51 protein-coding genes (1 of these 51 cut by a window edge) are annotated in these 48,198 nt (G+C 58.9%); 25 read left to right on the top strand and 26 right to left on the bottom strand.

Translation table 11 applies throughout. From position 1 onward, the window contains the following. Nucleotides 1-936: PTS sugar transporter subunit IIC (locus CW267_RS06800; protein WP_101148615.1), on the bottom strand; the 936-nt coding region annotated here is incomplete at its 3' end. Nucleotides 937-1,113: 177 nt separating this feature from the next. Here CW267_RS06800 and CW267_RS06795 point away from each other — a divergent pair. The 9 genes from CW267_RS06795 (at nt 1,114) to CW267_RS06755 (ending at nt 8,692) form a co-directional block, all read left to right on the top strand. Further along, entirely contained in the window at nt 1,114-1,428 is a 315-nt protein-coding gene (locus tag CW267_RS06795) for a PTS sugar transporter subunit IIB (protein WP_002914979.1), read from the top strand. 9 nt (nt 1,429-1,437) lie between these two features. Next, nucleotides 1,438-2,760, top strand: coding sequence for a PTS cellobiose transporter subunit IIC (locus tag CW267_RS06790; RefSeq protein ID WP_012967351.1), 1,323 nt, complete (start codon nt 1,438-1,440; stop codon nt 2,758-2,760). Nucleotides 2,761-2,783: 23 nt separating this feature from the next. Then, nucleotides 2,784-3,098, top strand: coding sequence for a PTS lactose/cellobiose transporter subunit IIA (locus CW267_RS06785; protein WP_002914983.1), 315 nt, complete (start codon nt 2,784-2,786; stop codon nt 3,096-3,098). A 50-nt stretch (nt 3,099-3,148) separates the two neighbouring features. Further along, the gene (locus CW267_RS06780; RefSeq protein ID WP_012540756.1) at nt 3,149-4,063 is read left to right on the top strand and encodes an ROK family protein; all 915 of its coding nucleotides are present in this window, start codon (nt 3,149-3,151) and stop codon (nt 4,061-4,063) included. Between the two features lie 56 nt (nt 4,064-4,119). Continuing rightward, the gene (locus CW267_RS06775; RefSeq protein WP_008806194.1) at nt 4,120-5,082 is read left to right on the top strand and encodes a LacI family DNA-binding transcriptional regulator; all 963 of its coding nucleotides are present in this window, start codon (nt 4,120-4,122) and stop codon (nt 5,080-5,082) included. A gap of 181 nt (nt 5,083-5,263) precedes the next feature. Then, nucleotides 5,264-6,181, top strand: coding sequence for a metal ABC transporter substrate-binding protein (locus CW267_RS06770; RefSeq protein ID WP_046622649.1), 918 nt, complete (start codon nt 5,264-5,266; stop codon nt 6,179-6,181). Continuing rightward, on the top strand, nt 6,178-6,999 hold the full coding sequence (locus tag CW267_RS06765; protein ID WP_004181057.1) for a manganese/iron ABC transporter ATP-binding protein: 822 nt from the start codon (nt 6,178-6,180) through the stop codon (nt 6,997-6,999). The genes CW267_RS06770 and CW267_RS06765 overlap by 4 nt, the downstream gene beginning before the upstream one ends. Then, entirely contained in the window at nt 6,996-7,844 is an 849-nt protein-coding gene (gene sitC / locus CW267_RS06760) for an iron/manganese ABC transporter permease subunit SitC (protein ID WP_008806197.1), read from the top strand. Before CW267_RS06765 ends, sitC begins: the two co-directional genes overlap by 4 nt. Continuing rightward, on the top strand, nt 7,838-8,692 hold the full coding sequence (locus tag CW267_RS06755; RefSeq protein ID WP_012540752.1) for a metal ABC transporter permease: 855 nt from the start codon (nt 7,838-7,840) through the stop codon (nt 8,690-8,692). The genes sitC and CW267_RS06755 overlap by 7 nt, the downstream gene beginning before the upstream one ends. Nucleotides 8,693-8,751: 59 nt before the next feature. Here CW267_RS06755 and CW267_RS06750 read toward each other — a convergent pair whose 3' ends face one another. Then, complete coding sequence (locus tag CW267_RS06750) at nt 8,752-9,093, bottom strand: nitrous oxide-stimulated promoter family protein (protein ID WP_008806199.1); 342 nt, start codon at nt 9,091-9,093, stop codon at nt 8,752-8,754. Nucleotides 9,094-9,160: 67 nt separating this feature from the next. After that, the gene (locus CW267_RS06745) at nt 9,161-10,048 is read right to left on the bottom strand and encodes a LysR family transcriptional regulator (RefSeq protein ID WP_022065494.1); all 888 of its coding nucleotides are present in this window, start codon (nt 10,046-10,048) and stop codon (nt 9,161-9,163) included. A gap of 186 nt (nt 10,049-10,234) precedes the next feature. Between CW267_RS06745 and CW267_RS06740 the strand changes: the two genes are divergently transcribed. Both CW267_RS06740 and CW267_RS06735 read left to right on the top strand, forming a co-directional pair. Beyond that, nucleotides 10,235-11,176, top strand: coding sequence for an AEC family transporter (locus CW267_RS06740; protein ID WP_044650049.1), 942 nt, complete (start codon nt 10,235-10,237; stop codon nt 11,174-11,176). A gap of 35 nt (nt 11,177-11,211) precedes the next feature. Beyond that, nucleotides 11,212-12,921 (top strand): thiamine pyrophosphate-requiring protein, encoded by a 1,710-nt coding sequence (locus tag CW267_RS06735; protein WP_100781394.1) that lies wholly within the window; start codon nt 11,212-11,214, stop codon nt 12,919-12,921. A gap of 39 nt (nt 12,922-12,960) precedes the next feature. Here the strand turns inward: CW267_RS06735 and CW267_RS06730 are convergent, their stop codons facing one another. Next, entirely contained in the window at nt 12,961-13,254 is a 294-nt protein-coding gene (locus tag CW267_RS06730) for a SelT/SelW/SelH family protein (RefSeq protein WP_012967347.1), read from the bottom strand. Between the two features lie 215 nt (nt 13,255-13,469). Here CW267_RS06730 and CW267_RS06725 point away from each other — a divergent pair, with 215 nt between their 5' ends. The 9 genes from CW267_RS06725 (at nt 13,470) to mutS (ending at nt 23,903) form a co-directional block, all read left to right on the top strand. Next, complete coding sequence (locus CW267_RS06725) at nt 13,470-15,833, top strand: TonB-dependent receptor domain-containing protein (protein ID WP_023340659.1); 2,364 nt, start codon at nt 13,470-13,472, stop codon at nt 15,831-15,833. A 71-nt stretch (nt 15,834-15,904) separates the two neighbouring features. After that, a complete protein-coding gene (locus CW267_RS06720) occupies nt 15,905-16,936 on the top strand; it encodes a hemin-degrading factor (RefSeq protein ID WP_100781395.1) in 1,032 nt (343 codons plus the stop codon). Next, the gene (locus tag CW267_RS06715; RefSeq protein ID WP_012540746.1) at nt 16,933-17,751 is read left to right on the top strand and encodes a heme/hemin ABC transporter substrate-binding protein; all 819 of its coding nucleotides are present in this window, start codon (nt 16,933-16,935) and stop codon (nt 17,749-17,751) included. The genes CW267_RS06720 and CW267_RS06715 overlap by 4 nt, the downstream gene beginning before the upstream one ends. Further along, nucleotides 17,751-18,746: a FecCD family ABC transporter permease gene (locus CW267_RS06710; RefSeq protein ID WP_032736337.1), complete on the top strand. Its 996-nt coding sequence runs from the start codon at nt 17,751-17,753 to the stop codon at nt 18,744-18,746. Before CW267_RS06715 ends, CW267_RS06710 begins: the two co-directional genes overlap by 1 nt. Continuing rightward, nucleotides 18,739-19,518 (top strand): heme ABC transporter ATP-binding protein, encoded by a 780-nt coding sequence (locus CW267_RS06705; protein WP_032736339.1) that lies wholly within the window; start codon nt 18,739-18,741, stop codon nt 19,516-19,518. Before CW267_RS06710 ends, CW267_RS06705 begins: the two co-directional genes overlap by 8 nt. A gap of 279 nt (nt 19,519-19,797) precedes the next feature. Next, nucleotides 19,798-20,280: an Hcp family type VI secretion system effector gene (locus CW267_RS06700; protein WP_002915094.1), complete on the top strand. Its 483-nt coding sequence runs from the start codon at nt 19,798-19,800 to the stop codon at nt 20,278-20,280. An 11-nt stretch (nt 20,281-20,291) separates the two neighbouring features. Continuing rightward, on the top strand, nt 20,292-20,741 hold the full coding sequence (locus CW267_RS06695) for an STM2901 family protein (protein WP_004188736.1): 450 nt from the start codon (nt 20,292-20,294) through the stop codon (nt 20,739-20,741). Then, complete coding sequence (locus CW267_RS06690; protein WP_008806210.1) at nt 20,726-21,073, top strand: DUF1493 family protein; 348 nt, start codon at nt 20,726-20,728, stop codon at nt 21,071-21,073. Before CW267_RS06695 ends, CW267_RS06690 begins: the two co-directional genes overlap by 16 nt. Before the next feature lie 268 nt (nt 21,074-21,341). Then, nucleotides 21,342-23,903: a DNA mismatch repair protein MutS gene (mutS, locus tag CW267_RS06685; protein WP_012967342.1), complete on the top strand. Its 2,562-nt coding sequence runs from the start codon at nt 21,342-21,344 to the stop codon at nt 23,901-23,903. Between the two features lie 118 nt (nt 23,904-24,021). On the opposite strand, the gene CW267_RS06680 is transcribed toward mutS, so the two are convergent. The 4 genes from CW267_RS06680 to CW267_RS06660 form a co-directional block, all read right to left on the bottom strand. Then, nucleotides 24,022-24,174, bottom strand: a complete 153-nt coding sequence (locus tag CW267_RS06680) for a Hok/Gef family protein (protein ID WP_002915097.1) — start codon at nt 24,172-24,174, stop codon at nt 24,022-24,024. A 338-nt stretch (nt 24,175-24,512) separates the two neighbouring features. After that, nucleotides 24,513-24,749, bottom strand: coding sequence for a non-oxidative hydroxyarylic acid decarboxylases subunit D (locus tag CW267_RS06670; protein ID WP_100781396.1), 237 nt, complete (start codon nt 24,747-24,749; stop codon nt 24,513-24,515). A gap of 10 nt (nt 24,750-24,759) precedes the next feature. Continuing rightward, nucleotides 24,760-26,187, bottom strand: a complete 1,428-nt coding sequence (locus CW267_RS06665; RefSeq protein WP_004205612.1) for a non-oxidative hydroxyarylic acid decarboxylases subunit C — start codon at nt 26,185-26,187, stop codon at nt 24,760-24,762. Next, a complete protein-coding gene (locus CW267_RS06660; protein ID WP_002915099.1) occupies nt 26,187-26,780 on the bottom strand; it encodes a non-oxidative hydroxyarylic acid decarboxylases subunit B in 594 nt (197 codons plus the stop codon). The genes CW267_RS06665 and CW267_RS06660 overlap by 1 nt, the downstream gene beginning before the upstream one ends. 174 nt (nt 26,781-26,954) lie before the next feature. Between CW267_RS06660 and CW267_RS06655 the strand changes: the two genes are divergently transcribed. Beyond that, nucleotides 26,955-27,362: a MarR family winged helix-turn-helix transcriptional regulator gene (locus tag CW267_RS06655; RefSeq protein WP_064166186.1), complete on the top strand. Its 408-nt coding sequence runs from the start codon at nt 26,955-26,957 to the stop codon at nt 27,360-27,362. A gap of 8 nt (nt 27,363-27,370) precedes the next feature. Here the strand turns inward: CW267_RS06655 and CW267_RS06650 are convergent, their stop codons facing one another. Next, nucleotides 27,371-28,258: a LysR family transcriptional regulator gene (locus CW267_RS06650; protein ID WP_012540741.1), complete on the bottom strand. Its 888-nt coding sequence runs from the start codon at nt 28,256-28,258 to the stop codon at nt 27,371-27,373. A 108-nt stretch (nt 28,259-28,366) separates the two neighbouring features. Between CW267_RS06650 and CW267_RS06645 the strand changes: the two genes are divergently transcribed. Together CW267_RS06645 and CW267_RS06640 are read left to right on the top strand one after the other, a co-directional pair. Then, nucleotides 28,367-29,569 carry an MFS transporter gene (locus CW267_RS06645; RefSeq protein ID WP_100781397.1) on the top strand — a complete coding sequence of 401 codons (1,203 nt, stop codon included), beginning with the start codon at nt 28,367-28,369 and terminating at the stop codon, nt 29,567-29,569. After that, nucleotides 29,566-29,943, top strand: coding sequence for a DUF4440 domain-containing protein (locus CW267_RS06640; protein ID WP_008806216.1), 378 nt, complete (start codon nt 29,566-29,568; stop codon nt 29,941-29,943). The genes CW267_RS06645 and CW267_RS06640 overlap by 4 nt, the downstream gene beginning before the upstream one ends. Before the next feature lie 52 nt (nt 29,944-29,995). On the opposite strand, the gene rpoS is transcribed toward CW267_RS06640, so the two are convergent. The 13 genes from rpoS to cysG all read right to left on the bottom strand — a co-directional run bounded on the left by rpoS (nt 29,996) and on the right by cysG (nt 41,226). Further along, a complete protein-coding gene (gene rpoS / locus CW267_RS06635) occupies nt 29,996-30,988 on the bottom strand; it encodes an RNA polymerase sigma factor RpoS (RefSeq protein WP_002915106.1) in 993 nt (330 codons plus the stop codon). 157 nt (nt 30,989-31,145) lie between these two features. Continuing rightward, complete coding sequence (gene nlpD / locus CW267_RS06630; protein WP_008806218.1) at nt 31,146-32,282, bottom strand: murein hydrolase activator NlpD; 1,137 nt, start codon at nt 32,280-32,282, stop codon at nt 31,146-31,148. Between the two features lie 125 nt (nt 32,283-32,407). Further along, entirely contained in the window at nt 32,408-33,034 is a 627-nt protein-coding gene (locus tag CW267_RS06625; protein WP_012540738.1) for a protein-L-isoaspartate(D-aspartate) O-methyltransferase, read from the bottom strand. Continuing rightward, on the bottom strand, nt 33,028-33,789 hold the full coding sequence (gene surE, locus CW267_RS06620) for a 5'/3'-nucleotidase SurE (RefSeq protein WP_012540737.1): 762 nt from the start codon (nt 33,787-33,789) through the stop codon (nt 33,028-33,030). The genes CW267_RS06625 and surE overlap by 7 nt, the downstream gene beginning before the upstream one ends. After that, a complete protein-coding gene (truD, locus tag CW267_RS06615; RefSeq protein ID WP_008806221.1) occupies nt 33,770-34,819 on the bottom strand; it encodes a tRNA pseudouridine(13) synthase TruD in 1,050 nt (349 codons plus the stop codon). The genes surE and truD overlap by 20 nt, the downstream gene beginning before the upstream one ends. Further along, nucleotides 34,816-35,295, bottom strand: a complete 480-nt coding sequence (gene ispF, locus CW267_RS06610) for a 2-C-methyl-D-erythritol 2,4-cyclodiphosphate synthase (protein ID WP_008806222.1) — start codon at nt 35,293-35,295, stop codon at nt 34,816-34,818. Before ispF ends, truD begins: the two co-directional genes overlap by 4 nt. Beyond that, complete coding sequence (gene ispD, locus CW267_RS06605; protein ID WP_022066411.1) at nt 35,295-36,005, bottom strand: 2-C-methyl-D-erythritol 4-phosphate cytidylyltransferase; 711 nt, start codon at nt 36,003-36,005, stop codon at nt 35,295-35,297. The genes ispF and ispD overlap by 1 nt, the downstream gene beginning before the upstream one ends. 19 nt (nt 36,006-36,024) lie before the next feature. Continuing rightward, the gene (gene ftsB / locus CW267_RS06600; RefSeq protein ID WP_002915156.1) at nt 36,025-36,342 is read right to left on the bottom strand and encodes a cell division protein FtsB; all 318 of its coding nucleotides are present in this window, start codon (nt 36,340-36,342) and stop codon (nt 36,025-36,027) included. Between the two features lie 140 nt (nt 36,343-36,482). Next, on the bottom strand, nt 36,483-36,809 hold the full coding sequence (locus tag CW267_RS06595; RefSeq protein WP_008806224.1) for a DUF3561 family protein: 327 nt from the start codon (nt 36,807-36,809) through the stop codon (nt 36,483-36,485). A 50-nt stretch (nt 36,810-36,859) separates the two neighbouring features. Continuing rightward, on the bottom strand, nt 36,860-37,465 hold the full coding sequence (gene cysC, locus CW267_RS06590) for an adenylyl-sulfate kinase (protein ID WP_002915158.1): 606 nt from the start codon (nt 37,463-37,465) through the stop codon (nt 36,860-36,862). Beyond that, the gene (gene cysN / locus CW267_RS06585) at nt 37,465-38,892 is read right to left on the bottom strand and encodes a sulfate adenylyltransferase subunit CysN (RefSeq protein ID WP_012967340.1); all 1,428 of its coding nucleotides are present in this window, start codon (nt 38,890-38,892) and stop codon (nt 37,465-37,467) included. The genes cysC and cysN overlap by 1 nt, the downstream gene beginning before the upstream one ends. A 9-nt stretch (nt 38,893-38,901) precedes the next feature. Then, on the bottom strand, nt 38,902-39,810 hold the full coding sequence (gene cysD / locus CW267_RS06580; protein ID WP_002915160.1) for a sulfate adenylyltransferase subunit CysD: 909 nt from the start codon (nt 39,808-39,810) through the stop codon (nt 38,902-38,904). Between the two features lie 9 nt (nt 39,811-39,819). Continuing rightward, entirely contained in the window at nt 39,820-41,226 is a 1,407-nt protein-coding gene (gene cysG / locus CW267_RS06575; protein ID WP_162494494.1) for a siroheme synthase CysG, read from the bottom strand. 246 nt (nt 41,227-41,472) lie between these two features. On the opposite strand from cysG, the gene CW267_RS06570 reads away from it, so the two are divergent. Next, entirely contained in the window at nt 41,473-42,519 is a 1,047-nt protein-coding gene (locus tag CW267_RS06570) for an aminopeptidase (RefSeq protein WP_100781398.1), read from the top strand. A 72-nt stretch (nt 42,520-42,591) separates the two neighbouring features. Here CW267_RS06570 and cysH read toward each other — a convergent pair whose 3' ends face one another. From cysH to cysJ, 3 genes are all read right to left on the bottom strand, one after another. Continuing rightward, nucleotides 42,592-43,326 carry a phosphoadenosine phosphosulfate reductase gene (gene cysH, locus CW267_RS06565; protein ID WP_008806238.1) on the bottom strand — a complete coding sequence of 245 codons (735 nt, stop codon included), beginning with the start codon at nt 43,324-43,326 and terminating at the stop codon, nt 42,592-42,594. 98 nt (nt 43,327-43,424) lie between these two features. Then, nucleotides 43,425-45,137, bottom strand: coding sequence for an assimilatory sulfite reductase (NADPH) hemoprotein subunit (gene cysI / locus CW267_RS06560; protein WP_100781399.1), 1,713 nt, complete (start codon nt 45,135-45,137; stop codon nt 43,425-43,427). Continuing rightward, complete coding sequence (gene cysJ / locus CW267_RS06555) at nt 45,137-46,936, bottom strand: NADPH-dependent assimilatory sulfite reductase flavoprotein subunit (RefSeq protein WP_016161724.1); 1,800 nt, start codon at nt 46,934-46,936, stop codon at nt 45,137-45,139. The genes cysI and cysJ overlap by 1 nt, the downstream gene beginning before the upstream one ends. A 316-nt stretch (nt 46,937-47,252) precedes the next feature. Here cysJ and queD point away from each other — a divergent pair, with 316 nt between their 5' ends. After that, complete coding sequence (gene queD / locus CW267_RS06550; protein WP_004174641.1) at nt 47,253-47,618, top strand: 6-carboxytetrahydropterin synthase QueD; 366 nt, start codon at nt 47,253-47,255, stop codon at nt 47,616-47,618. A 39-nt stretch (nt 47,619-47,657) separates the two neighbouring features. Here the strand turns inward: queD and queE are convergent, their stop codons facing one another. After that, nucleotides 47,658-48,198, bottom strand: partial view of a 7-carboxy-7-deazaguanine synthase QueE gene (gene queE, locus CW267_RS06545; RefSeq protein ID WP_008806241.1) — the 3' portion only. The gene runs 131 nt beyond the window's last position; the window shows 541 of its 672 coding nt (coding positions 132-672); its start codon lies beyond the right edge, outside the window; it ends in the stop codon at nt 47,658-47,660.

Here is a 48,198-nt window from a genome sequence, read left to right as displayed (position 1 = left end):
GCTTTTCAGCTGCCGCGAGCGGCTGCGCATCGCCATCAGCACCAGCGGCAAAGTGGAGCCAATACCGCCGATCAGCAGGTAAAAATCCCAGAACCCCTGCAGATAAATATGCGGCAGCGTTGGCGAACCCGCCGCCAGCGCCTGCTGATTTTCAAACAGATAGGTCATCCAGAAGGGGTTCATGATCCCGGTGATGATCAGCGCGCCGTGGATACCGATAAACCAGAGTAAGTTACAGATAAATAAAGAGATCAGTACCGCCATCAGCGTGTCGGACGCCAGCACCAGCGGCCGCACCGCTTCGCTGATCAACTCCGGTACGATGCGTCCGGTGGTCTGCAGCAGTATGGCATTCATCACGCTTATCGACAGCATCACCACCAGCAGCGGGATCAGCAGTTGAAAGCCATTGCGGGTCATCAGCGGCACTTCATCAGGCAAGCGAATACACCAGCCTTTTTTGTAGAAAAAGCGAATTATCTCAATGGAATAGGTGCTGGATATCAGAGCGGTAAATATCCCCATACCGCCGAGATAAACATTGCTCACCGCAGTCTCGCGAAAGCCGATAAACAGCAGAAAAGCCAGACACCCGGTTAAACCGCAGAGCCGTTCCGGCAGACGGTACTGCTTGGCGAGACTGGCGCTGGCGCCGAAGGCGACAATCAGCGCCACCAGGCCAATGGTTAGCTGAAAGGTCGGCAGCAGGATAGGCCGCAGTAGCAAATAGACCTGGCCGAAACGCGAGGCGCCGTCGATGGAAACGGGCGGAAACAAAATGGGCACCAACAGGCTGCCAACAATCACAAAGGGCATCGCCAGCGCAAAGCTATCGCGCATCGCCGTAATGTGGTTGTTGCGCGTCAGAACATTCGCCAGCGGCGCCAGCCGCTGCTCGATGATGTCCACGGCCACATTCATTAACTGAATGTTCATACTCCTACCTTTGCGAATGGTTGTCTCGCCGGGATGATCGCCCACAACACCGGAAAGTGAAAGCCTGCCATAGGTGATCATGGTCACAATTAATAAATCCACAAACGGAAAGCGCTTTCCGTAATGCATCCATTTTGACTATAGTCCGCTCATCCAACCTCATCAGGAGCGGTACTTATGAAAAAAATTATGTTGTGTTGTTCGGCAGGCATGTCCACCAGCCTGCTGATGAAAAAAATGATTGCCGAAGCCGAACAGCGGGGCCTGCCGGTAGAGATCAATGCCTATGGCGTAGCGGAGTTCGCCGAACAGGTTGGCCATTATCAGGTGGTGCTGCTGGGGCCGCAGGTGAAATACATGCAGCAGGATCTGCAAAAACAGGCGGATAAATACGGTATCCGCGTCGAACCCATCAATATGATGGACTACGGCATGCAAAAAGGCGCCGCGGTCCTTGATTTCGCCCTTTCCCTCATTGAAAACAAGAACTAAGGAAAGAACATGAGCTCTCTGTACGCTAAACTGATCGATGTGATCGAACGGCAGATCACGCCTATGGCGGGGGCGATCGGCCAGCAAAAATACGTCACCTCGATCCGCGACGGTTTTATTACCGCCCTGCCCTTTATGATCGTAGGCTCGTTTTTGCTGGTATTTATCTTTCCGCCGTTTTCTCCGGATACGACGTGGGGCTTTGCCCGCGCCTGGCTGCAATTTTCGCTCGATCATCGCGATGCGCTGATGCTGCCGTTCAACTTCAGCATGGGGGTGATGACCCTGTTCATTGCCGTCGGGATCGCCGCCAGCCTCGCCAAGCACCATCACCTGGACTCGCTGACCGCCGGGATGCTGTCGCTGATGTCGTTTCTGCTGGTGGCCGCGCCGCTGAAAGATGGCCAGATCTCTACGGCCTACTTCTCCGGCCAGGGGATCTTCACCGCCATTCTGGTGGCCATCTATTCCACCGAGCTGTACGCCTTCCTCAAGCGGCATAACATCACCATTCGCCTGCCGCCGGAAGTGCCTGCCGGGGTGGCGCGCTCGTTCGAGATCCTGATCCCGGTGCTGGCGATCATTCTGACGCTGCATCCGCTGAACCTGTTTATCGAGGCTCAGCTGGGGATGATCATTCCGGAAGCGATCATGTCGCTGGTCAAACCCCTGGTCGCGGCTTCCGATACGCTGCCGGCCATTCTGTTGTCAGTGCTGGTCTGTCAGGTACTGTGGTTCGCCGGGATCCACGGCGCGCTGATCGTCACCGGGATCATGAACCCGTTCTGGATGGCCAACCTGTCGGTCAATCAGGCGGCCATGGCGGCAGGTACCGCTATCCCGCACATCTATGTCCAGGGCTTCTGGGATCACTATCTGCTGATCGGCGGCGTCGGCTCCACCCTACCGCTGGCGCTGATGCTGCTGCGCAGCAAGGCCGTGCATCTGCGGACGATTGGCCGGATGGGGGTCGTGCCGGGGGTATTCAATATTAACGAACCGATCCTCTTCGGCGCGCCGATCATCATGAACCCACTGTTTTTCCTGCCGTTCGTGCTGGTGCCGATGGTCAACGCGACCCTGGCGTACTTTGCGCTGAAGCTGGATCTCGTCAGCCGCGTAGTATCGATGACGCCGTGGACAACGCCGGCGCCCATCGGCGCCTCGTGGGCGGCGAACTGGAGCTTTAGCCCGGTGATCCTGTGCCTCATTTGTATGGCCACCTCCATGGTGATGTACCTGCCATTTCTCAAAGCTTACGAAAAACAGCTGCTGGCCCAGGAGCGTGAAAACGCCGTCGGCCAGGCTGACAACGCGGCGCAAACCGCTTAACGCTAACGATTCAGAGGATAATCATGGAATTAGAAGAACAGGTGATGGGGATCATCATCAACGCCGGCCAGTCACGTAGTCTGTGCTACGAAGCGCTGCACGCCGCTAAAGCGGGTGATTTCGCCACCGCCGACGCCAAAATGCAGGAAGCGGCGCACTATTCCCGCGAAGCTCACCTTGTACAGACCCAGCTTATCGAAGCTGACGAAGGCGAGGGAAAAACCAAAATGACGCTGGTAATGGTCCATGCTCAGGATCACCTGATGACCTCCATTCTGGCGAAAGAGCTGATTGCCGAACTGATTGCGATTTACCGCGCGCAACCACTTCACGCCTAGCGCGTTCCCCGGCCAGGCGCGCTGGCCGGGTCTGATTCCCCGAGGTCACTATGTTACATCTTGGAATAGATATTGGCGGCACCAAAATGGAAGCCGTACTGCTGGACCCGGCGGGCGAATGCGTCCAGCGCCTGCGCCGGCCGACCCACAAAGAGAGCTATGACGCCTTTATGCGTCAGCTGCTGACCCTGATTGCCGATATTCGCGCGGTCAGCCCGCAGCCGTTCACCCTGGGGATCGGCCTGCCCGGGGCTATCGATCCGCAAAGCGGACGCATTAAAAACTGCAACTGCCTGGTGCTCAACGGTCACGATCTGCGCCGGGATATCATGCAGCAGCTTGGCCAGCCGGTGTGGATGGCAAACGATGCCGACTGCTTCACCCTTTCGGAGGCGGTAGATGGCGCCGGCGCCGGGGCCTCCACCGTCTTCGGGGTGATTATCGGTACCGGCTGCGGCGGGGGGATCGCCGTTCATCAACAACTGCTCAGCGGCCCCAACGCTATCGCCGGGGAGTGGGGGCATAATCCGCTGCCGGGCTATACTCCTGAGCGCGATGGTCCGCCGCAGCCCTGCTACTGCGGCAAAACGAACTGCATCGAAAGCTTTCTCTCCGGCACCGGCTTCGCCCGCCGCTATGGGGAACAAGCCCGTGCGGAAGCCATTGTCGCCGCGGCGCAAAACGGCGATCCGCGCGCGCTGGCCCACTGGCGACACTTTATCGATGCCTTTGCCCGTAGCCTGGCGTCGGTGATCAATATTCTCGACCCGCAGGTGATTGTGCTGGGCGGCGGTCTGTCCAACGTCAGCCAGATCTATCGCGATCTGCCTGCCGCCATCGTGCCGTGGATCTTCTCCGACACCTGCCGCACGCAGATCAAACCGGCCCGCTTCGGCGACGCCAGCGGCGTGCGCGGCGCGGCCTGGCTGCCCCGTCTGCCCGGCGCCGCGGACGGGCAGCGGTAGACACTTTTTTCAGCAGGTATGTTAAGCTAGGCGAAAATGTTCAGACAGAAAAAGCCATGCCAACGATTGATGATGTTTCAAGATTAGCGAATGTCTCAAGAGCGACGGTTTCCCGCGTGCTGACCGGCACCCGGGGCGTGCGCGAAGAGAGCCGGGAAGCTGTGCTGCGGGCCGTTGAAGAACTCAACTATCGCCCTAGCTTTGCCGCGCAAAACCTCGCCAGTCAGACATCCAGCCACGTTGGTCTGGTGATTTCCGCGCAGGACGAAAGCCACGGCGCGCGTCTGCTGCCGCTGCTCTCTCAGGCGCTGAAAGGGCTGAATAAAAGCCTGCTGGTCCAGTATGTCAGCGATCCGGTAGAGCAGGCGGCGGTGATCGACGATCTGCAGCGCCAGTGCGTGGCGGTGGTGGTGCTGGGCGCCGTTGCCGCCGACGCGCCGCGCAACGTTATCGCCTTTGACCGCTTCGGCGTCGCCGGGAGCAACAGCCAGGGCTACGACTTCGCCTTCGCCACCGAAAGCGCCTGCCGCTATGTGATTGGCAAGGGACACCGCAACATCGCCCTGCTGATGGACAGCGATAGCGACGATGCCAGCCGTCAGATGCTGGAAGGCTACCGCAACGTCCTGCAAAACTACTCCATTCCTTTTAACCGCCAGCTGGTGCTGACGGCCAACGATGATGTCGAGCAGGCGCTGCTGACCTTAATTAACAGCTTCAGTAAATACTCAGTCATTATCGTTAAACGCGACCGCTACGCGGCTGAGGCGATGCGTCTGTTACGCGAATTCACCATCGCCGTCCCGCAGGAGGTCTCCCTGTTGAGCCTTGAGGATTCCCCGCTCGCCTCGCTGCTCTACCCGCCGCTGACCTGCATCTCCTGGCCACTGGAGGCGCTGCTGGATAACTGTATTCAGCGTATTCGCAGCCTGATTGACGACCGGCCAACCTTCACCGCCGAGGGCCGCTCGCTGGCTGGCCGCCTGATCCCGCGCCAGTCGGTCGCCGATATCTCTTGATCTTCGCCCGGTTCGCGCCGGGCCAGCCTTATCTCCCCCTTTCTTGTCGCTTTCGTTTCCCGGCTCATTATTACCCACGCATGCAAATAAGAATTATTTTCATTTGTAAATAGCTTGTGCTATATAACATAGCAATGGCTATAAACGCTGGGAAATTAACCACACCATTGCGAGGGATCCTATGCTACACCTGACACCGCTGAAATCATTGCTGCTGGCCAGCGCGCTGGCTCTGCTGGCCGCGACGCCGGCCACCGCGCAGGAGAAATTCAGGGTTATCACTACCTTCACGGTTATCGCCGATATGGCGCAGAACGTGGCCGGCGACGCCGCCGTCGTCAGCTCCATCACTAAACCGGGCGCGGAGATCCATGATTACCAGCCCACGCCCGGCGATATCAAACGCGCGCAGGGGGCGCAGCTGATCCTCAGCAATGGGCTTAATCTCGAGCGGTGGTTTGCCCGTTTTTATCAGCACTTACAGGGCGTTCCGGAGGTGGTAGTCAGCGAGGGGATCCAGCCGATGGGCATCAGCGCGGGCCCCTATAGCGGGAAGCCCAATCCCCATGCCTGGATGTCGGCAGATAACGCCTTGATCTATGTCGATAACATTCGCGATGCGCTGGTGAAGTACGATCCGCCTCAGGCCGACACCTATCGCCGTAACGCCGAGGCCTATAAGGAGAAGATCCGCCAGACGATGGCGCCGCTGCAGGCCAGACTGGCGCAGCTGCCGGCGGATAAGCGCTGGCTGGTCACCAGCGAGGGGGCCTTCTCCTATCTGGCCCACGACTATGGTCTGCGCGAACTGTATCTGTGGCCGATCAATGCCGACCAGCAGGGCACCCCGCAACAGGTGCGCAAGGTTATCGACATCATGAAGAAAGAACGCATCCCGACCATCTTCAGCGAAAGCACCATCTCCGATAAACCGGCGCGTCAGGTGGCGCGCGAAGCCGGGGCCCACTACGGCGGCGTGCTGTATGTCGATTCGCTGAGCGCCGCCGACGGCCCGGTGCCGACCTGGCTCGACCTGCTGCGCGTCACCACCGAAACCATCGTCAACGGTATCCAGGACGGGATGAGGAAGCAGCCATGAATGCAGCGCAAGCGGGACTGTATGTCGACCAGCTCACCGTCACCTGGCGCAACGGCCACACTGCCCTGCGCGACGCCTCGTTCAGCGTACCGCGCGGCTCCATTGCCGCACTGGTGGGCGTTAACGGCTCGGGTAAATCCACACTGTTTAAAGCGCTGATGGGCTTTGTGCGCGTCGGCCACGGCGAGATCGCCATACTCGGCCAGCCGGTCAACCGCGCGCTGCGCCAGAACCTGGTCGCCTATGTCCCGCAGTCGGAAGAGGTGGACTGGTCCTTCCCGGTGCTGGTGGAGGATGTGGTGATGATGGGCCGCTACGGCCATATGGGCTGGCTGCGGCGGGCAAAGCCGCGCGATCGCGAGATTGTCGATGCCGCGCTGGCCCGCGTGGGCATGAGCGAGTTCCGCCATCGGCAGATTGGCGAGCTCTCCGGCGGGCAGAAAAAGCGCGTTTTCCTTGCCCGCGCTATCGCTCAGCAGGGTCAGGTGATCCTGCTGGATGAGCCTTTTACCGGCGTCGATGTGCAGACCGAAGCGCGGATCATCAGCCTGCTGCGCGAGCTCCGCGATGAGGGCTGTACCATGCTGGTCTCCACCCACAACCTCGGGTCAGTGAGCGAATTTTGTGATTACACGGTGATGGTGAAAGGCACCGTGCTGGCCAGCGGCCCGACAGAAACCACCTTCACCGCCGAGAATCTGGAGCGGGCTTTCAGCGGCGTGCTGCGCCACGTCGCGCTCACCGGCGGGGAAGCGCAGGTTATCACCGATGACGAGCGGCCGTTTATCAGCCGGCGCGCGGCAGGAGGCCCACGATGAGCTGGCTGCTGGAGCCGTTTGGCTATCACTATATGATCAATGCGATGTGGGTGTCGGCGCTGGTAGGCGGCGTCTGTGCGTTTCTCTCCTGCTACCTGATGCTGAAGGGCTGGTCGCTGATTGGCGACGCCCTCTCCCACTCGATTGTGCCCGGCGTCGCCGGGGCCTATATGCTCGGCCTGCCTTTCGCGCTCGGCGCGTTTCTCTCCGGCGGCCTGGCGGCGGGCAGCATGCTGTTTTTGCAGCAGCGCTCGCGGCTGAAAGAGGATGCCATTATTGGCCTGATCTTCTCCTCCTTCTTCGGGATCGGGCTGTTTATGGTGTCGCTGAATCCGACGTCGGTGAATATCCAGACCATTATCCTCGGCAATATTCTGGCCATCGCCCCGGAGGATATTATCCAGCTGGCGGCGATCGGCTTTATCTCGATGGCGATCCTGCTGCTGAAGTGGAAAGATCTGATGGTGACCTTCTTTGATGAAAACCATGCCCGCTCGATTGGCCTGAACACCCGCGGCCTGAAGCTGCTGTTCTTTACCCTGCTGGCCGCCTGCACCGTGGCGGCGCTGCAGACCGTCGGCGCCTTTCTGGTCATCTGCCTGGTGGTGACTCCCGGGGCCACCGCGTGGCTGTTAACCGACCGCTTTCCGCGCCTGCTGGCCATCGCCGTGGCTATCGGCAGTCTGACCAGTTTCTTCGGCGCCTGGCTCAGCTACTATCTCGACGGCGCCACCGGCGGCATTATCGTGGTCGCGCAAACGCTGTTGTTCCTCATCACCTTTATCTTCGCGCCGAAGCACGGCCTGCTGGCCAGCCGCCGCCGTGCCAGGGAGGCCGCATGCTGAACCTGTTCCTGGCCCCGTTCCAGTTTCCTTTTATGGTCAATGCGATAGCGGTATCGATCATCGTGGCCGTGCCCTGCGCGCTACTGTCGGTTTTTCTGGTGCTCAAAGGCTGGGCGCTGATGGGCGACGCCATGAGCCACGCGGTCTTTCCGGGCGTGGTGCTGGCCTACATTATCGGCATCCCCTTCGCCATCGGCGCGTTTATCGCCGGGCTGCTGTGCGCCGTGACGACCGGTTTTCTCGACGATAACAGCCGACTCAAGCGCGATACCATCATGGGGATTGTCTTCTCCGGCATGTTTGGCGCCGGGCTGGTGCTGTATGTAGCGATCCAGTCCGATGTTCATCTCGACCATATCCTGTTCGGCGACATGCTGGGGATATCCCTTCGCGATATTGGACAAACGGCGGCTATCGCGCTGGTGATTGCGCTGATTATCGGTCTCAAATGGCGGGATTTTTTGCTGCACGCCTTTGACCCGACGCAGGCCAAAGCCAGCGGCCTGCGCGGCGGGCTATTGCACTACGGCCTGCTGTGCATGATCGCCCTGACCATCGTCGCGACGCTGCAGTCGGTGGGGATTATTCTGTCGATTTCGCTGCTGATTGCTCCCGGGGCGATCGCGCTCCTGCTGGTGCGGCGCTTTATCCACGCCCTGCTGCTGGCGGTAGCGGTGGCCATCGGCTGCTCGGCGGGAGGGGTGTGGCTGGCGTTTTATCTCGACAGCGCGCCGGCGCCGACTATCGTGGTGCTGTTTTCCGCGCTGTTTGTGGTCGCCTTTGTGGCAAGCACGATCCGCGATAGTCAGAAACAGAGGGCTTCAGCAACCATCCCCGGTGGCGGCTAATGCCTTACCGGGGCCGACTTGTCGCCCGGCTACGCGCCGCGCTGACCAGGGAAAGGCCGCTATTTTTTCGGTCGGTATTTTTCCGGTAGCGCCGGCACCGGGCGCCTGTCGTCCAGCAGATGGCGAATAGTGAGGATCGGGTGGCGCCAGAGCATTCGCGGCCCGGCCCAGCGCATAATCTGCTTCATCTCTTCGCGCTTCGCCGGCTGGTAGCAATGCACCGGACACTGCTTGCAGGCTGGTTTATTCTCGCCAAACACGCACTTATCAAGGCGCTTGTCGGCGTAGGCGTTCAGCGCCTGATAGTGCGCATTATCGGCCAGCGCCCCGGGACAGCGCCGCTGGTAGAGGGCAATCATCCGCTGAATCGTCATCTTTTCCCGTTCGATACGCTTCCCCATCTCCCCGCCTTTCGCCTGTTATTAAGATGCATATATTATACACCTTAACGTTCGTGCCCGACCAGCCTCACTGCTTGAGATGCTGGATCAACTGCAGGGCTGCCCCGGACAGAACCCCGAAATGGCTATAGGCATAGAAATCGCGGATAAAAACGCTGCCCTCGAGTTCGAACGGACGCAGCAGGCCCAGCGCTTCCTCGTGCCGGTAAACCGGGGCCGGCATCGACGTTAACAGATCGCTCTCGCACAGAAAGGCCTTAATGGCCGAGGAGGACGCGCACTCAATCACCGGCTGCGGACAGGGTAGCTGATGGGCACGAAAGATATCCTCAAGGATGTTCATCGGGGTACTTAACGGCGGCGGCATGATCCACGGATAGTCCAGCATCTCCTCGAGGGATAAGTTCGCCGCCTGATGTAGCGGGTGGTACTGCCTGGCGACGATGCAGATCCGGTCCTGCCAGTTAATTTTACCGCGCACCACGATTTTCTCATCATGCGGTAAGGGGCCGCAGAGGGCGATATCGATGTCGTGCATCCGCAGGAGTTTAAAGAGCTCGGAGTCAATGCGGTCGACGATCCGCAGATGGATCCGGGGATGTCGCTGATGGAAAGCTGCCAGCTTATCGATGAAATGGCTGGTCAGCAGGCTGGAAACACAGCCAATCCGCAGGATACCTTTCCCGGCGCCGCGGATGAGCGCAATCTCCTCGCGGGCCTTTTGTTCGGTATTCAGCATCGTCAGCGCATAGGGTAAAAAGGCGCTGCCATATTCGCTCAACGCCATACCGTGTTTGTGTCTTTCGAATAAGGTCGCGCTCAGGTCCGCTTCCAGGCTCAATAACAGCCGGCTCAGTCCCGACTGAGTGATCCCCATCTTCTCCGCGGCCAGGGTCATATTGCCTTCGTGAGCGACAGTAATAAAAGCCTGAATCTGCTTAAATTTCATTGGCATGATATTTACTCATTGAACAAACGGTTTTTACATTTCCCTTGCGGCCTGTTTTAGCGAATAAATGTCGCTATCAATACGCTCAAAAATAGCTACCGCGCATCAGGAAAAACGGATTTATTAACCTCATCACGCACGGCAAAAACGAATTGCGGACCCGAAGATAATTTATAACGAGAATATATCACCATGACACAGAACAATATTCTATTAATTTCAGGCGCTATATTACCGGTCATCATTACCGTCATCATCGGCTATATTAGCGGTAAACGAAAAGACTTTAACTGGCAGCAGGCAGGAGACATCAATAAAATTGTGATGCTCTATGCATTACCGCTAAGTATTTTCAGCAATATGGTGATGACGCCGCGACACATCGTCATGACCATGGGCCCGGTTGCGGTGGCCATTATCCTCGCGCTGATTCTGAGCTTCGTCATTCCCTTACTGGTCGCCCGCTATCTGTTCCGACGCGACCTCGCCCTCAGTACGCTGCAGGCGCTGGCCATCGGCTCGCCGGCGGTTCCTTTCATCGGCACCTCGGTGCTGGCCTTTTTATTTGGCACCGTCAGCGCGTCGCTGATCACGGTGTCCAGCATCACGCAAAATGTCTTCCAGCTGCCGCTGGTGATGATTCTGATGTCGGTCGCCACTGGCGATAAAAACCAGCATATCTCCTTTGGCACACGGGTGATAAACGCCATTAAACAACCTGTGGTCTGGTCACCGGTGATCGCCCTGATCATCGTGCTGGCGGATATCCATATTCCGCAGACTATCTCGATGTCGCTGGGTCTGCTGGGTAAAGCCTCTGGCGGGCTGGCGCTGTTTGCCGCCGGGATCGTGCTCTATACACGCAGCATTGTTATCACCACCGCTACCATTATCACCGTTATCGCCCGCAATATTTTGGTGCCCGGCGCCTGCTATCTCCTATTATTAAAAATGGGCTTCAGCATGGAGCAAATAAAGGAAGTCGTATTGACGATGGCTATCCCGGTAGGCTCCATCGCGATAATTATTGCCATGCAGTATAAAACCGGCGAGCAGGAAATGGCCTCGACGATGGCGCTGAGTATTATTGCCTCCATCATTACGATGGGCGGATTTATTTTCTTAACCTTTTAATTACCGCGATTACACCGCGTGAATACGGAGAGAATATGGCATCTATCACATTATCGGCTGCTGAACTGTTACTGCATCGGCTACAGGCGCTGGACGTGGCATATATTTTTATTAACTCGGGCACCGATTATCCGCCGGTTGTTGAAGCCTGGGCAAAGGCCCGGGCGACCGGGCAAAAGGTACCCGAGCTGGTGATCTGCCCGCATGAAAACGCCGCCATCGGCATGGCGCACGGCTACTACCTCGGCACTGGCAAGGTGCAGGCGGTAATGGTTCATACCAACGTCGGGTTAGCCAACGCCGCCTGCGGTGTCATCAATCTGGCGAACAGCAATATCCCGGTGCTGATTTTTGGTGGTCGCACGCCGATTAGCGAACATTCCCACTTCGGCTGCCGCAATACGCCGATTGGCTACGGCCAGGAGATGCGCGACCAGGCGGCGCTGATCCGTGAATCCGTGAAGTGGGATTTTGAACTGCGGCTGGCCGATCAGATCGGCGAGCATGTTGACCGGGCCTGGGCGATTGCCAGCTCCCTGCCGAAAGGGCCGGTCTACCTGAGCTTACCGCGCGAGCCATTGTGCGAGACCTTTGCCATTGATGAGGCCGCGCTGCAGGCCGGTCCTTCGCAGCAGCCGGTCCGCTATGCGCCAGTCCGGGAAGATATCGCCCGGGCCGCCGAGGCAATCGCCTGCGCCAGGCATCCCGTCATCTTCGCCCAGCGCGGCGCCCGAACGGCGGGTGGCTTTGCGCGACTTAATAGCCTGGTGCGCGAATGGGCAATCCCATTGGTGGAATACTGGGGTACCGAGGTGACCCTGAGCGCCGATAACCCACTGCTCGCCGGGGCTGATCCCAGCGCCTGGCTCGCCGACGCCGATGTGATTCTGGTGGTCGACTCGCAGGCGCCATGGATGATCGCCGAGGGCGACTGTCGCCAGGACTGCACCGTGATCCAGATGGGCCCCGATCCGCTCTTCTCCCGCTACCCGGTACGTGGCTATCGCGCGGACATCAACCTGGCGGGCGAGACCGATGAAGTCTTCAGCCTGCTGGAAGAGGCGCTGCGCCCGCTGCAGGCCGCCCGCCAGCAACATGTGGCGGAGCGGGCGGCATATACGCAGAACCGCATCCAGCAACAGAAAAACCAGCGCGACGCGCTTCTCCATGCCAGCCAGACCGGGGCCATTACCAAACCCTGGCTCAGCTACTGCCTCGGTCATCTGGCGAATCAACACCGTGGCCGGATCGTTTCTGAACTGACCACGCTGCCGCAGTTTGCCGGACTGATCCATGCCGAGAGCTATTACCAGGAAGCGCTGGCCGGCGGCCTGGGCGAAGCCCTGCCTATCGCGCTGGGGCTGCAGCTTGCGCGCCGGGAAGAGCTGATTATTGCCGCCGTCGGCGACGGGTCGTACCTGTTCGCCAACCCTGCGGTCTGCCACCATATTGCGGAGGTAATGAAGCTCCCTGTCCTCGTCGTGGTCGGAAATAACGGCGGATGGGGCGCCGTCGCGGGCGGCACCAAAGCGCTCTACCCGGACGGCTACGCAGCCCGCGCGGAGACCATTCCGGCCACCGCCTTTACCACCTCGCCGGATTTCGCCGCGATCGCCGCCTCCAGCCGCGCGGCGGCCCTGTCGGTTTCCCGGGCCGAGGATCTCCCCGGCGTGCTGGAAGAAGCGGTCACCCTCATACGCCCCCGCCGACAAAGCGTGCTGGTTGACGTGCAGTTAGCCCGCTAACGGCTTCTCCTCCGGGCGCTTGTCGCCCGGAGGGGGTTGTCACCCTTTCTGCTCATCTTTATCCACATGGCCCAGCGGCTTCTCCGGGAAACAGACATCGCGCACCCGGCGTTTCAGCTCGGCCGCATCCGGAAAACCGCCATCCTGCTTGCGCTCCCAGATCTGCTGACCGCCGACATCGATCGTGAAGATCCCGCCGGTCCCCGGCACCAGCGTCACTGAGGCGATGTCGGTGCTGAAGGTATGTAACAGCTCCTGCGCCATCCAGCTGGCGCGCAGCATCCAGTTGCACTGGGAACAGTAGGTGATGGTGATGGCCGCTTTTGAGTTCATCGTCGTCTCGCTAAGTCTGAAAGGGCAAATTGTAAACAAAGTGCAGTTTAAATGAAGAACACATGATTATTTTGTTGCAAACGATAATACCTATCATTACCATTCGCAATCAATAAATGGAGTAAGACCCCATCCGCAACGGAAAAGACGGAGCAACCTGCAACTCTGGAAGTAACGCGTGAGCCGATACTAATAACGATCAAGGCGTGGCGACTATGTACAAATCGACTCCGTCAGCAGCATGGTGTAAAAAACGCCTGCTGGTGACCTCTTTGCTTGCAGCAATTTATCAGACTTCTGCCATCGCAGCAGACACTTCCGCCGTTAGCGGCGAGGCGGTGGATGACACCTCGGAACAAATGACCGTTACCGCTCCCGCACCGGTGCAGAAAGCCGGTAGTGAGCACAGCATCAGCGCCCGGGAGCTGGAGGATAAAGGCGCTAACGATTTTGGCTCTATCATGCGCTATGAGCCGCTCATCAGCGCCACCGGGGCCAGCGGCGGCTCCGGCAACGGCAAAAGCGGCTTCGACCGCGGAGGCTACACCGGCTACAACATCCGCGGCATGGAGAGCAACCGCGTCGGCATCGACGTGGACGGTATTGCCCAACCCAACGCCACCGGCCGCGGCTACGTCGGCCGCGCCGGGCTCAACACCTTCGGCATTGGCCGCGATTATATCGACCCGTATATGTACGGCAGCGTGGATATCCAGTCCGGCGCCACCTCGACGGAAACGGCCAACAGCGCTATCGGGGGAAATGTCTCCTTCCGCCCGAAATCGGCAGATGATTACCTGCGCCCGGGCAAGACCAGCGCCTTCGGCTACCGCAGCGGTTACGACTCTGCGGATCGCAGCTGGCACAACGGGGTGACCGTCGCCGGCGGCGATGAGTTCCTGCGCGGAATTTTGGTCTACAGCCGCCGTGATGGCCAGGAAACTGAAAACAACAGCGGCACCGTCGACGCCTACCCGGCGAACTGGCATTCCGATGCTTTTCTGGCCTCCGGGATCTGGCAACCTAACGATGAGCACAAGCTGACCAGCACCTTCGACTATTACCATAAAACCAACCACACCCACTACGATACCTGGGACTCCAGTGGCAACAGCACCATCGGCACCGCCAACCAGACCAGCCAGACCCGGCGCTGGGGCCTGAGCCTGAAGGATGACTGGACGCCGATGAACGACTACCTCGACAGCGTCTCCACGAAAATCTACTACCAGCATACTGAAGCCCATGACTGGACTTATATGCCGGACAGCGTCACCCGCCGCATGCAGACGGTGAACTCCAACTACGACACCGACACCTGGGGCCTGCAGACCGCGCTGGCGAAAACCCTGGGCCGCCACGATCTGAGCGCTGGCTTCAACGCCAGCACGACCAAAACTCAGCGGCCGTTCAGCCAGTCGCCGATCCCCAGCGTTTACAGCGAGATCATGCAGCCGGAGGCAGACAGCCGCAGCTACACCCTCGGCGGCTTTGTCCAGGATAAGATCAACTTCGACCTTGATAGCCACAACTTCGCCATTATTCCCGGCGTGCGCGTGGTGCATCAATCGACTAAGCCGGAAAATCTGTCCGACCTTGCCGCCAACAGCAGCGTACTGACCGAATCGTCGGTGGCGAATCTGTACGGCAAAAACAGCGATACCCAGGTTCTGCCGTCGTTGACCTTCCAGTACGACCTCACCCCGCGCCTGATGACCTACCTGCAGTACCAGCGCGGCGCGCAGTTCCCCAACGCCAGCCAGCTGTATGGCTCCTGGAACCTTGGCTCCAGCTACGCCGGCAGCCAGCAGTATGCCCTGATCGGCAATACCGATCTGAAGACGGAAACCAGCGATAATCTCGAGTGGGGGCTGAAGGGGGAAGTCACCGAAGGCATCACCGTGCGCACGGCGCTGTTCTACAACAGCTATAAGAACTTTATCGCCTATACGCGCTATACCCGCGCCAATAATCCGGGCCAGTTCACGAATGTGCCGTCGAACATCTACACCATTTATCAGGCGGAAAACCGCGATAAAGCCTATATCTACGGCGGTGAGATCAGCACCAAATTTAACTTTGGCACCTGGTTTGAGCAGGTGAACGGCCTGAGCACCACCCTCGCCCTCGGCTATAGCGAAGGGAAATCGAAATCCAGCTACAGCGGCGATAAATACGTCGACCTCGACAGCGTGGCGCCGATGAAAGCCATCGTCGGCGTGGCGTGGGACGATCCGGCGAAACGCTACGGCACCGCCCTGACGGCGACCTTTGTCAAAGGGAAACAGGCGACCACCACCAACCGCGAAAGCTACAGCAACAGCGGGTCCGCCATCACCGATGCCAGCAGCGACTATATGCGCGTGCCGGGCTACGGCATGCTGGACTGGACCGCGTACTGGCAGGTGGCGAAAAACGTGCGCCTCAATGGCGGGGTCTACAACCTCACCGATCGTAAATACTGGGATTACCTGAGCAGCCGCAATATCGAGACCGGCACCAACCAGGACGCCAACGATAAAGCGCTGGCGGTGATGCCGGGCCGCACCTGGCAACTGGGCGTCAACGTCGACTTCTGATTGCCCGAATAATAACGCACCTGCCCCCGGCCCGCCGGCCGGGGATATTCATCGTCGAGAAGGATATGATTATGCCAAATGCACACCCTGACCTGTGGCAGCGCTACCAGGCCACCAAAGCGGCCAGTACCGCGAAATATGCCCGCGATATCGCCGCGGAAATGGGGATCAGCGAAGCCGAGCTGACCGCCGCCCGCCTCGGCCATGATGCCGTGCGCCTGAGCGATGACGCCCGGACGCTGATTGCCGCCCTGGAGCGCGTCGGCGAAACCAAATGCATCTGCCGCAACGAGTATGCCGTGCATGAGCAGGTGGGCCAGTTCACGCACCAGCACCTCAGCGGCCACGCCGGGCTGGTGCTGAATCCGCGCGCGCTCGACCTGCGTCTGTTCCTCAGCCAGTGGGCCAGCGCCTTCCATCTGAACGATAATGGCCGTCAGAGCATCCAGTTTTTCGACCACCACGGCGACGCCCTGCTGAAAGTCTATGCGACCGCGCAGACCGACATGGCGGCCTGGGACACCCTGATCGCGGAACATCGGGTAGCGGCGCCCGCACCGCTGGCCCTGCGCCCGCTGGAGCCGGTGAAATATGCCGACACCGCTAACGGTGCCGCCCTGGAGAACGACTGGCGCGCGATGACCGACGTTCACCAGTTCTTCGGTCTGCTGCGTAAATATCAGCTTTCCCGCCAGCAGGCTTTCCGCCTGGTGAGCGACGATCTCGCCTGCCGCGTGGATCGCCATGCGCTGCCGTCGCTGCTGGAGACAGTGCGCCAGGAGGGCAATGAAATCATGATTTTCGTCGGCAATCGCGGCTGCGTGCAGATCTTCACCGGCGCCCTGGAAAAGCTGGCCCCCATGCGCGGCTGGCTGAATATCTTCAATACCACCTTTACCCTGCATCTGCGCGAAGAGAGCCTCGATGAAGTGTGGGTGACCCGTAAACCAACCTCAGATGGACACGTCACCAGCGTCGAACTGTTCGCCAAAGACGGCACCCAGATTGCCCAGCTCTATGGCCAGCGCAGCGAAGGCCACCCCGAGCAGGCACAATGGCGCCAGCAGGTAGATCGTCTGACCCGTGAAGGACTGCCCGCATGATGCGCTGGTTACTGCTCTTCATCGCTTTCCCGCTGCTGAGCCACGCTGCCGTTGAGCGACTCGTCACCCTCGGCGGAGATGTCACTGAGATCGTCTATGCCCTTGACGCGGAACAGAGCCTGGTGGCGCGGGACAGCACCAGCAGCTGGCCCCCGGCGGCGCAAAAGCTGCCGGACGTCGGCTACCTGCGGCAGCTGAACGCCGAGGGGATCCTCGCGTTACGCCCGCAGCTGGTATTAGCGAGCGCCCAGGCGCAGCCTTCGCTGGTCTTACACAAAGTACAGGCGAGCGGGGTGAAGGTGGTTAACGTGCCGGGCGGCGAAAGTCTGTCCGCGATCGATAATAAAGTGGCTGTCATTGCCGAAGCGTTAGGCAAAACGGCGGCAGGCGACGCGCTGCGCCAGCAGCTTCAGCAACAGATCGCCGCCATTCCCACGCAGCCGGTTGCTAAGCGGGTGCTGTTTATTCTCAGCCACGGCGGAATGAATACCCTGGTGGCCGGACAGCACACCGCGGCCGATGGCGCCATTCGCGCCGCCGGGCTGCAGAACGCGATGCAGGGCTTCGACCACTATCGCGCCATGTCGCAGGAAGGGGTCGCCGCCAGCCAGGCGGATCTGGTGGTGATCTCCGCCGATGGTCTCAAAGGGATGGGCGGCGAAGCTGGGCTGTGGAAACTGCCCGGTCTGGCACAGACCCCGGCGGGGCGTCATAAACAGCTGCTGACGATCGACGATATGGCCCTGCTGGGCTTCGGGCCGCGCACACCGCAGGCGATAATCGCGCTGCGAAACAAAGCGGAGCAGTTGCCCTGATGCGCCCTGCCCTCGCCCGCCGTTTGCTGTTGATGATGCTGCTGCTGGTCTCCCTGACGCTGTTTGCCACCACCCTCGGCGCTATGCGCTTGCCGCTGGTCAACCTGCTGCCTTCCGGGGATGAGATGCTGCGCCACATCTGGCTGAGTATCCGTCTGCCGCGGGTGCTGCTGGCCCTGCTGGTGGGCGCGGCGCTGGCCCTCTCCGGTTGCGTGATGCAGGGGCTGTTTCGCAACCCGCTTGCCGACCCGGGCCTGCTGGGCATCAGCAGCGGCGCCGCGCTGGCGGTGGCCAGCTGGCTGGTGCTTCCGTTCTCCGCTACGGGGCTGATCGCCCTGTACATGCCGATGCTGGCGGCGTTTATTGGCAGCCTGGCGGTGATGGTGGTGATTTTCATCCTCAGCCGGGCGGAGGAGGGTTCGCTGTCGCGCCTGCTGCTGGTGGGGATCGCCATCAACGCGCTGTGCGGCGCGCTGGTCGGCGTCCTGTCCTGGCTGAGCAATGACGCCCAGCTGCGCCAGCTGTCGCTGTGGGGAATGGGCAGTCTGGGGCAGGCCGAATGGCCGACGCTGCTGGTGGTCGCAACCTTGATTATCCCGGCGGCGCTGGCGGTGTGGTGGATGGCGTCCCGCCTCAATCTGCTGCAGCTTGGCGATGAAGAGGCACACTATCTCGGGGTCAACGTGCAGGCGCTACAGCGCTGGCTGCTGCTGTGCAGCGCGGTGCTGGTGGCCGCCGCGGTGGCCATCAGCGGAGTCATCGGCTTTATCGGCCTGGTGGTGCCGCACCTGATGCGCCTGTGGCTGGGACCGGACCATCGCGGACTGATCCCCGGCTCGCTGCTGGCCGGCGCGATCCTGCTTCTGCTGGCCGACACCCTGGCCCGCACCGTGGCGGCGCCGGCGGAGATGCCGGTCGGTCTGCTCACCAGCCTGCTGGGCGCCCCCTGGTTTCTGTGGCTGGTCTTTCGTCGGGAGAACTCCAGACATGGTTAATGAATATTGCGCCCAGGGGCTGTCACTTCACCTTGGTAAACGACAGGTTATCGACAACGTCTCCGTCGCGCTGCGCGGCGGCGAGATGACGGCGCTTATCGGGCCGAACGGCGCCGGGAAATCCACTCTGCTGCGGCTGTTGACCGGCTATCTGACTCCGGACAGCGGCACCCGCCGCCTTGCAGGCAAGCCGCTGGAGGCCTGGTCCCCCGAGGCGCTGTCGCGCCGTCGGGCGGTCATGCTGCAGCGAACGGCCCTGCAGGCCGACTGGACGGTGGAAACGGTCATTGCCATGGGACGCGCACCGTGGGGCGCGACGGCAGATCCGGCGGTGCTGGCGGCGGTGATGGCCGTCACCGGCTGCGATCGCCTTGCCGGTCGCCGCTATCCCGGCCTCTCCGGCGGCGAGCAGCAGCGGGTGCAGCTGGCCCGCTGTCTGGCGCAGCTGTGGCGCGACGGCGCGCCGCAGGGCTGGCTGTTTCTTGATGAGCCCACCTCGGCGCTGGATCTTTACTATCAGCAGCACCTGCTGCGTTTGCTCAAACGGCTCACCGCCGGCGGGCAACTGCATGTCTGCGTGGTGCTGCATGACCTTAACCTCGCCGCCCTGTGGGCCGACCGCATTCTGCTGCTCCACCAGGGAAATCTCGTCGCCCAGGGCACGCCGCAGGAGGTGATCCAGCAGCCGGTTATCCATCGCTGGTACGGGGCGGATGTCCGCCTCGTCCAGCACCCGGACAACGCGGCCCCCCAGGTTTATCTGGCGCCATAATCCCCGCGCGGCGCAACTGGAATCCGGATCGCGCCGCGCTTACGCTTTCTGGCAATAATTGCCTGCATTATATTATTGAGGGTCATTTATATTTAAAATCTATACCAATGGCATAATAACCCAATGAAATATTTACGACAGCTATTTTCAAATATAAACCATCATTACAGAGAAGATATTTTCCGTATTAATCCAAAAACGACACATTGATTATTTACTGCGCTTAATCAACTCGATACACTGTTTTTCTTACTAATGATAATAGAGGGAAGAAGAAGCATGGCTATTCCAGGTAATATGTGGATATACGACGACGGTGGGGCACTAATCAAAGGTGGTTGTGATGTTGCAGACAGGGAGTTCAGCATCGAATTTAAAGGGTTTCATCACAATCTCTCCATTCCCACTGATAATGCCACTGGCAAGCCTACCGGCACTCGTCAGCACTCACCAATGATCATCGTTAAAGAATTCGACTATTCCAGCCCATACCTCTACAAAGCAGTAGCTACTGGTCAGAACCTGAAATCTGCTGAAATCAAATGGTATAAAATCAGCGATGCTGGTCAAGAAGTGGAATACTTCAATATGCTACTTGAAGGCGTCCGAATCGTATCAATATCTCCTACAATGGCTTCCCCAGAAGACAAGAACAACAACCATCTTGAATCTGTCGAACTTAGATATGAGAAGATCACCTGGAAACATTGTGACGGAAATATAATTTTCACCGATGCCTGGAATGAAAGACAAACAGCATAATAGATGAGCAAATGGATACGACAGAAGAACTAAATGGAACCTATTTCTATCACGGACAATCCAATCTTTCGGCTGGTGAACTTTTTGATGTCATTTTTCTTGAACAATTTTGTGACGAACTTGGCATTGGTATTGAATCTGGTGCCGCTATCCTCGCCGGGCAACCTTGGCTAAAAACCAGAACAAAGCCAGGAGAGGCAATAAAAGGAACAAGTGTTGTTTCTAAATATGGAAGGATGCTTCTGAGAAATGCAAAAACTCCATTTGGTATTAGGGTTCCTACACCCGTTGGTGTAAGAATGAGAAAAACAAATAGTCTTGCTGCTGTTATCGCCCGTTATGTTCCGTGGTTAGGTTGGATAGGACTTGTAAACTCAATTTATCAAGTTTCAAGAAAAACTCAGGAAAAATACAACCTAATAGCTCGCCCCAAAGACCGTATACAATGGACATCCTTTTAATGAAAAGTATTCAAGATCAGGTTTTAGACTTGTTTAAAGATGAGATCTCAACCCGTTTAGATAAAAATTGGAAAGAAATCCCATTGGAACTTGATTATGACTTATTTGATGCTCCCGGCGACGATCTGCATGACGCTTTAAATAAATTTGAACAAAAATTTAATGTTGATCTTTCCAGTGTTAAATGGTCGTGTTATTTCCCTTGGGAGAATACTCCAATGCTAACTCGGTGGTTTAAAGTAAAACGAGAAGATGTAGAAAAAACGCGTAAACCTTTAACCATCAAAATGTTTGCCGAATCAGCAAAAGCAGGTAAATGGCTTTACGACTAGCAACCACAAGCCGTTGTCGTAACGAGGTCTGCGGCCAGAAGGCAGAACAACATCGACGGCGAACGTAATGCATGAAGACGATCGCGTGCCGGTGATTCAACCACTGTGACGGTACCCCGCCCCCTCTGCAACTGGAATCCGGATCGCGCCGCGCGCTTTCGTCGGTTTCCCTCACCTGCCCATCTCCGTTATTATGTCTCATCCATGTGATAACGACGACAACTACAAAATCGCAGCCATTTCAAATCAGGGATCTGGATAACACCCCATGAGCACAATTGACAATCTCGACGCCCACACGCCGATGATGCAGCAGTATCTCAAGCTGAAGGCGCAACATCCTGACATTCTACTGTTTTACCGGATGGGGGATTTTTACGAGCTATTTTATGACGATGCGAAACGCGCGTCGCAGCTGCTCGATATCTCGCTGACCAAGCGCGGCGCCTCCGCGGGCGAACCCATCCCGATGGCCGGCATCCCCCACCACGCGGTGGAGAACTACCTCGCCAAACTGGTCAACCAGGGCGAGTCGGTGGCCATTTGCGAGCAGATTGGCGACCCGGCCACCACCAAGGGACCGGTCGAGCGTAAAGTGGTGCGTATCGTTACGCCGGGCACCATCAGCGATGAAGCGCTGCTGCAGGAGCGCCAGGACAACCTGCTGGCCGCCATCTGGCAGGACAGCAAGGGCTTTGGTTACGCGACGCTGGATATCAGCTCCGGGCGCTTTCGCCTGAGTGAACCGGCCGACCGCGAAACCATGGCGGCAGAGCTGCAGCGTACTAATCCGGCGGAACTGCTGTATGCGGAAGATTTTGCCGAATCGTCGCTGATCGAGGGCCGCCGCGGTCTGCGCCGTCGCCCGCTGTGGGAATTTGAAATCGACACCGCGCGCCAGCAGCTTAACCTGCAGTTCGGCACCCGCGATCTGGTCGGCTTCGGCGTGGAAAACGCCCCACGCGGCCTGTGCGCCGCCGGCTGCCTGCTGCAGTATGTCAAAGACACTCAGCGCACCTCGCTGCCGCACATCCGTTCCATCACCATGGAACGCCAGCAGGACAGCATCATTATGGATGCCGCCACCCGCCGTAACCTCGAGATCACCCAGAATCTGGCCGGCGGCACCGACAACACCCTGGCCTCGGTACTCGACTGTACGGTGACGCCGATGGGCAGCCGGATGCTCAAGCGCTGGCTGCATATGCCGGTCCGCGATACCGCCGTGCTGGTGGAGCGCCAGCAGACCATCGGCGCGCTGCAGGAGCGCTATACCGAGCTGCAGCCGGTGCTGCGCCAGGTCGGCGATCTGGAACGTATTCTGGCGCGTCTGGCGCTGCGTACCGCCCGTCCACGCGATTTAGCCCGCATGCGTCATGCCCTGCAGCAGTTGCCGCTGCTGCGTGAGCTGCTGGCCGACGTTGACCGTCAGCCGGTGCAAAAATTGCGCGAGAAAATGGGCGAGTTCACCGAACTGCGCGAACTGCTGGAGCGCGCGGTGATTGACGCGCCGCCGGTGCTGGTCCGCGACGGCGGAGTCATCGCTCCGGGCTATAGCGAAGAGCTGGACGAGTGGCGGGCGCTGGCCGATGGCGCCACCGATTATCTCGATAAGCTGGAGATCCGCGAGCGCGAGCGGCTGGGCCTCGATACCCTGAAAGTCGGCTACAACGCCGTCCACGGCTACTACATCCAGATTAGCCGCGGCCAGAGCCACCTCGCGCCGATCCACTACGTGCGCCGCCAGACGCTGAAGAACGCCGAACGCTACATTATTCCTGAGCTGAAGGAATACGAAGATAAGGTGCTGACCTCCAAGGGCAAAGCGCTGGCACTGGAAAAACAGCTTTATGACGAACTGTTCGACCTGCTGCTGCCGCATCTCGCCGACCTGCAAACCAGCGCCAGCGCGCTGGCCGAGCTGGACGTGCTGGTCAACCTGGCGGAACGGGCGGAAACCCTGAACTACTGCTGTCCGACCTTTAGCGATAAGCCGGGCATTCGCATCAGCGAAGGCCGCCATCCGGTGGTCGAGCAGGTGCTGAAAGAGCCGTTTATCGCCAACCCGCTGCAGCTAGCGCCGCAGCGGCGGATGCTGATCATCACCGGGCCGAACATGGGCGGTAAAAGTACCTATATGCGCCAGACCGCGCTGATTGCGCTGCTGGCCTATATCGGCAGCTACGTCCCGGCGCAGAAGGTGGAGATCGGGCCCATCGATCGCATCTTTACCCGCGTCGGCGCGGCGGATGACCTGGCCAGCGGCCGCTCGACCTTTATGGTGGAGATGACTGAAACCGCCAATATTCTGCACAACGCCACCGAGCATAGCCTGGTGCTGATGGATGAGATTGGCCGCGGCACGTCCACCTACGACGGGCTATCGCTGGCGTGGGCCTGTGCGGAAAATCTGGCCAACAAAATCAAGGCGCTGACGCTGTTCGCCACCCACTACTTCGAGCTCACTCAGCTGCCGGAGAAAATGGAAGGCGTCGCCAACGTCCACCTCGACGCGCTGGAGCACGGCGATACCATCGCCTTTATGCACAGCGTGCAGGATGGCGCGGCCAGCAAGAGCTATGGCCTGGCGGTCGCCGCGCTGGCCGGGGTGCCGAAAGAGGTGATCAAGCGCGCGCGGCAGAAACTGCGCGAGCTGGAGAGCATCTCGCCCAACGCGGCGGCGACCCAGGTCGACGGCACGCAGATGTCGCTGCTCGCCGCCCCGGAAGAGACCTCGCCTGCGGTTGAAGCACTGGAGAATCTTGATCCCGACTCCCTGACCCCGCGTCAGGCGCTGGAGTGGATCTACCGTCTGAAAAGCCTGGTTTAGCCACCCATTAAGGTGAAAAACGGCAGCGCCGCTCAGCGCTGCCGTTTTAACAAACTAAAAATGGGTGCTAGAGGATGCGTCCTGACAACCCATACGCGGGGTTGCCCCCGCGCGGATGCTACTTCTTCGATTCGTAAGCGAGAACAGCTTTAAACTCAATATTACGCTCTTTAATACTCAGCTCGCATAGTGAGCTGTGCACCAACAGCGTAAATCCCAGTACCGTAATACAGAGTACGATGATTGCCACAAGGGCATATTTTGTCAGCATATCTTGCCTCCCTGCAAAGAAGAGACTAACATCTGAATTGTCGATGTTCATTCGCTAGCCTCAGTTGATAGAAATATCTCCTGGGGCTTTCGTCTGTCTGGGGTCCTGGTAATGCTCAAGGCCAGACAGCCTCAAGCACCCGCCGCTATTCTATACTCGTCAGGGCGTGAAATTTATCTGCAAGGAATTAATCAGACGGATTTTATAATAATCTGGAAGCAGGCTCGCAAAGTCATCCCAGTATATTAACCCTTCGCGTAATTTTTTAATTTAATGAAAAAATAGCTTCCATAATTGTACTAAATATAAAAAAGGCCCGACTTAGCGGGCCCCTTTCATTAACGCTTATCTTCCGGCAATAGCGGCGGTACGTGTGGCACCTGCGGTGCCTCATCAATATCTTTCTGCGTCATGCGGAACGCTTCCGGATAGTGTTCGCGACTGGTGCGGCGCAGCGGCTCGGTATCTCGCCAGGTGTAAAGACAGTGCTGGCACTGATGCACGGTCCAGACCCCTTTCACCGGCGAGGTCGCCATGACTTCAATCTTTTCATCGGCGCAACGTGGACAAATCATCTTTTTCTCCTTATTTACGGTTGGCCAGCATAGCGGTCAGTTTTTCAGCCCAGGCTTTAGTTTCCGGCAGATCCTGCACCGGCTGGCTGTAGTGGCCGCGAAGGTCCGGCGCAACCGGGGTGGTGGCGTCGATAATCAGTTTGTCGGTGATGCCTGCCGGGCTGGAGCCAGGGTCAAGTTCAAGGACCGACATGTTCGGCAACTGCACCAGGTCACCCGCCGGGTTAACTTTCGAGGAGAGCGCCCACATCACCTGCGGCAGGTTGAACGGGTCGACGTCTTCATCAACCATGATCACCATCTTCACATAGCCGAGGCCGTGCGGAGTGGTCATCGCCCGCAGGCCCACCGCGCGGGCAAAACCGCCGTAGCGTTTTTTGGTGGAGATGATCGCCAGCAGACCATGGGTGTACATGGCGTTGACCGCCTGCACTTCCGGGAACTCTGCCTTCAACTGCTGATACAGCGGCACGCAGGTCGCCGGGCCCATCAGATAGTCAATCTCGGTCCACGGCATACCGAGATAGAGCGATTCAAAAATCGGTTTGCTGCGATACGAGACTTTGTCGATACGCACTACCGTCATGTTACGACCGCCGGAGTAGTGACCGGTAAACTCACCGAACGGCCCCTCGATCTCACGCTTACGCCCTTCAATGACCCCTTCGAGGATCACTTCCGAACCCCAGGGCACGTCAAAGCCGGTCAGCGGCGCGGTGGCGATGGGATACGGGCTCTCGCGCAGCGCGCCAGCCATTTCATATTCTGATTGATCGTATTTCAGCGGCGTGGCGCCCATCAGGGTAATAATCGGGTCGTTACCGAGGGTAATAGCGATCGGCAGATCTTCCCCACGCTCTTCCGCTTTGTGCAGATGCAGCGCGATATCGTGCATCGGCACCGGCTGCAGGCCGAGCTTGCGCTTGCCTTTCACTTCCATGCGGTAGATACCGACGTTTTGCTTACCGAAGTTGTCAGGATCAAGCGGGTCGCGTGATACGACACAGGCTTTATCGAGGTAGAAACCGCCGTCACCATCGTTGAGGCGGAACAGTGGCAGAATATCGAACAGGTTGATATCGTCGCCATCCACGGTGTTTTCCGCCCACGCCGGGTTGGCGCGGCGCTCTGGCGTCACCGGGAAGTTATCCCAGCGGCGAATGAATTCATCAATCTGCTTTTTCACCGGCGTGTTGGGCGGCAGGCCCAGCGAGATGGCATGGTTCTGCCACGAGCCGATGGTGTTCATCGTCACGCGGGCGTCGGTAAAGCCGCGAATATTATCGAACCACAGCGCCGGGGCGCCGTCGCCGATGCGTCCGGTCGCATTGGCGGCCGCCGCCAGATCGGGCTCAGCGTTCACCTCTTCACTGATTTTCAGCAGTTGTCCCTGGTCATCCAGCGCCTGCAAAAAGCTACGCAAATCATCAAAAGCCATTATTCGATCTCCTGTGCAAATTGTTCTGCCGTGCGCAAGCCGTTCCAGCGGCGCGCTTTGTGATAGTCGAGGCCAAACTGATCCAGCACCCGGGTGACGATATGATTGGTGATATCGTCAACCGTCTCCGGGTGGTTGTAGTAAGCCGGCATCGGCGGCACCATCGCCACGCCCATGCGCGACAGCGCCAGCATGTTCTCCAGATGGATCGTGCTGAGCGGCATTTCCCGCGGGACCAGCACCAGCTTGCGCCCCTCTTTGAGCACCACGTCCGCCGCGCGGCCCACCAGCCCTTCGGCATAACCCGCGCGAATGCCTGCCAGCGTTTTCATACTGCAGGGAATAACGATCATGCCGTCGGTACGAAATGAACCGGAAGAGATGGTGGCGGCCTGGTCTGCCGGGCTGTGGGAAAAGTCCGCCAGCGCGGCCACTTCGCGCGCTGTCCAGGGCGTTTCCAGCTCGATGGTGGTTTTGGCCCATTTCGACATCACCAGGTGGGTTTCCACCTCCGGCATATCACGTAGCGCCTGCAGCAATGCCACCCCAAGCGGAGCCCCGGTGGCCCCCGTCATCCCAATAATCAGTTTCATTCCAGACCTCATTCACTTTGTTCGTACACGAACTTTATATTTAAAGTACCCTCTCCGGACGGGGATGACAAGATAGTTCGTATACGTGCGCATTTTTAATCAAAAACGCAGAAAGGGTATAAAATGGCGTACGAACGGCTATCATAGAGGTGACAGTTTTGTTACGGAGTATTCATGGAGTTACGAAACGAAGCATTTCACCTGCTGCGCCAGCTTTTTCAAAAACATACCGCCCGCTGGCAGCAGGCGTTACCGGATCTGACTAAACCTCAGTATGCGGTGATGCGCTCGGTAGCGGAGCAGCCGGGTATCGAGCAGGTCGTGCTGATTGAAGCGGCGGTCAGTACCAAGGCCACGCTGGCGGAGATGCTCAGCCGGATGGAGGCGCGCGGCCTGGTGCGCCGTGAGCACGATCCCGCCGATAAACGCCGCCGTTTTGTCTATCTGACCGAACAAGGCGAGGCGTTGCTTAACCGTTCGATTCCGCAGGGCAATGAGATCGATGACGAGTTTCTCGGCCGCCTGAGCGATGGCGAACGTGAACAGTTCACCCGGCTGGTGCGCAAAATGATGGCGCCCTGAACGGGCGCTTAACCGACCTTCTCGCGCAGGAAGTCAATAAACGCCCGCACCCGGGTCGGCATATGCTGCGCATCGGGATAAAGGGCATACACGCCCTGCTGTGGGAAATGGTATTCCGACAGAAGCGGCACCAGCTCCCGCTGCGCCACTTTTTCGGCTACCAGCCATGCCGGCAGCAAGGCGATGCCGCACCCGGCCAGGGCAAAGCTCATCAGCGCCGTAGCGCTGTCGGCTGAAAAGCGCGGCGCGCTGGCGATGGCGAAATCCACCTCTGTCTGTTGATCCGTGCGCAGCTGCCAGCGCAGCGGCGCCGACAGACGCTCATGAATAATCCAGTCAGCTTGCGCCAGATCGGACAGCGTCTGCACCGGATGGCTTGCCAGCCAGGCCGGAGAGGCGACGGGCAGGATCGCGAAACTGGCTATCCGCGTCGCCCGATAGCGGGAATCGGCCAGCGTACCGAGGCGTATCGCCACATCAAATCGTTCTGAAATGAGGTCCGCATGATGGGAGGACGAAACGTGGCGCACCCGCAGCGCCGGGTGACGACGGGCAAACGCGGCCAGCGCCGGAATGATAACCTGCGCGCCATACTCAGGCGTGGTGGTGATCCGCAGCTCGCCACTTAAGCCGGTATGGCTGGCCCGCACCTCATCCTGCAGATTTTCCGCCGCTTTCAGCAGCGCCACCCCGCGCTGATAGAACAGCGTCCCGGCGTCGGTGAGGCGCAGACGACGCGTTGAGCGCAGCAGCAGGGTCACCCCCAGCTCATTTTCCAGTTGCCGCACGTTAAAGCTGACCACCGCCTTGGTCTGCCCCAGCGCCGCAGCGGCCAGGGTGAAGCTGCCGGCATCCACCACGGCGATAAACATGGTCACACGCTGAAGATTAAGCATTGTCGTCCGGATGATTGTCAAAAATATTCAGACAGTATATCCCGACCAGCCCCGTTTATCCCCCGCAGAACCGGGTTTACAGTAGCCGCCTGTCTGAGGGAGTGAACCATGACCTATCGCCACCGCGTTGCCACCGTTTTTCTGTTCGGCTTTTTTCTCGATTTGATCAATATGTTTATCGCCAGCATCGCCTTCCCGGCCATCAGCCGCGCGCTGGCGGTTTCCGTCTCTCAGCTGGCGTGGGTCAGCAATGCCTATATTCTCGGTCTGACGGTCGTCGTACCGTTCAGTGCCTGGCTTAGTCAGCGCTGGGGGGCGAAACAACTGTTTTTACTCTCGCTGGGGCTGTTCAGCCTCGGCGCGCTGGCGGCAGGGCTTGCCAGCAGTCTCGGCGAGCTGATTTTCTGGCGGACGCTGCAGGGGATGGGCGGCGGGATGTTAATCCCCCTTGGCCAGGCATTGACGTGGCCGCTGTTTCAGCCGCATGAGCGGGCGAAACTCTCGGCGGCGGTGATGCTGGTCGGCCTGCTGGCGCCAGCCTGCTCGCCGGCGATCGGCGGCCTGTTAGTCGAGGCCTTCAGCTGGCGCTGGGTCTTTTTCGCCAGCCTGCCTGTGGCTCTGCTAACCTTTGTGCTGGCGGTGCGATGGCTGAACGACAGCCCCGGCCCGGTTCGCCCAACTCGCTTTCTTCCGCTGTCGTTGCTGGCCGATCCCCTGCTGCGCTTCGCGATGCTGATCTACCTCTGCGTACCGGGGATGTTTATTGGCGTCAACGTGGTCGGGATGTTCTACCTGCAACGCGTCACCGGGATGGCGCCGGGGGCCATCGGTGCCCTGATGGTGCCCTGGTCGCTGGCCTCGTTCGCCGCCATCACTTTTACCGGCAGGTATTTCAACCGTTTCGGACCACGACCGCTGGTCGTCATCGGCTGCCTGCTTCAGGCGGCAGGGATCCTGCTGCTGCTGAAGATCGATACGCACAGCCCGCTGGCGCTGTTGATTCTGGCCTTTACGCTGATGGGCGGCGGAGGCAGCTTATGCAGCAGTACTGCGCAAAGCAGCGCCTTCCTGCATACGCCTGCCGAAGAGATGCCTGACGCCAGCGCGCTGTGGAATCTGAACCGCCAGCTCAGCTTCTTTGCCGGCAGCGCGCTGCTCGCCCTGCTGCTGAGGGTGTTCCCGCCGGTCTACGCCTGGCAGGGGGTGTTTATTAGCGCCGCTGCCATCACCCTGTTGCCGCTGCTGTTTTGCCTGCGGCTGAACAATCGGGCGATTATCCATCGCCTGCACACCACTCTGGAGAAGTCATGAACCCTTATCTGCAGGAAGTCCTCGACGCCCATGTCCTTATCGAACGCTGGTTAAGCCAGGGGGAAGGAAGCGCTGAGGCGCTGATGACACGTTTTGCAGCCGAATTCATCATGATCCCTCCGGGCGGCGAGAAGATGGACTACCCGGCGGTGAGCCGTTTTTTCCACCATGCGGGGGCAACCCGTCCGGGATTACACATCGTGGTGGATCAGGCGAAAATCATTAGCGAGTGGCACGACGGCGCCGCAGTGCGATACCGTGAAAGCCAAACGCTGGCGGATGGCAGTGAGAACGTACGCTGGTCGACGGCGATTTTTCAGCAAGCGGAAGGAAAAATGATCTGGCGTCATCTGCAGGAAACCCGCCTCGGCTAGCGCAAAGAAAAAGGCCCCGACTGTCGAGGGGGCCTTTTTGAGAGAAAAGATCTTATTCGCGGAAGAGCGCTTCGATATTCAGCCCCTGTCCCTGCAGAATTTCCCGCAGGCGACGCAGACCTTCCACCTGGATCTGCCGCACACGCTCGCGGGTGAGGCCAATTTCACGGCCCACATCTTCCAGCGTGGCTGCTTCATAACCCAGCAGACCGAAACGACGCGCCAGAACTTCACGCTGCTTGGCGTTCAGTTCGAACAGCCATTTGACGATGCTTTGCTTCATATCATCGTCCTGCGTGGTGTCTTCCGGGCCGTTCTCTTTCTCATCGGCCAGAATATCCAGCAGCGCTTTTTCTGAATCGCCACCCAGCGGAGTATCCACGGAGGTGATGCGCTCGTTCAGACGCAGCATACGGCTGACGTCATCGACCGGTTTGTCCAGCTGTTCGGCAATCTCTTCCGCACTCGGCTCGTGGTCCAGCTTATGGGACAACTCGCGCGCGGTACGCAGATAGACGTTCAGCTCTTTAACAATGTGGATCGGCAAACGGATCGTACGGGTTTGGTTCATGATCGCCCGTTCAATAGTCTGGCGGATCCACCAGGTCGCATAAGTCGAAAAACGGAACCCACGTTCCGGGTCAAACTTTTCAACGGCGCGGATCAGTCCGAGGTTACCTTCTTCAATCAGATCCAGCAGCGCCAGACCACGATTGCTGTAACGACGGGCAATCTTCACCACCAGACGCAGGTTGCTTTCAATCATGCGACGGCGTGAAGCGACATCACCACGCAGTGCGCGACGCGCGAAATAGACTTCCTCTTCCGCGGTCAGCAGTGGGGAATAACCAATCTCTCCAAGATAAAGCTGAGTGGCGTCAAGTACGCGTTGTGTTGCGCCTTGCGACAGCAGCTCTTCCTCAGCCAGATCGCTATCACTGGGTTCCTCTTCTACTAAGGCCTTCTCGTCGAAAACCTCAATTCCGTTCTCATCAAATTCCGCGTCTTCATTTAAATCATGAACTTTCAGCGTATTCTGACTCATAAAGGTGGCTCCTACCCGTGATCCCTGAGCAAAGCACCTTCCACGGCACATCAACAAACGACGCCTGGACGATTTCCCCTGCCCTCTCTGCGAGAGGGACATAGACACCGCCCTGGCGCCTGTTAGCTGATGCTTCGCTTATCCGTACTTTGCCAAATTATCGCTGCGGTAAGTACTGCAGCGGGTTGACGGATTTCCCCTTGTAACGAATTTCAAAATGTAATCTTGTTGAGCTGGTTCCGGTGCTACCCATGGTAGCGATTTTCTGCCCCGCTTTGACTTCCTGTTGCTCCCGAACCAGCATGGTATCGTTATGAGCGTAGGCACTCAGGTAATCATCGTTGTGTTTGATGATAATAAGATTACCGTAGCCGCGCAGTGCGTTACCGGCATAGACGACACGCCCATCGGCGGTCGCGACAATAGCCTGTCCCTTACTGCCTGCAATGTCGATACCTTTATTGCCGCCTTCCGCGCCGCTAAAGTTCTCGATAACCTTGCCATCAGTCGGCCAGCGCCATGATGAGATCGGCGAACTGGTTGACGTACTGCTTGCAGTCGGCTGGGTTGTGCTCACCGTTGTTGGTGCCGTCACCGGCGCGACAACCGTTGTGGTCGTGGTCGCTGGTTTATTATTAGGCAACATCTTGGTAGCACTCTGTTCACCTGAAGATTCAGAATACGTAATAGTCGGTTGTGAAGCAACCACCGCGGTCGATTTTTGTGCAGAAGTTGTGGTGGCTGTCGCACCGCCGCTCGCCCTTGCGCTGGCCTGAGAAACGGCGTTTTCACCAGTGATCGGCTGGCCTGAGGCGTTGCCGACCTGCAGCACCTGACCCACGTTCAGCGCGTACGGGGCCGGGACATTGTTGCGTTGCGCCAGGTCGCGGAAATCGTTGCCGGTGACCCACGCGATATAGAACAGCGTGTCGCCGCGTTTGACCGTATAGGTACTGCCGCCGGTGTAGCTACCTTTCGGAATATCGCCATATTTGCGGTTGTAAACGATCTTACCGTTCACCGTCTGCACCGGCTCCTGCGCCATCGGCGTCGGCTGCGGCTGAATGGTCTGGGTCTGTACCGGCTGGATCGGCTGCGCCTGAGGAGCAGACTTGACGCCGGAGGATGGCGGCGTAATCAGCATGCCGGAGTTGGTGCTGGAAGAGGCGGCACCGCCGGCAGAGCTAACCGGCGCTGGCGGATTATTGGTGTTGGTACACCCGGCCAGCCAGAGTGAAACCAGTGAAAGAGCCGCAATACGGCTGACGGTAAATTTGGTGCTTCCCGCGCTCATTTATCCCCCAGGAATATGTTAACTGCCAATATCTTGCTTACCGGGCGGCGCCCGGCCAGGACACTGAAAAATGCGTCCACCCTACGCCTAAAGTCAGGCAAAAAAAACCTGGAATAATCCGGGTCTCAGGCCAGCTCCCCCTTCACCAGGGGAACAAAGCGAACGGCCTCGACGGTATCAATGATAAATTCGTTGCCCCGGCGACGGATCCGTTTGAGAAACTGATGCTCTTCGCCAACCGGCAGCACCAGCACGCCTTCGTCATCCAGCTGCGCCAGCAGCGCGGTTGGAATCTCCGGCGGGGCCGCCGTCACAATAATGGCATCAAACGGCGCCCGTGCCTGCCAACCTTGCCACCCATCGCCATGACGGGTTGAAACATTATGTAAATCAAGTTGTTTCAGGCGACGACGCGCCTGCCACTGTAAACTCTTAATCCGCTCCACCGAGCAAACGTGATGCACCAGGTGCGCCAGGATGGCCGTCTGGTAGCCGGAACCAGTGCCGATCTCCAGCACGCGCGACTCCGGCGTCAGCGTCAGCAGCTCGGTCATCCGCGCCACCATGTAAGGCTGGGAGATGGTCTGCCCCTGGCCAATCGGCAGCGCGGTGTTTTCCCACGCTTTATGTTCAAAGGCTTCATCAACAAATTTTTCGCGCGGGACAAGCGCGATCGCCTCAAGGACACGCTCATCGACGATGCCCTGCGTGCGCAGTTGATTCAACAAACTTTCAACACGTTTACTTACCATTGCCCGTCAACCCCGACACGTTCCAGCCAATCGCTGACTACCTCATGCGCCTGATGGGCGGTTAAATCGACGTGCAATGGCGTCACGGAAACATAGCCTTCATCCACTGCCGCAAAATCGGTGCCCGGCCCGGCATCGCGCTTATCGCCCGGCGGGCCAATCCAGTACAGGGTGTTGCCGCGCGGATCTTTTTGCGGGATCACCTGGTCGGCCGGATGGCGGTTACCGCAGCGGGTCACGCGAATGCCCTTGATTTGATCAAGCGGGAGATCCGGCACGTTGATGTTAAGGATCCGCCCGGTACGCAGCGGCTCGCGGCTTAAGGCGCGCAGAATGGTGCAGGTTACCGCCGCGGCGGTATCGTAATGCTGATAGCCGTTCAGCGACACGGCCAGCGCGGGGAACCCCAGATGGCGGCCTTCCATCGCTGCGGCCACGGTGCCGGAATAGATGACGTCATCGCCCAGGTTGGGACCCGCGTTAATGCCGGAAACAACGATGTCCGGACGCGGGCGCATCAGCGCGTTCACGCCGAGATAGACGCAGTCGGTCGGGGTGCCCATCTGGACGGCGATGTCGCCATTTTCAAAGGTAAACGTACGCAGGGATGATTCCAGCGTCAGCGAATTCGAGGCTCCGCTGCGGTTACGATCGGGTGCAACAACCTGGACCTCGGCAAACTCCCTTAAGGCCTTTGCCAGGGTCTGTATCCCCGGCGCATGGATCCCGTCATCGTTACTCAGCAATATTCGCATAGTCACCCGTTGTATTGATAAGCTCCCTGACCACGCTGGTGGCGAAGCTGCCCGCCGGCAGCCAGAAACGCAGTTCAACGGTTACGTCATCCCACCAGTTCCAGCTAAGCTGCTGCGGATAGAGGAGCATCGCCCGGCGCGCCGCCTCAACTTTCTCCCGCACCAACAGCGCCTGCAGCGACGTTTCTTCGGCGATGGCGGCCTGCTCGGCGGCCAGAGCGTCGCGCTGGCTTCCCCAGTCGCCGCTGCCCGGCAGCGCAGCCGTGATCATCAGTTCGCGGTTGTGCACCCGCGCCTGCGAAACCTCGAGTTCTTCCGGTGTGACGACAAACCAGCTCCCACGCCCCGCTAATTGTAGCGCATCGCCATCAACAACCTGATTAAATTCCGTTTTTTTTAATCTAATACTGACTTGCTGATTAAACAACGCACTGCGGGCCGCCGACAACCAAAAACTGCGCTTATTGCGATCGCGCACCGGCGCGTCGCTTTCCGCCCAGCGCAACGCGCCCTGCAGATTACTGCCGCCAATGCCAAAGCGCTGCGCGCCGAAATAGTTCGGTACGCCCCGTTCAGCGATGGCCTGCAGACGCGTCTCCACGTCCTGGCGATCGCTAATCTCGCGCAGGATCACGGTAAACTGGTTGCCTTTCAGCGCGCCTAAACGCAGCTTACGCTTATGGCGGGCATATTCCAGTACCTGGCAGCCCTCGAGCTGAAATTTGCTCAGGTCCGGCATCTCTTTGCCGGGCACCCGCGCGCACAGCCACTGCTCGGTGACGGCGTGCTTATCCTTTTGCCCGGCGAAGCTCACTTCTCGGGCGTGGATCTTGAGGAATTTCGCCAGCGCGTCGGCGACAAAGCGCGTATTGCAGCCGTTTTTCAGGATCCGCACCAGCACATGTTCGCCTTCGCCGTCCGGCGCAAAGCCCAGATCTTCCACTACCAGAAAATCTTCCGGATTGGCTTTCAGCAGCCCGCTGCTCTGCGGCTTGCCGTGCAGCCAGGTCAGTTGGTCAAAGGCGATCATTTTTCGGCCTTACGCAGCAGCGCGACCGCTTCGCAGGCGATCCCTTCCCCGCGGCCGGTGAAGCCCAGCTTCTCGGTGGTGGTCGCTTTCACGTTGACGTCGTCCATATGGCAGCCGAGATCTTCCGCGATAAAGACGCGCATCTGCGGAATATGCGGCAGCATCTTCGGCGCCTGGGCGATAATGGTGACGTCGACGTTGCCGAGCGTATAGCCTTTGGCCTGAATACGACGCCACGCTTCGCGCAGCAGTTCGCGGCTATCGGCGCCTTTAAACGCCGGATCGGTATCGGGGAACAGTTTGCCGATATCGCCGAGCGCCGCGGCGCCCAGCAGCGCGTCGGTCAGCGCATGCAGCGCGACGTCGCCGTCGGAGTGGGCCAGCAGCCCTTTTTCATAAGGAATGCGTACCCCGCCAATAATGATTGGGCCTTCACCGCCAAAAGCGTGTACGTCAAAACCATGTCCAATTCGCATTAAGCTTTCTCCTGGTGTCGGGAACGGGTGAGGTAAAATTCAGCCAGCGCCAGGTCTTCCGGGCGCGTCACTTTAATATTATCCGCGCGACCGGCGACCAGTTGCGGATGGAAGCCGCAGTACTCCAGCGCCGAGGCTTCATCAGTGATGGTCGCCCCCTCGTTCAGCGCCCGGGTGAGGCAATCCACCAGCAGCTCGCGAGGGAAAAATTGCGGGGTGAGCGCATGCCACAGGTCATTACGATCGACGGTATGGGCGATCGCGATTTTGCCCGGCTCGGAGCGCTTCATGGTGTCGCGCACCGGCGCCGCGAGGATCCCGCCGACACGGCTGGTTTCGCTGAGCGCCAGCAGACGGCAGAGGTCGTCCTGATGCAGGCAGGGGCGCGCTGCGTCATGCACCAGCACCCACTGCGCCTCCGGCAACGCCTTCAGGCCCGCGAGCACGGAATCGGCGCGCTCGGCGCCGCCATCCACGACGGTAATTTGCGGGTGCTGCGCCAGCGGTAGCTGGCTGAAGCGCCGATCGCCGGGGCTGACGGCAATCACCACGCGCTGGACGCACGCATTCGCCAGCAGTGCGGCGACGGCATGTTCGAGAATCGTTTTGTTACCGATTGAGAGATATTGTTTCGGGCATTCCGTTTGCATGCGGCGGCCAAAACCGGCTGCCGGCACCACGGCGCAAACGCCCGGAAAAGTGGCTGCCATGTCGTAATCCTGGGCCTGGTTATCGATTGTTCTGCTGTTGCCCCGATGCCTGGTTGCGTTTAGACGCATCCGGTACCAGGCGATAGAAGGTTTCGCCCGGGCGGGTCATACTGAGTTCATTGCGCGCGCGCTCCTCGATCGCTTCCTGCCCGCCGTTGAGGTCGTCAATTTCGGCAAATAGCTGATCGTTGCGTGCTTTTAATTTGGCGTTAGTCGCCTGCTGGGCGGTGACGTCGTCGTTAACCCGCGTGTAGTCGTGCAGGCCGTTTTTACCGAACCACAGTGAATACTGTAGCCAGACCAGCAAAGCTAATAATAGCAGCGTTAGTTTACCCATCCTGCCCCCTGAAAAACGGCATCATCATCCCAAAACTCGCCCGGGTACGCTACCGGGGCGCGCGGACGATGCCGCGTAACGCGGGGACTGTACCATATTTTTGCTGCCGATACCCATGCTTGATTCATCCCGGAAACGGGTTATCCCAACAGCCAGAGGAAGAGTAGCGCAAACATCAGCCCGACGGTCAGGATAGTCGCGCTGGCGCTATAGAGCAGTTTGCCATTGAGCAGAGAGTGCAGCGCAATACCGACCACTACCGCCACCGGCATCAACGCAAGGAAGAACGGCCAGGTGTAAAGGAGGAAGAAGAGCGTATTACTGCCATAGAGAAGGAAGGGAATACCCAGCGCCAGCAGCCATGAAATAAAGCCCACGGCAGCGCCCGACAGAGACCAGGTGGTCTCGTCGCCGATCGCCGGAGGCGGTTCTGAACGAATAATACTGAGGTTCTGGGTATTGCGCATATCGAATCCTGTAGACCGGGCAACCGGCACCCCTCGATGCCGCTGCCGTTTCAGGATCTGATAATATCGCTCTGTTGCAGCAGGTCTAATAGTTGGTGCACCAAATTTGTTACCAATTGTTCACCATCCAGATGAATTTCCGCCTTTTCCGGTGCCTCATAGACCGAGTCTATGCCGGTGAAATTGCGTAATTCCCCTGCCCGCGCCTTCTTGTATAATCCTTTCGGATCCCGCGCCTCGCAAATGGCCAGCGGGGTATCGACGAACACTTCGATAAAGCGTCCCTCCCCCAGGCGCTCGCGCACCATCTGTCGCTCCGCGCGGTGCGGAGATATAAATGCCGTCAATACAACCAGCCCGGCATCGACCATCAGCCTGGCCACTTCACCGACGCGGCGAATGTTCTCTTTGCGATCCTCATCGCTGAATCCCAGGTCGCTGCACAGGCCATGACGCACGTTGTCGCCGTCCAGCAGATAGGTGCTGACGCCGCGCTCATGCAGCGCCTCTTCCAGCGCCCCGGCGACAGTGGATTTACCCGACCCCGAAAGGCCGGTAAACCACAGCACCACGCCGCGATGGCCGTGATGCTGCTCCCGCTGCTGCTGGGTCACAGGATGGGCATGCCAGACGACGTTTTCGTCATGCTGGGCCATTATTGGCCTCCCAGCAGGTCGCGGGCGTCCCAGTGCGGGAAGTGTTTACGGATCAGCTGGTTCAGCTCCAGCTCGAAGGCGCTGTACTGCGATGCCGAGGTCGACGCCTGCAGGTGCGGCTCGTTGACCATCCCGGCGCCCACGGTGACGTTGGTCAGGCGATCGATAAAGATAAGGCCGCCGGTCACCGGGTTTTGCTGATACGGATCCAGCACTAAAGGTTCGTCAAAGGTCAGCTCCACCAGCCCAATGCCGTTCAGCGGGAGAGACTCGACTTCACGCTGGGTCAGGTTGTTAATATCGACCTGGTAGCGGATAGCGTCGACGCGAGCGCGGGTCTTCTTGCCGGCGATTTTAATGTCGTAGCTCTGGCCCGGGGTCAGCGGCTGCTCGGCCATCCACACCACGTCGATGCTGGCGCTTTGCACCGCCGGCAGCGAGGCTTGCGCGTCAACCAGCAGGTCGCCGCGGCTGATGTCGATTTCATCTTTCAGCACAAGGGTAATGGCTTCGCCGGCGGCAGCTTCCTGCAGGTCGCCGTCGAAGGTGACGATACGCGCCACGCTCGATTCGACGCCCGACGGCAGCACCTTCAGACGCTGGCCAACGGTAACCGTACCGGAGGCGACCGTGCCGGAGAAGCCGCGGAAATCGAGGTTCGGACGGTTAACATACTGCACCGGGAAGCGCAGCGGCTGGCTCTCGACCACCCGCTGGATCTCCACGGTTTCGAGGACTTCCAGCAGGGTCGGGCCGCTGTACCACGGTATGTTCGCGCTCTGGCTGGCGACGTTATCGCCTTCCAGCGCCGACAGCGGTACAAAGCGGATATCGAGGTTGCCCGGCAGCTGCTCGGCGAAAGTCAGATAATCTTCCCGGATCTCGTTGAAGCGCGCTTCGCTAAACTCGACGAGATCCATTTTGTTGACCGCTACCACCAGGTGTTTAATGCCCAGCAGCGTCGAGATGAAGCTGTGACGACGGGTCTGGTCGAGCACGCCCTTGCGCGCATCGATCAGCAGGATCGCCAGGTCGCAGGTTGACGCGCCGGTGGCCATATTGCGCGTGTACTGCTCGTGCCCCGGGGTGTCGGCGATGATAAATTTGCGTTTTTCGGTCGAGAAGTAGCGGTAAGCGACATCGATGGTGATGCCCTGCTCACGCTCAGCCTGCAGGCCGTCCACCAGCAGCGCCAGGTCCAGTTTTTCGCCTTGGGTACCGTGACGCTTGCTGTCGTTGTGCAGAGACGACAGCTGGTCTTCATAGATCTGGCGCGTATCGTGCAGCAGACGGCCAATTAAGGTGCTTTTGCCGTCATCAACGCTGCCGCAGGTCAGAAAACGCAGCAGGCTCTTGTGCTGTTGCGCGTGCAGGTAAGCTTCTACGCCGCCTTCATTAGCAATTTGTTGGGCAATTGTGGTGTTCATGGCGGCTCCTTAGAAATACCCCTGACGTTTCTTCAGCTCCATCGAGCCGGCCTGGTCGCGGTCAATCACGCGGCCCTGACGTTCGCTGGTGGTCGATACCAGCATCTCTTCAATAATTTCCGGCAGCGTCTGCGCTTCAGACTCCACTGCGCCGGTCAGCGGCCAGCAGCCAAGGGTACGGAAACGCACCATCCGTTTTTCAATCACTTCGCCCGGCTGCAGATCGATACGGTCGTCATCGATCATCATCAGCATACCGTCGCGCTCCAGCACCGGGCGCTCAGCGGCCAGATACAGCGGCACGATTTCAATATTTTCCAGATAGATGTACTGCCAGATATCCAGCTCAGTCCAGTTGGAGAGCGGGAAGACGCGGATGCTTTCGCCTTTGTTAATCTGGCCGTTGTAGTTGTGCCACAGCTCCGGACGCTGATTTTTCGGGTCCCAGCGGTGGAAGCGGTCGCGGAAGGAGTAGATGCGCTCTTTCGCGCGGGATTTCTCTTCGTCGCGACGCGCGCCGCCGAACGCGGCGTCAAAGCCGTATTTGTTCAGCGCCTGCTTCAGGCCTTCCGTTTTCATGATATCGGTATGCTTAGCGCTGCCGTGGACAAACGGGTTGATGCCCATCGCCACCCCTTCCGGGTTTTTATGCACCAGCAGCTCACAGCCGTAGGCTTTGGCGGTACGGTCGCGGAACTCATACATCTCACGGAATTTCCAGCCGGTATCGACGTGCAGCAGCGGGAACGGCAGGGTTCCCGGATAAAACGCTTTGCGCGCCAGATGCAGCATTACGCTGGAATCTTTCCCGATGGAGTACATCATCACCGGGTTAGAAAATTCGGCGGCCACCTCACGAATAATATGGATGCTTTCCGCCTCCAGTTGCCGCAGGTGAGTGAGTCGTTTTTGGTCCATAACCGTTCCTTAAGCCAGATTGACCACCGAAGCGTTAAACCCTTCGGCGGATGATGTATGTTGAAACCAGGCGAGCTGCTGATGCAGCTGCACCACTTCGCCGACCACCAGCAGGGCGGGCATCGGGGCGTCTTTCGCCAGGTGTTCGAGTTGTTGCAATGTGCCGGTTATTGTCTGCTGATCGTCGCGGGTACCGCGGGAAATCACCGCGACCGGCGTAGCGCTGTCGCGACCGTGGGCGATCAACTGGGCGCTGATTTCCGCCGCCTTCATGGTGCCCATGTAGATCGCCAGCGTTTGTTGGCTCTTCGCCAGCAGCGACCAGTCGAAGGGGGCGCTGTCCGGCTTGTAGTGGCCGGTGACAAAGACGGCGCTTTGCGCATAGTCGCGATGGGTCAGCGGAATACCGGCGTAGGCCGTCGCCCCGGCAGCAGCAGTGACGCCAGGCACCACCTGGAACGGGATCCCCGCTTCGGCGGCAGCCTGCAGCTCTTCTGCGCCGCGGCCAAAAATAAACGGATCCCCGCCCTTCAGACGCACGACGGTTTTCCCCGCCTTCGCCGCCGCCACCAGCAGCTGATTGGTTTCATGCTGCGGCACCGAGTGCTCGCCGGCGCGTTTGCCGACACAGATCAGCTCGGCATCACGGCGCACCAGCTCGAGAACCGGCGGGGTCACCAGATGGTCGTGGAAAACCACGTCCGCCTGCTGGATCGCCTGCAGACCACGAAGGGTCAGCAGCCCGGCATCGCCCGGCCCGGCGCCCACCAGAATAATTTCTCCCGTCTCGCGTTCGGGCTTATCCAGCTCATCCTGCAGCGCCTTTTCCGCCTCCGCATGATTGCCCGCCACCATCAGGCTGGCAAAGCGGCCGGTAAAGACGCGTTCCCAGAAGCGGCGACGCGCTTCGGTGGTCGTCAGACGGGTTTTCAGATGGTTGCGCCAGTAGCTCGCCGATTCCGCCAGCCGCCCGAGGTTCGTCGGCAGCAGCGCTTCAATTTTCTCGCGCAGAATACGCGACAGCACCGGCGCTTTGCCGCTGGAGGAGATCGCCACCAGCAGCGGCGAACGGTCGACGATAGAAGGGAAGACAAACGAGCACAGCGCCTGGTTATCCACCACGTTGACCAGCCGGTAGCGCGCGTTAGCCGCCGCAAACACCCGCTGATTAAGCGCCTCATCCTCCGTGGCCGCAATCACCAGAAAGACATCATCCACCAGCGACTCGCTAAATTCCGTCGCCCGCCAGCTAAGCGCCTGGCGCGCCGCCAGATCGGCCAGCGCCGGAGAGAGCGTCCCGGCGACCACCTGCACCTGCGCCTGAGCGCGCAGCAGGAATTTAATCTTGCGTTCAGCAATCTCATCGCCGCCGATCACCAGCACGGGCCTTTGTTTCAGTTCGGCAAAAAGGGGCAAGTAATCCACGGCGCAACAACTCTCTTACAATCAGCGATACTGCGACTATAGGGTGCGCCTGAGAGCAAATGAAATTACGAAATGGAATGAGTTGTGACGCAAAGGAATAACGCTGTGGAAATACAAATATCAAAAAGTGCTTAACGCGCTATTTTTCCGCTATTTAAGAGCAATTGAAATTGTTTAACCGCGGTCACAGTTTCATACTGTACGCGTCAAATTGTCTTGTTCGTGTAAGGACCCCTTATGTTTTCCGCGTTGTGCCGCCGTCTGCTTCCTGTGGCGCTCGGCACCGGTTTTGTTTTCGCCGCCGCCCCCGCATTCAGCGCGCTGGGCGACACCGCCAGTAGCCAGGCCCGTCATATCGCCACCGTCTTCCCGGGACGAATGACCGGAACACCAGCCGAGATGTTGTCAGCCGAGTACCTCCGCCAGCAGTTCGCCCAGATGGGTTATCAGAGCGACGTGCGCAGCTTCAATACCCGCTACATCTATACCGATAACAATCAGCGTAAGAACTGGCATAACGCCACCGGCAGTACGGTGATCGCCGCCCATGAAGGCCAGTCCCGCCAGCAAATCATTATTATGGCGCACCTCGATACCTACGCGCCGCAGAGCGATAAAGACGTGGAGAACAACCTTGGCGGCCTGACGCTGCAGGGCATCGACGACAACGCGATGGGGCTCGGCGTGATGCTGGAGCTGGCGGATCATTTAAAGAATATCCCCACCCGCTATGGCATTCGCTTTATCGCCACCAGCGGTGAAGAGGAAGGTCGTCTCGGGGCGCAAAATCTGCTGCAGCGCATGAGTGAGGCGGAAAAGAAAAATACCCTGCTGGTGATCAACCTCGATAATCTGGTGGTGGGCGATAAGCTTTACTTCAACAGTGGCCGCCGCACGCCGGCCTCGGTGCGTAAGCTAACCCGCGACCGTGCGCTGGCTATCGCCCGCAGCAAGGGGATTGTCGCGGCGACCAATCCAGGACTGAACCCAGCATACCCAAAAGGCACCGCCTGCTGTAACGACGCCAGCGTCTTCGACAGCGCGGGGATCCCGGTGCTGTCGGTCGAGGCAACCAACTGGTCACTCGGCAAAAAGGATGGCTATCAGCAGCGCCAGAAATCCCGCGCCTTCCCGGACGGCACCAGCTGGCATAGCGTGCAGATTGATAATCAGCAGTATCTCGACCACGCGCTGCCGGGACGCATAGAACGCCGCAGCCGCGAGGTAGTGAAAGTGATGCTGCCGCTGGTGAAAGAGCTGGCGAAGGTGGAGAAGAAAAGCTGATACGCACAAAAGAACGCGCGGTATCACCCGCGTGTTCTTCTTGAATTATCACCCAAAGAAAGCGCTAACAGCTTAACCCTCGTGCAATCCGCACTCGCGTTTAAGCCCGAAGAACCGAGTCTCTTCTTCTGCCATGCCTGGCTCCCATTTGCGGGTGGTGTGGGTATCGCCTACAGACAGATAGCCCTGATCCCACAGCGGGTGGTATTTCAGCCCGTGCTTTTGCAGGTACTGATATACCGTCCGGTTATCCCAGTCGATAATCGGCAGCACCTTGAACACCCCGCGCTGGATAGCCAGCACCGGTAAGGTCGCCCGGCTACCGGACTGCTCGCGGCGCAGACCAGCGAACCAGGTCTGGGTATTGAGCTCTTTCAGCGCCCGGTTCATCGGCTCGACTTTGTTGATCTCATTGTATTTCTCAATGCCCTCAACGCCCTGCTCCCACAGCTTACCGTAACGCGCCTCCTGCCAGGCGGCGCTCTCCTGCGCCCGATAGACCTTCAGGTTCAGCTTGAGCTTGTCGGTTAACTCATCGATAAACTGATAGGTTTCCGGAAACAGATAGCCGGTATCCGTGAGGATCACCGGAATATCCGGGCGCAGCTGATTCACCAGGTGCAGACTCACCGCCGCCTGAATACCAAAGCTGGAAGATAAAGCATACTCGCCAGGCAGATTTTCCAGCGCCCACGCTACGCGTTCTTCGGCGCTGAGCTTCTCCAGCTTCGCATTGGTCTCCGCCAGCGCCAGGATACGTTCCACTTTCGGCAATGCATTAAGCGCGTTTAGATCGAGTACGGACATATAAACCTCGTTTGCCTGTTTTACCGGGCGGCACTGCGTTTGCCCGGCCTACGGGTTTTACAGGCCCGGGTCGCTACGCGCCACCGGGCACCAGGATGTTATTCCCAGAAATCGCGGGCTGGGTCGAGCACCGGGCGAATGATGCCCGCACGCACCGTAAAGTCGCCGAAGCCTTCACCCGCTTCGCGCTCTTTCGCCCAGCGCCCTACCAGTTCGTCTAGCGAGTCGAGAATTTCCGACTCGGTAATATTCTCACGGTACATCCGCGGGATGCGTGTGCCGCTGCGGTTACCGCCAAGGTGCAGGTTGTAGCGCCCCGGCGCTTTGCCCACCAGTCCCACTTCCGCCAGCATCGCGCGGCCGCAGCCGTTCGGGCAGCCGGTGACGCGGGTGACGATATGCTCATCGCTCACGCCGTGCTTGTTCATCACCCCTTCCACCTTGTCGATAAACGACGGCAGGAAACGTTCGGCTTCCGCCATTGCCAACGGGCAGGTCGGGAAGGAGACGCAGGCCATCGAGTTTTCGCGCTGCGGAGTAACGGCATTCATCAGACCATGATCCCGCGCCAGCTTCTCGATCCGCGCCTTCTGATCTTCCGGTACGCTGGCAACGATCAGGTTCTGGTTGGCAGTGATGCGGAATTCGCCTTTATGGATCTTAGCAATCTCCAGCAGGCCAGTCTTCAGCGGACGACCCGGATAATCGAGAATGCGGCCGTTTTCAATAAACAGCGTCAGGTGCCATTTGTCATCAATCCCCTTCACCCAGCCGATGCGGTCGCCGCGGCCGGTGAATTCGTACGGGCGGATCGGCTCAAACTTAATGCCGGCCCGGCGCTCCACTTCCGCCTTGAAGGTTTCGACGCCAACGCGCTCAAGGGTGTACTTGGTTTTCGCATTCTTACGGTCGGTACGGTTGCCCCAGTCGCGCTGGGTAGTCACGACCGCTTCCGCCACCGCCAGAGTATGCTCCAGCGGCAGATAACCGAATTCGCTCGCCGTGCGGGCGTAGGTTTTCTTGTTGCCGTGTTCGATAGAGAGACCGCCGCCCACCAGCAGGTTAAAGCCCACCAGCTTGCCATTTTCGGCAATCGCCACGAAGTTCATGTCGTTAGCGTGCAGATCGATATCGTTCTGCGGCGGGATCACCACCGTGGTTTTAAACTTACGCGGCAGATAGGTCTGACCGAGGATCGGCTCTTCGTCAGTAGTGGCGACCTTTTTCTGATCCAGCCAGATCTCGGCATAAGCGCGGGTACGCGGCAGCAGATGCTCGGAGATCTTTTTCGCCCACTCGTAGGCCTCAGCGTGCAGCTGCGACTCGTACGGGTTGGAGGTGCACAGCACATTACGGTTCATATCGTTGGCGGTGGCCAGCGCGTCCAGCCCCACCGAGTGCAGCATCTGATGCACCGGTCTCACGTTCTTTTTCAGAATGCCGTGGAACTGGAACGTCTGCCGGTTGGTCAGACGAATACTGCCGTAAATGGTGTTGTCCGCGGCAAACTTATCGATCGCCTTCCACTGGGTGGTGGTGATCACCCCGCCCGGCAGACGGCAGCGCAGCAGCATCGCATGGCGCGGCTCCAGCTTCTGGGCGGCGCGTTCCGCGCGGATATCGCGATCGTCCTGCTGGTACATGCCGTGGAAACGGATCAGCAGGAAGTTATCACCTTTAAAACCGCCGGTCAGACCGTCGTTTAAATCTTCCGCAATGGTGCCGCGCAGGTAGTTGCTCTCAAGCTTCATGCGCTCGGCATCGGTCAGTTTACCTTCGACCACTAAAGGCCCCGGATGTTTTTCGCTCATTAGTAGACATCTCGCTGATAACGGCGCTCAACGCGCAGCTCACTTAAAAATTCGTCCGCCGCTTCGGCGTCCATCGCGCCGTATTCGGCAATCACTTCCAGTAAAGTATGTTCCACGTCTTTCGCCATACGATTGGCGTCGCCGCAGACATAAATGTGGGCGCCATCATTGATCCAGCGCCACAGCTCGGCTCCCTGCTCGCGCAGTTTGTCCTGCACGTAGACTTTTTGTTGTTGATCGCGGGACCAGGCCAGATCGATACGGGTCAGCAGACCTTCCTTCACATAGCTCTGCCACTCCACCTGATAGAGGAAATCTTCAGTGAAGTGCGGGTTGCCGAAGAACAACCAGTTCTTGCCTTGCGCCCCGTCCGCTGCGCGCTGCTGCATAAAGGCGCGGAACGGCGCAATGCCGGTGCCCGGGCCAATCATGATCACCGGCGTCTCCGGGTTAGCCGGCAGACGGAAGTTGTCATTGTGTTCAATAAAGACGCGGACTTCGCCATCTTCTTCCACGCGGTCGGCGAGGAAGCTGGAGGCACCGCCAGCCCGGGCGCGGCCTTCTATTTCATAGCGCACCACGCCCACGGTGACATGCACTTCGCTCTCCACTTCCGCCTGTGAGGAGGCAATGGAGTACAGGCGCGGCGTCAGCGGACGCAGCAGACCGATTAACGCCTCGGCGTCCAGCTGTGCCGGCGAGAAACGGACCATATCGACGATAGGCGTCGCAGCGGCATACTGCTGCAGCTGAGCTTTATCGCCCACCAGCGGCAGCAGCGATTCGCTGCGGGTCAGGGTGGCGTAGTTTTCGACGATAGTCGCGGTGTTAACCGTCAGCTCAAAATGCCACTCCAGCGCTTCCGCCAGCGGCAGAGTTTTGCCATCAACGGTTACCGGCTCGTCGCCCTTCAGCCACAGCAGCTCCACCAGCTCTTTGACCAGTTGAGGATCGTTTTGATACCAGACGCCCAGCGCGTCGCCCGGCTGATAGCGCAGACCGGAATCACCGAGGTCAATTTCGATATGGCGCACATCTTTTTCGGAATCGCGGCCAGTGATTTTCTGGTTGACCGACAGGGTCGCCGACAGCGGAGCCTCTTTGGTGTACGGGCTGGTATGGATGTCGTTCACCGCGCCGCTGGTGGCCAGCTGGGCGGGCGCGGACACTGGCGCACGGGCTTTCAGCACCTCAACGACGCGCGCGCGCCATTCCGCAGCCGCGGTCTGATATTCGACGTCGGCATCGACGCGATCGAGCAGGCGTTCCGCGCCGAGCTCGGCCAGCTTGCTGTCGAAATCTTTGCCAGACTGGCAGAAGAATTCATAAGAAGTATCGCCGAGGCCAAAGACAGCGAACGCGGTCCCGTCCAGCTTCGGCGCTTTTTTCGAGAACAGGAACTTATGCAATGCGACCGCTTCTTCCGGCGGCTCACCTTCCCCCTGGGTGGACGTCACGACCACCAGCAGTTTTTCCGCAGCAATTTGTTTGAATTTATAATCGCCTGCATTCACCAGCTTCACGTTCAGCTTCGCTGCCAGCAGATCGTCGCGCAGCGCTTCGGCGACGCGGCGGGCGTTGCCGGTTTGCGAGGCGGAAATCAGCGTGATCGAGGGCACCTCAGCGGCCTGGGCAGGAACGGCCACAGCCGCGCCGGACTGCTGATTCAGCACGCCCCAGAAATAGCCAGACACCCAGGCAAGCTGGGTAGGCGTGAAGTCAGTGGTGGCCGCCTGAAGGCGCGCCAGTTGCTCCGGGTTGAGCGGCAGCAAGTTGGAAGGTGTGGCCTGTGTCGTCATGCGTCGTTTGTTCCAGTAAGCAAAGCTGTTGTTCGCGCCCTGTCAGCGCGACAAAAACAGAAGAGAATAGAAGGGTAACGGTGCTGATAGTAACAATTAAAGAAGGGATGGAAATAATAAATAACCAAATGGACTAACCTGTTTTAGTTGTAGTTATTAACAACAAAATCGATTAAATAACCACATGAAATATAACCATTTAATTCAGATAACCCAGATAAATGTGTCCATTTTCTGTTCAGGGCCGTTTTAGTTAATGCGAAAAAATGTGCTTTCCGGTACCCTACGGCGGTTTTTTTCGTCCTGTTGAGAGTCAATGATGTCCACCACGCTGTTTAAAGATTTCACCTTCGAAGCCGCCCACCACCTGCCGCACGTCCCGGAAGGGCACAAATGCGGTCGCCTGCATGGCCACTCCTTTATGGTGCGTCTGGAGATCACCGGTGAAGTCGATCCCCATACCGGGTGGATCATGGATTTTGCCGAGCTGAAGGCCGCCTTCAAGCCGACATACGATCGCCTGGACCACTATTATCTGAACGATATCCCCGGTCTGGAAAACCCCACCAGCGAAGTGCTGGCGAAATGGATCTGGGATGAGATGAAACCGCGGGTACCGCTGCTGAGCGCCGTGATGGTCAAAGAGACCTGCACCGCTGGCTGCGTCTATCGCGGCGAGTAAGCGAAAAAAAGCCCGGTCAGTACGCTGCCGGGCTTTTTTTCAGGCAATATTCAAATACTTGTGCGTCTGCATGGACAGGCGCCAGTTGCGGGCGATGCAGGTGTCGATACACAGGCGCGTCGCGTCTTCTTTCTGACTGATCGGCTGCAGGGCGATGATCCGCGGTTTGTCATCGCTCAGCGTTTCCAGCAGTTCGTCCAGCGCTTCGATGTCGCGGACGCGCCCTACCGGATGCTTGATCTCATCCGCCCGCTGCAGAGCCTGCGACAGCACATCATACCCGCCACGCATATTAACCTTCGGGGATACCGTCACCCAGGTGTTGTGGCTGCAGCGCACTTCATGGGTGCCGCTGGTTTCAATCTGACAGCTAAAGCCGTTTTGTTCCAGAAGCGAGGTTAACGGCGTTAAATCATGAATGCAGGGTTCACCGCCGGTAATGACCACGTGGCGGGCAGTCCACCCCTGGCGCCCAATAATCGCCAGCAGATCCTCGCTGCTTGCCGGCCCCCACTTATCGCTCTCTTTGGTTTTCGCCAGGATGCTGAACAACGACACTTCCCGATCGGCCAGCTTGTCC

The sequence above is a fragment of the Klebsiella sp. X1-16S-Nf21 genome, from assembly GCF_002837615.1.
GTDB lineage: Bacteria > Pseudomonadota > Gammaproteobacteria > Enterobacterales > Enterobacteriaceae > Klebsiella > Klebsiella variicola.
This window is presented reverse-complemented; position numbering and strand designations above follow the sequence as displayed.

Excerpts from the sequence above, each read along its gene's own strand:
- CW267_RS06650 (WP_012540741.1), bottom strand. The coding sequence starts at position 28,258 with ATGCTTAATCTTCAGCGTGTGACCATGTTTATCGCCGTGGTGGATGCC.
- CW267_RS06785 (WP_002914983.1), top strand. The coding sequence starts at position 2,784 with ATGGAATTAGAAGAACAGGTGATGGGGATCATCATCAACGCCGGCCAG.
- CW267_RS06570 (WP_100781398.1), top strand. The coding sequence starts at position 41,473 with ATGTTTTCCGCGTTGTGCCGCCGTCTGCTTCCTGTGGCGCTCGGCACC.
- CW267_RS06795 (WP_002914979.1), top strand. The coding sequence starts at position 1,114 with ATGAAAAAAATTATGTTGTGTTGTTCGGCAGGCATGTCCACCAGCCTG.
- CW267_RS06745 (WP_022065494.1), bottom strand. The coding sequence starts at position 10,048 with ATGCCAATGAAATTTAAGCAGATTCAGGCTTTTATTACTGTCGCTCAC.
- ftsB (WP_002915156.1), bottom strand. The coding sequence starts at position 36,342 with ATGGGTAAACTAACGCTGCTATTATTAGCTTTGCTGGTCTGGCTACAG.
- queD (WP_004174641.1), top strand. The coding sequence starts at position 47,253 with ATGATGTCCACCACGCTGTTTAAAGATTTCACCTTCGAAGCCGCCCAC.
- mutS (WP_012967342.1), top strand. The coding sequence starts at position 21,342 with ATGAGCACAATTGACAATCTCGACGCCCACACGCCGATGATGCAGCAG.
- CW267_RS06680 (WP_002915097.1), bottom strand. The coding sequence starts at position 24,174 with ATGCTGACAAAATATGCCCTTGTGGCAATCATCGTACTCTGTATTACG.
- CW267_RS06725 (WP_023340659.1), top strand. The coding sequence starts at position 13,470 with ATGTACAAATCGACTCCGTCAGCAGCATGGTGTAAAAAACGCCTGCTG.
- CW267_RS06700 (WP_002915094.1), top strand. The coding sequence starts at position 19,798 with ATGGCTATTCCAGGTAATATGTGGATATACGACGACGGTGGGGCACTA.
- CW267_RS06705 (WP_032736339.1), top strand. The coding sequence starts at position 18,739 with ATGGTTAATGAATATTGCGCCCAGGGGCTGTCACTTCACCTTGGTAAA.
- cysI (WP_100781399.1), bottom strand. The coding sequence starts at position 45,137 with ATGAGCGAAAAACATCCGGGGCCTTTAGTGGTCGAAGGTAAACTGACC.
- CW267_RS06665 (WP_004205612.1), bottom strand. The coding sequence starts at position 26,187 with ATGGCTTTTGATGATTTGCGTAGCTTTTTGCAGGCGCTGGATGACCAG.
- CW267_RS06730 (WP_012967347.1), bottom strand. The coding sequence starts at position 13,254 with ATGAACTCAAAAGCGGCCATCACCATCACCTACTGTTCCCAGTGCAAC.
- sitC (WP_008806197.1), top strand. The coding sequence starts at position 6,996 with ATGAGCTGGCTGCTGGAGCCGTTTGGCTATCACTATATGATCAATGCG.
- CW267_RS06715 (WP_012540746.1), top strand. The coding sequence starts at position 16,933 with ATGATGCGCTGGTTACTGCTCTTCATCGCTTTCCCGCTGCTGAGCCAC.
- rpoS (WP_002915106.1), bottom strand. The coding sequence starts at position 30,988 with ATGAGTCAGAATACGCTGAAAGTTCATGATTTAAATGAAGACGCGGAA.
- cysN (WP_012967340.1), bottom strand. The coding sequence starts at position 38,892 with ATGAACACCACAATTGCCCAACAAATTGCTAATGAAGGCGGCGTAGAA.
- surE (WP_012540737.1), bottom strand. The coding sequence starts at position 33,789 with ATGCGAATATTGCTGAGTAACGATGACGGGATCCATGCGCCGGGGATA.
- cysJ (WP_016161724.1), bottom strand. The coding sequence starts at position 46,936 with ATGACGACACAGGCCACACCTTCCAACTTGCTGCCGCTCAACCCGGAG.
- CW267_RS06755 (WP_012540752.1), top strand. The coding sequence starts at position 7,838 with ATGCTGAACCTGTTCCTGGCCCCGTTCCAGTTTCCTTTTATGGTCAAT.
- CW267_RS06735 (WP_100781394.1), top strand. The coding sequence starts at position 11,212 with ATGGCATCTATCACATTATCGGCTGCTGAACTGTTACTGCATCGGCTA.
- ispD (WP_022066411.1), bottom strand. The coding sequence starts at position 36,005 with ATGGCAGCCACTTTTCCGGGCGTTTGCGCCGTGGTGCCGGCAGCCGGT.
- CW267_RS06750 (WP_008806199.1), bottom strand. The coding sequence starts at position 9,093 with ATGGGGAAGCGTATCGAACGGGAAAAGATGACGATTCAGCGGATGATT.
- CW267_RS06775 (WP_008806194.1), top strand. The coding sequence starts at position 4,120 with ATGCCAACGATTGATGATGTTTCAAGATTAGCGAATGTCTCAAGAGCG.
- CW267_RS06740 (WP_044650049.1), top strand. The coding sequence starts at position 10,235 with ATGACACAGAACAATATTCTATTAATTTCAGGCGCTATATTACCGGTC.
- CW267_RS06640 (WP_008806216.1), top strand. The coding sequence starts at position 29,566 with ATGAACCCTTATCTGCAGGAAGTCCTCGACGCCCATGTCCTTATCGAA.
- CW267_RS06790 (WP_012967351.1), top strand. The coding sequence starts at position 1,438 with ATGAGCTCTCTGTACGCTAAACTGATCGATGTGATCGAACGGCAGATC.
- cysD (WP_002915160.1), bottom strand. The coding sequence starts at position 39,810 with ATGGACCAAAAACGACTCACTCACCTGCGGCAACTGGAGGCGGAAAGC.
- CW267_RS06595 (WP_008806224.1), bottom strand. The coding sequence starts at position 36,809 with ATGCGCAATACCCAGAACCTCAGTATTATTCGTTCAGAACCGCCTCCG.
- cysH (WP_008806238.1), bottom strand. The coding sequence starts at position 43,326 with ATGTCCGTACTCGATCTAAACGCGCTTAATGCATTGCCGAAAGTGGAA.
- CW267_RS06765 (WP_004181057.1), top strand. The coding sequence starts at position 6,178 with ATGAATGCAGCGCAAGCGGGACTGTATGTCGACCAGCTCACCGTCACC.
- ispF (WP_008806222.1), bottom strand. The coding sequence starts at position 35,295 with ATGCGAATTGGACATGGTTTTGACGTACACGCTTTTGGCGGTGAAGGC.
- CW267_RS06660 (WP_002915099.1), bottom strand. The coding sequence starts at position 26,780 with ATGAAACTGATTATTGGGATGACGGGGGCCACCGGGGCTCCGCTTGGG.
- CW267_RS06670 (WP_100781396.1), bottom strand. The coding sequence starts at position 24,749 with ATGATTTGTCCACGTTGCGCCGATGAAAAGATTGAAGTCATGGCGACC.
- CW267_RS06770 (WP_046622649.1), top strand. The coding sequence starts at position 5,264 with ATGCTACACCTGACACCGCTGAAATCATTGCTGCTGGCCAGCGCGCTG.
- CW267_RS06690 (WP_008806210.1), top strand. The coding sequence starts at position 20,726 with ATGGACATCCTTTTAATGAAAAGTATTCAAGATCAGGTTTTAGACTTG.
- cysC (WP_002915158.1), bottom strand. The coding sequence starts at position 37,465 with ATGGCCCAGCATGACGAAAACGTCGTCTGGCATGCCCATCCTGTGACC.
- truD (WP_008806221.1), bottom strand. The coding sequence starts at position 34,819 with ATGATCGCCTTTGACCAACTGACCTGGCTGCACGGCAAGCCGCAGAGC.
- CW267_RS06645 (WP_100781397.1), top strand. The coding sequence starts at position 28,367 with ATGACCTATCGCCACCGCGTTGCCACCGTTTTTCTGTTCGGCTTTTTT.
- CW267_RS06720 (WP_100781395.1), top strand. The coding sequence starts at position 15,905 with ATGCCAAATGCACACCCTGACCTGTGGCAGCGCTACCAGGCCACCAAA.
- CW267_RS06655 (WP_064166186.1), top strand. The coding sequence starts at position 26,955 with ATGGAGTTACGAAACGAAGCATTTCACCTGCTGCGCCAGCTTTTTCAA.
- CW267_RS06780 (WP_012540756.1), top strand. The coding sequence starts at position 3,149 with ATGTTACATCTTGGAATAGATATTGGCGGCACCAAAATGGAAGCCGTA.
- CW267_RS06710 (WP_032736337.1), top strand. The coding sequence starts at position 17,751 with ATGCGCCCTGCCCTCGCCCGCCGTTTGCTGTTGATGATGCTGCTGCTG.
- nlpD (WP_008806218.1), bottom strand. The coding sequence starts at position 32,282 with ATGAGCGCGGGAAGCACCAAATTTACCGTCAGCCGTATTGCGGCTCTT.
- CW267_RS06695 (WP_004188736.1), top strand. The coding sequence starts at position 20,292 with ATGGATACGACAGAAGAACTAAATGGAACCTATTTCTATCACGGACAA.
- CW267_RS06625 (WP_012540738.1), bottom strand. The coding sequence starts at position 33,034 with ATGGTAAGTAAACGTGTTGAAAGTTTGTTGAATCAACTGCGCACGCAG.